Genomic DNA, 56,771 nt, shown 5'->3' on the forward strand with positions numbered 1-56,771 from the left:
GAGGTGTTGGAAATTTCCATCTTATACACGGGATAGGTTTCGCCGTTCACTTCGATGGTCTCTTTTGTCGAAACGGCGGACCGGCACAAAAACACGACGTCGTTGGACATGTCCTTGAACGCCACTAAACGATAATTCTCCGGATGAATACCCTTTTTCATTGCTCGTTGTGTTTTTGATGAATGCTTTTCAGCGCGACAAAGGTAATAATAAATCGGGAATAAAAATGAAATAGCGGGAATTATTTGCATGCAGGGACGAAAAAGAGCGGACAAACCCCGCCGGTTTGCCCGAAAAGCGTTGCCGTTTGCAGATTTATTCGTATCTTTGCCCCGCAAAAGCGCACGATGCGCCGCGCAAAGGGCCCATAGCTCAGTCGGTCAGAGCAGCGGACTCATAATCCGAAGGTCGTGGGATCATGCCCCTCTGGGCCCACCGTCAGCCGTGACACTCGTCACGGCTGTTTTCTTTGTCCGCAGCTCCTTCTCCGCCCCAAGGGCTGTCCGCCGGCCCTGCATCCGCGAAATCCGCCCCTGCGGCAAAAATTCCCAGCAAACGGATAATTTTTACCAGCCCGGGAAGCTCTGCCCGCCTAATTTTGTAGTTGGAATATTCAACCTCAAAAAAACAATAACCGAATGAAACGACTTTTACTGATTATGTCCTGCCTGCCGCTGGTAATGAGCGCATGCAGCGACAGCGAAACGGACGACACCGTACCGCAGAAAGGCGGTACTGCCGAAGTGGTGCTGCCCGCCGGAACCAAAGAGGAGCCAATCGGCATCGACCAGCTGATGGACGCCGTAGGCAAGACCGCCGTCTGGGTGGAAGGCTACGTCGTCGGCGCGGAGAACGCCGTGGTGCGCAGCGTTCCGCAGGTGGAGACCAAGAGCAACATCCTGCTCGCAGCCTCGCCGAACGAGACCGACAGCTATAAATGTTCGCGCGTGGACCTGGAGGACGAATCCGACATCCAGGCGCGCCTGAACATCGTGGACCACCCCGCGCTCCTCGGCGAGAAGATCAAGGTGCAGGGCGACATCGTCCGCACGACGACCGGCAGCGCCGTGAAGGTCACCCGCGTAACGGCGCAGGAGGGCGGCAAGGACCCCTCGGACACCCCCGATCCTGATCCGGACCCGGACCCCGATCCGGACCCCGATCCGATCGACCCGCCCATCACGGGTAACGTCGAACTGGACCACCTCTACGGCTATGCCGAGGGCACGACCGGCGGCGAAGGCGCGACGGCAGCCAACACCCACCACTTCGACAACGGCAAGAAGTTCGGCGAGTGGCTCTACCTGCGCGAGAAGAACAAGGACAAAACCCCCGCGATCGTCTGGCTGAGCGGCACGTTCCACAAGGACGAGGGACGCGGCAGCGGCAGCCCCTGGTTCGACATCAAGCGCACGAGCAACATCTCGATCTACGGCACGGACGACTTCGTGATGGAAAACGTCGGCTTCTTCCTCAACGAGGCGTCGAACATCATCATCCGCAACATCTACATCAAGATGCCCAAGGCCGACAACGGCGCGGACGGCATCTCCATGCAGGAGAGCAACAACGTCTGGGTGGACCACTGCACCTTCGAATCGATCAATCAGACCAAAGATTACGAGGACGGTTCGTGCGACGTGACGCACCAGACCTACAACGTCACCGTGTCGTGGTGTCACTTCATCAAGACCCAGAAATCGTGTCTGGTAGGCCACTCCAACGGACAGACCGCCGACACGAAGATCACCGTGACCTTCCACCACAACTACTTCGACCTCTCCAGCTCGCGCCACCCGCGCGTACGCTTCGGCAGGGCCCACGTCTACAACAACTTCTTCAACCAGGTGACCACCTACGGCGTGGGCAGCGCCTACGGCGCAATGGTGCTGGTCGAGGACAACAACTTCGACGGCGTGGTGCTCCCGACCGACATCTGCACCTATCCCGCCAAACCGAGCGGCAGCAGCTGGGTGTCGAACCTCCAGGGGGACGTCGCAGGCTTCCTCTACGAGCGCGGCAACGTCTTCACGAACCGCCCCTCGCAGGCGCACGAGCCCTACCCGTTCACCAACGTGGAGTATAAGAAGTATAACGGCGAGAAGCTCCCGACGCCCTACACCTACGAAGATTTTAAACCCGAGTACAGCTACATCGTCGACGATGCCGAGCAAATCGCTACCATCGTACCGTCGGGAGCCGGCACGAAGCGCCTGCCGGGCTACGCCACGGCCCCGATTCCGGTGAACAACGGCAACATCGGGGGCGGAACCGATCCCGACCCGGGAACGGACCCCGATCCCGATCCGACGCCCGACCCCACGCCGCTGGGCAACGGCTGGAATCTCTACAACAACGGAGGCGCGACCGCGCCCACCGCTTCCGGCGCGGGCAATACGCTGACGCTGACCGCCTGCGGCAAGTTCGAGAGCGGCACGCAGACCTTCGCCTACGTCTACCGTGAACTGACGGGCAACTTCACGCTCACGGTCGAGGTCAGCGAATACGCATCGACGAAGGCATCGGGCAACCAGTCGCTGGCGGGTCTGTTCGTAACGCCCGACTACACGGCCACGGCCAACGACCTGCTGCACGTCATGGCAGCCCAGGGTCCCGTCGCATTCCACCACTCGTCGCGTTCGGCGGTCGGCAACGCCGCATCGAGAGGCAACCTCGCCGCCCCCGGAACGGATACCGAAGCCAAGCCGATCCTCAAACTCGAACGCGAGGGCGACAAGTGCAAGCTCTCCTACTCGCTCGACGGCGGCGCAACGTTCGGCGCCGTAAGTTCGAAGGAGATCGCGGGCCTGCCCGACAAGCTCTACGTCGGTCTGGCAGCCAACAGCGGCGACAGCAAGAAGACTTCGACGATCGTCTTCAAGGACTTCAAGATCGATTCGCAGGCGGTGGCCTTCGAATAGGCAGCCGAGCGAATCACCCGCGGGAGCCGGACACCTATCCGGCTCCCGTTTTTTCTGCCGGGCGGCGGGCGGAATCCGCTTTTTTTTCGTACCTTTGCCCGCAGAGAACATCAAAAACGAGCTATATGGAATTCGAAGGAACGGTTTACAAAATAATGCCCCTGACCAAGGGAACCTCCGCACGCGGCGAGTGGCAGCGTCAGGATGTGGTTTTCGAGATGCAGGAGGGGACGTTCGCCCGCAAAATCTGCGTGACGTTCTTCAACAAGCCCGACGACGTGGCCCGGCTGAAAGAGGGCGCTGCCTACACGGTCTCGGTCAACGTCGAGTCGCGCGAATACAACGGCCGCTGGTACACCGACGTACGCGCTTGGCGTCTGCAGCCCAAGCAGACCGAGGCAGCCCCTGCCCCGATGCCCGACATGCCGCCCATCGCCGAAGAGCCCACCTACGCCTCGACCCCCGAGGCAGACGATCTGCCGTTCTGACAAGCGGCGCGTGTCCACGCAAGGACCCTCTCCGGTCGGCCTCGGGCCGGCCGGAGTTTTTTGCGGCCGGCGGCAGGGAGGGCGTACGCAGGACCGCCTCCGGGCTGGCCATCGGTAGGAGGCGGTGGCTGGCAACAGGGGCAGCAGGCTGACGGCACGAATGCGGCAGACACACGGGCTTCATGAAATCCGCTGCCGGACACTCTTCGCGTCGTTAGCGAGAGGACCTGTTCGAAGCGAGGCCGCCTGCCCGTACGCACGCACAAACCCCGCCGCACAAAAAACAGCCGGACCCCCTGCGAGGTCCGGCTGTCGGTATCGGAGCGGATAAACTTATTCGGCGGGATTCGCTGCGGGAGCCACCGCGGTCGAATCGGCCTGAGCTGCGGGAGCGGGCTCCTCGTAAGGGGTGACGTCGATCAGCTCGACCTCGAACTCGAGGGCCTCGTTGGGACCGATGTCACGGCCTGCACCGCGCATGCCGTAAGCCAGGTCGGAGGGAATCCACAGGGTGATCGTACCGCCCTTGCCCACCAGCTGCATGCCCTCGGTCCAGCCGGGGATCACACGGTTGAGCGGGAACTCGATCGGCTCGTCCTTGTCGTAGTCGTCCGGACGCTGCTTCTTAATCATCTCCTGCTGCTCCTTCGAGCGGTTCTTGAAGTGCGAGGTGTCGAACACCTTGCCTTCGCGCGTGCGGCCCGTGTAGTGGACCTTCACCACGTCGCGCGGATCGGTGGCCTTCACGCTCTCGTCGCCGGCCTTGTTGATCTTGTAGAGCAGACCCGAAGCGGTCTTCTGCACGCCCGACTTCTTCTCGATCTTCTCCAGCCACGCCTTCGAAGCCTCGGCGTTCTCGGCCGGACGCTTCACCATGAAGTAGTACTGGAGGTACTGGTTCACCTCGTCGTCGGTCATCTTGGCGTTGTCGTCGCGTACGTTCTGCATGGCCTCGGTGATCCACACCACCTGGATGGGCATGCCGCTCTGACGGATGTTGAAACCGATGTCGTTACCGAAAGCGTACGAAATGTCGGCACGCTCCTGCTCGCTCTCGAACATTTCGGCGTCGGCGGCCGGGTAGTCGACCTTCGTCGAATCGCCGCCGGCCAGTCGGATGCTGTCGGCCTCGGCACGCTTGCGGGCGATAGCCTGCGCACGTTCGCCGCGCTTGCCCATGAAGTAGCCCCGCAGCAGGTCGATCGACTCCTCGTGCGGCTTCTTCGCCTTGTCGAGCGCACCGTCCTTGATGCCCTGCTCGATCTGCTTGAAGTCGAACGGAATGTCCTTCATCTCGTAGTTCATGCTGTAACCAATGTTGGCTCCCAGCGCATACGACAGGGAGTCCATGTCGCCGGAGAGGCTGCCCATGCGGACGCTGCTGCCCTTGTCGCCGCAGGCCGTCATCAACGCAGCACCCGCGAGCGCTGCGGCAAAAAGAATTTTTTTCATTGCTTTCAATTTATTTTCGAATCTGTTTTGTGTTCGTTCGCGCAAAGTTATAAAATATATTGCTATATCGCCTAACTTTCACGTTCAAAAACGACTATCGCACCCGATTTGAATATTTATCGACATCGATCAGCTGGATTTCGTAATGGAGCGTGGCATTGGGCGCGATGCCCAGCTCCTGGTCGCCCGCAGCGCCGTACGCCTCCGACGAGGGGAGCCACGAGGTGATCTTACCGCCCTTGCCGATGAGTTTGAGGCTCTCCTTGACCCCTTTCTGCAGGTCGCCCAGCTGCATGCGCAGCGTGTCGCCCCGCTCGTAGGAGGAGTAGACCTGCGTTCCGTCGACCGTGCGGATCACATAGCGCATGACCACCGTATCGCGGTCCGAGGCGGGAACCAGCCCCTGGTCGCCCAGCTCGTCGACCGTATAGGTCACCCCCGACGCCGTGCGGGCATAGGAGCGGTTCGACTTGGCGAAGTCGGCCAGGAACTGCTCCTCGTAGGCGCGGGCCTTTTCGGGCAGTGCGAAGTTCATGTAACGCAGGTAGAAAGTCTCGGCATCGGCCGCGGTGAGCTTCGCCGAGGCGCGGAAGACGTCGCGGATGCCCTCGCACACCGCCCCGACGTTGATCGTCGAATCCATCCGCATCAGGTTCATGCCCACGTTCATGCCGATCACGTAGGCCACCGAATCGGTATCGGTGCGCAGTTTCACGCCGCCGCCCTTCCGCGAGCAGGAGCCGGTCAGCGCCGCCGCGGCCAGCAGCCAAAAGAGCATATTTCTCAGTTTCATGGTCTCTGCGTCTTTTTCGACAGGAACAGGATGAACACGCTGCCCACCACGGCGGCGGCCATCGAACCCATCAGGATGGCGATCTTGCCGCGGTCGATCAGGTCCGCATCCGTGAAGGCGAGCGAATCGACGAACAGCGACATCGTGAAACCGATACCGCCCAGACAGGCCACGGCCAGCAGCATGCGCCACGTGGCCTGCTGCGGCATCTCGGCCAGACCGGACTTCACCGCGCACCAGCTCGCAAGAAATATGCCCAGCGGCTTGCCGATCAGCAGGCCGAAGAAGACGCCCATGCCGACCGAACCCGCTTCCGGGGAGATGTGGAAGATATTGAGGTACTCGACCGAAGTGATCTCCACCCCGGCGTTGGCCAGCGCGAAGATCGGCATGACCAGGAAGGTGACGTAGGGCGACAGGGCGTTTTCGAGCCGGTAGCTCATGCCCACCGAGTCGGAAGCCAGCGCGCGCATCTGCCGCAGGTAGAAGCGGTGATCCTCGTTGGGAAAATCGCCCTCAGCGTCTCCCACCGCGAGCATCGCCGCTTTCAGCCGGCGCATCTTGTGGGTGAAGTACTCCTTGCTGTAACGCGGCTTCATCGGAATGAGCATGGCCATCGCCACGCCCGAAAGGGTCGAGTGGACGCCCGAGTAGTAGAACAGCGTCCAGATGGCGATGGCGGGAACCAGGTAGAAGAACATGCGCTTCTCGCCCATCTGATTCATGAAGTAGACCGCAAGCATGATGACCAGCGCCGCCAGCAGGCAGACCATCTGGATCTGGCCGCCGTAGAAGAGTGCGATCACGAGGATGGCCCCCAGGTCGTCGGCGATAGCCAGCGCCGTGAGGAAGATTTTGAGCGAGGCGGGCACGCGGTCGCCCAGCATCGAGAGGATGCCGATGGCGAAGGCGATGTCGGTGGCCGTCGGAATCCCCCAGCCGTTGGCCGCGAGCGTCCCCTGGTTGAAGACGAGATAGACCAGCGCCGGCGCGAGCATGCCGCCCGCCGCGGCCAGCACGGGCAGGATCGCCCGCCGCACCGACGAGAGCTGCCCGCAGACGATCTCGCGCTTGATCTCCAGCCCGACGGCGAAGAAGAAGATGACCATCAGCAGGTCGTTGATGAACTTCTCGACGGTCATTCCGCGCGGGAACGCCCAGTCGATCGACCCGCTGGGACTGTGTACGAGCAGCGAGAGATCGGTTTCGAGCAGCTGGTGGTAGTATGCCGAGGTCCAGGGCAGGTTGGCCAGCAGCATGGCCGCAATGACGCACACGAGCAGCACGGCTCCGCCGGCCCAGGGCGCTTCGATGAAACTCCGGCCGCGCAGCCCCATCTGGTGGCGCGACCGTACCCAACGGTACATGGAAAATAGACGCATTTTTATAAGTTTGGTTTATCGTTCGATTTGAGAGTCAGTCCGCAGAGCTTCCACAGCAGGCGCGCTCCGGTGATGGCGTCGAGGCGCTCCTGAGCCGAGGGGCAGACCTCCACCAGGTCGAAGCCGATGATCCGCCGGCCCGAGCGCGCGAGCGTGTCGAGCAGCCAGACCGCCTCGTTGAAGCTCAGCCCGCCCGAGACGGGCGTACCGGTATGGGGGCAGTTTTCGAAAGTCAGCGCATCGACGTCGAAACTGACGTAAACCTCCTGCGGCAGGGCGCCGACGATGCGGCGGCACTGCTCGTCCCAGGTCTCGCCGCGGAAGCGTCCGGCCGCGAGGGTCAAGTCGTCGAAGGTCTCCACCCGCGGCGACTGGGCGGCCGTCAGCGCTTCGCGCTCGCTGAAGTCGCGCACGGCGACCTGCACGATCTTCTCGACCTGCTCCACATCGCGCAAGACGTTGAACATGATCGAGGCGTGCGAGAACTCGAACCCTTCGTACCCCTCCCTCAGATCGCAGTGCGCATCCAGATGGAGGATGCCGAAGCGCTCGTGCCGTTCGCCCAGCGCCCGGATCAGCCCGTAGGGGGTCGAGTGGTCGCCGCCGACCAGCCCGACGATCTTTCCCAGGTCGAGCCACCGCGCCGCCTGCGCCCGGACCTTGGCGTTCATCGCGGCACACCCCTCGTTCACGCGGCGGATCTTGCGCACGACGTAGTCGTCCTCGGGGCAGCCGCCCCCCTCGAGGTGCTCGATCACGCGCGCCGCATCGGTCCGCAGCCGCTGCGACTCCTCCTGCAGCGAGTAGTCGACATCCGCCGTAGCGATGCCCCGCCGCCAGCGGCCCGGGGCGAGCGGATCGTGGAAGTCGAGCTGCGTGGAGGCTTCGATGATGGCATCGGGAGCGTAGGCAGCACCCGCGCCGTAGGAGACCGTCACGTCCCACGGAGCCGACACGAGCACCAGTTCGGCCGTCTCGGGTTCGAACGGCAGCCCGAAGTAGGTTCCGTTGTCGACGCCCACGCCGTCGGGATCGAAAACTTTCTGTTCCATAACGTCCGTTTTAACGTACAAAGGTAGGAAAAATTTAAATTTTACCTATATTTGCTTCCCGGAAAGAGAAAGATCGGAGAGAAAAAGGCCATGAAGATCGTTGCCGACAGCGCCATCCCGTTCCTGCGGGGCGTGCTCGAGCCGTGGGCCGAGGTGCGCTACCTGCCGGGCAGCGCCATCACGCCCGCCGACGCGGCGCAGGCCGATGCGCTCATCGTGCGCACCCGCACGCGCTGCGACGAACGGCTGCTCGGCGGTTCCCGCGTGAAGCTGATCGCCACGGCGACCATCGGCTTCGACCACATCGACACGGCGTGGTGCGCGGCGCACGGCGTCGAGGTCGCCACCTCCGCGGGGTGCAACGCCCGGGGCGTACTGCAATGGGCCGGCGCGGTGCTGGTCCACCTCTCCCGCACGCAGGGGTGGCAGCCCGCCCAGCGGACTCTGGGCGTGGTGGGCGTGGGTCATGTGGGTTCGCTCGTGGCCCGATACGCCGCGGCATGGGGCTTCCGGGTCCTCGGCTGCGACCCGCCCCGCGAAGAGCGTGAACACGCCGGCTTTCTGCCGCTCGAAACGGTCGCCCGCGAGGCCGACATCCTCACCTTCCACACTCCGCTCGACGCCTCGACCCGCCATCTGGTCGACAATGCGCTGATCGGCCGGCTCCGCCCCGGGGCCGTAGTGATGAACTCCTCGCGCGGCGAGGTGGCCGACACCGAAGCGCTCGTTGCAGGCGGCCATCCGTGTGTCATCGATGTCTGGGAGCACGAACCCGCCATCGACCGCCGGCTGCTGGGACAGGCTTTGCTGGCCACGCCGCACGTCGCGGGTTACTCCGAACAGGGGAAAGCCAACGCCACGGCGATGGCCGTGGCCGCCGTCGCGCGTCGTTTCTCCCTCCCCCTGACGGGGTGGTATCCGCCCGAAGCGGCCCCCTCCGCGCCCCGGCCGATCGGCTGGGAGGAGCTTTGCGCCACGATCGACCGGGTGTACGACATCGAGGCGGAGAGCCGCCGCCTCAAGGCGCAGCCCGAAGCGTTCGAAGAGATGCGCGACCGCTACGCCTACCGCCGGGAATACTTCTGAGCGCCCCCGAAGCGCGTTCCGGCGGCGGCGATCCGGCGGCGGCGATCCGGATAAAATTGTCCCGATCTTCGTTTTGAAATCGATTCTTTTTTAATACCTTTGCGGTCGATTCACCGCAGCCATGTACCGACGCATCATAAAGCCCATCCTCTTCTCGCTCACCATCGAACGGGCACACCGCGTCGTGCTCCTCCTGCTGCGTCTGCTCGAAATCGTGCCCGGCGGACGGTGGCTGCTCGACAAATGCTGGGCCGTGCACCACCCCGCGCTCGAACGCGAGGTCTTCGGGCTGCGCTTCCGCAATCCGGTGGGGCTGGCCGCGGGTTTCGACCACAACGGCGAGGCATTCCGCTCGCTGGCGGCGCTGGGCTTCGGATTCGTCGAGATCGGGACCGTCACGCCCCGTGCGCAGCCGGGCAATCCGCGGCCGCGGGTCTTCCGCCTGCCGAAGGACCGCGCCATCGTCAACCGCATCGGACTGGCGAACCGCGGGCTGGAGAAGACCATCCAGCGCCTGCGCCGCCCCCATCCCGGCGTGATCGTGGGCTGCAACATCGGCAAGAACACCGCCACCCCGCCCGAACAGGCTGCCGCGGACTACCTGCGGCTCTTCCGCAACCTCTACCAGTATGCGGACTACTTTACCGTCAACATCAACTGCGACAACGCCTGCCGCGAGGGCATCACGCATACGCGCGAACATATTCTGCGCATCCTCGAACCGCTCTTCGACTTCCGCCGCGGACAGAACCAGTACCGCCCGGTGATGCTCAAGATTTCGCCCGACCTTACGAACGAGGCGGTGGACGAGATCACCGACATCCTGCTCTCCACGCCCCTCGACGGCATCGTGGCCACCAACGGGACCAACCTGCGCGAGGGGCTGCGCACCAGCCGCACGACGCTCGACAAGATCGGCAGCGGCCGGCTGAGCGGCGCTCCGCTTACGGCGCGCGCCGTGGAGATCGTACGCCGCATCCACACCCGTTCGGGCGGGACCTACCCCATCATCGGAGTGGGCGGGCTGATGACGGCCGACGACGTGCGGGCCATGCTCGCCGCCGGTGCGGACCTGGTACAGCTCTACACGGGCTACATCTACCGCGGTCCGGGGCTGGTCAGGGAGGTCTGCCGCGCCCTGATCGAGGACGCCCGAAAACCCGCTCCGGAACCGGAGATCGGATCGGAACCGGCGCCCGCGACGCAGAACATCCCTGCCCCGATCCCCGAAACCAAGGACATCCCCGCAACCGACGACGCATCCGCCGCAGGCTCCCGGCCAAACTGATATGCCATGAAAGCCACCATCCTCACCATCGGCGATGAGATTCTCATCGGCCAGATCGTAGACACCAACTCGGCCTCCATCGCCCGCCACCTCAACGCAGCGGGCATCGTCGTCCACGAAAAATGCTCGATCGGCGACGACCGCGGACAGATCGTGACGGCCGTCCGGCGGGCGATGCACGAATCGGAGGTGATTATCCTCACGGGCGGGCTGGGTCCCACCAAGGACGACATCACCAAGAAGACACTCGCCGACCTGTTCGGCAGCGAGCTGGTTTACAACCCGACCGTCGCCGCCCACGTCGAGCGGATGCTCACCGACCGCGGCATCGCGTTCAACGAACTCAACCGCTCGCAGGCGATGGTCCCCGCGTGCTGCACGGTGCTTTTCAACGCCCACGGCACGGCGCCGGGCATGTGGTTCGAGCGCGACGGCAAGGTGATCGTCTCGCTGCCGGGGGTTCCCTTCGAGATGGAGCACCTGATGCAGGACGAGGTGATGCCGCGGCTCAAGGCGCACTTCTCCCTGCGGCAGATCGTCCACCGCACGATGATTACGGCCGGACTGGCCGAATCGATGCTCGCGCAGAAGATCGAGGCGTGGGAGAACGCCCTGCCGCCCTATCTCAAACTGGCCTACCTGCCCAATCCCGGCTCCGTGCGGCTGCGCCTGTCGGCCTACGAGGTCGAGGGCGAGAGCGCAGCCCGCGAGATCGAGCGCCGCTTCGAGGAGCTGCGCAGGATCATCCCCGACCACTTCGTCGGCTATGAGACCGCCTCGGTGCAGGAGCTTATCCACCGCCTGCTCACCGACCGCCGAAAGACCCTCGCCACGGCCGAGAGCTGCACGGGCGGCTCGATCGCCGCACGCTTCACGGCCCTGCCCGGCGCTTCGGCCTACTTCCTCTGCGGCGTGGTGGCGTACAGCAACGCCGCCAAACACGACGTGCTGGGGGTCGACCAGGCGCTGATCGAGTGCCACGGCGCCGTGAGCGAACCCGTCGCCCGCGCGATGGCCGAGGGCGCCCGCCGCATCGCGCATGCGGATTACGCCGTGGCCACCACCGGCATCGCGGGACCCGCGGGCGGCTCGCCCGAAAAACCCATCGGCACGGTCTGGATCGCCGTGGCGACCCCCGAAGGAACACGCACCATTTTGAAGCAGTGCGGAACCGACCGCGGCCAGATCATCGACCGCGCCAGCGCCTTTGCGCTCGGTCTGCTGCGCGACTGCCTGAACGCAAAGAACGACTGACACCCATGAACCGACTGCTGCTTCTGCTTGCGCTGCTGGCCGCCTCGTGCCACCGCACCACCCCCGAAGAGCGCGTACACCGCCTGCTCACCGACCGCATGCTCACCCTCGCTACGGCAGAGGGCTGCACGGGCGGAACCATCGCCGCGCGCATCACGGCCCTGCCCGGCGCCTCGGCCTACTTCATCTGCGGCTTCGTGCCTTACGGCATGAACGCCAAGGAGCACCTGCTGCTGGTCAGCTGCGACACGATCGCCCGCTACGGCGCGGTCAGCGAACGGGTGGTCTGCCAGATGGCCGACGGAGCGCGCCGCACCGCGGGCACGCACTACGCCATCGCCACCACCGGCATCGCGGGTCCCACGGGCGGCACGGCCGCCCAGCCCGTCGGCACGGTGTGGATCGCCGTAAGCTCCCCGCTGCGGACCACGGCGCGGTTGCTGCACCTCGACGGCCGCCGCCCGAGAATCATCCGCGAGGCGGGAAGCGCCGCCATCTCCCTGCTCGAAGAGGAGTTGCTCGCGGACAATCCCTCCGCGGAATAATAATCTTTCCGAATCCCGGTTTGCTATTCCGGGAGATATTCGCCATCCTTACCAATTCGTCCAAAAAGTGAAGAAATACGCCCTGCTGCTTCTGACCCTGCTCCTGCTGGTTCGCCCCCTCGGCGGACGCGCCCAGGAGGCCGACAGCACCCTGATCGGCTACTACACCTGGTGCAACCGCCACCCGACCGATCCCGACATGCCGCTCAAGGCCGACACGCTTTTCCGGCTGGCCGGCGAACAGGGCAACCGGCGCATGCAGTCGGTGGCGCTCTGCCTGCACACCGACCACTATTATTATACGAACAACCTGGATTCGCTCAAGGTGTGGGTGGCCAAAACCCAGCAGTTCACGCGGACATACAACCAGCTGACGCACTACTACTTCGTATGGGCGCGGCTGATCCTCCACTACACCAAATACGGAAAGTACACGCTGGCGCTCTACGAACTGGGCCGCTACCAGACGCAGGCGTTCAAGGACGATTTCAAGCCCGCCATCGCCGAAGCCTACAAACAGATGGGCCATATCTACCGCACGCAGGCCTCTTACGATTTGGCGGTGGAGAACTACCGCAAGGGCATCGAGTTTATCGAGGAGAACCATCTGAAGGACGTCGACCTCTCCTACTACTATTTGCAGATGGGCGAGACCTACGCTTTCTGCGGACGTTACACCCAGGCGCTCGAAGCGCTCGACAAGGGCGAAACATGTTTGCTGCAACCCTACCACATCTGGCGCATCAAGCTGGCCCAGGCCAATGTCTACGCCCAGCATAAAGAGTTTTCGAAGGCGCGCAGGCTGCTGGACGAAATTCGGGAAAAGGGCAGCCGCTACATAACGGAGGAAAAAATCGGGGAGATCGAACTCCTCCTCTTCGTCGGTACGGGCGCCTACCAGCAGGCGCTGGCGCTGGTCAACCGCCGGCTCGAGTCCTACCGCGGCGAGCAGCAGGAGAACGACCACAAAGATAACCGGCTCCATTATTACTATACCCCGCTGCTCATCACCCGGTCCAGCATCTATCAGCGCATGGGGAATTACCGGGCTGCATGCGATGACCTTTCGCAGTATGCGGAGCTTTGGCGGCAGAAGATCGAGGGCGAGAACCGCGAGATGCTCAACGAGTTCGCCACGCTGCTCGACGTGGAGCGGCTCGACCGCGAAACGGCCGAGGCCCGGCAGGAAGCCCAGGCCGAACGACTGCGGCGCAACAACGTCCTCATCACGGCGCTGGCGGCCATCCTCGCGCTGGCAGGGGCGTTCATCGCCTTGCAGCTTCGCACCAACCGCCATCTGGCGCGTGCCAAGCGGGCCGCCGAGGAGGCCGACCGCATGAAGGGCATCTTCATCCGCCACATCACCCACGAGATCAATACCCCGCTCAACGCCATCGTGGGCTTCGCCGAGCTGGCCGCCGCCACGCCGCCGCCCGGCGAGGAGGAGCGCGGCGCCTACCTTGACATCATCCGGGAAAACAGCGGCTTCCTGCAAAAACTGGTCGACGACGTGCTGTATATCTCCGACATCGAATCGACCCTGACGCCGCCCGCCCGCTCCGAGGTGGACATCGACGCCTGCTGCCGAGACTGCCTCGAAACGGCCGCCCTGCAGACGCAGGACCCCGCCCGGCTGCGGTACGAGCCGGGCACGGTTCCCTGCCGCGTCAGCACCTCGCGCCAATACGTCACCAAAGTGCTCAACGAACTGCTGCGCAACGCCCTGCACCACACGAGCGGACCCGTCACCCTTTCGTATGCGAGCGATGCGGGGGGGGGAGTGCGTTTCACAGTCACCGACGCAGGCAGCGGCATTCCCGCCGCGGAGACGGAGCGGATCTTCGAACGCTTCGTCAAGCTCGACCCCTTTTCGCAGGGGATGGGGCTGGGGCTGAACGTCTGCCGGCTGATCGCCCGCACGCTCGGCGGCGACGTCGTCCTCGATCCGGCCAGCACCGCAGGCGCACGGTTCGTCTTCACGATCCCCGGCGCCTGACTTCGGCCGATACGGACGGCGGGCACGCAGGGAGGTGGAAACACCTGGCGTTCCTTCAATCCGCCCGACAGATAAGGATTTCGAATCCCGGCCGCCGGGTGTGGTGGCCAGCTCTGTCCGGACCCCGGCCCCGGGCCGAAAAGCAACGGGCGGCGAGGCCGGCACTGGCACACCGATCCGTCCTTCCGAAAAAAAAGCGGGAGGCTTTGGCTATTTGCCGAAAAGATTGTATATTTGCAGGCTTCTTATCGGGCCTCGACCCCGGAGGGCATTAACTAAATCACACAATCATGAAAGTTTGCGAAATCACAGGCAAGGTGGCGATCGTGGGCAACAACGTCTCGCACTCGCACCACAAGACCAAACGCAAATTCAGTCCCAATCTGAAAACCAAGCGTTTCTGGTCCGAGCAGGAGGGCCGCTGGATTACCCTGAAGGTATCGGCCGCCGGCATGAAAACAATCAACAAGAAGGGTCTCGCAGTCGCCCTGCGCGAAGCGGCCGCCCCCAAGAGCGTCTATTAAAAAACCAGTAACCAATGGCAAAGAAAGGCAACCGGGTGCAGGTCATCCTCGAATGCACCGAACAGAAGGAGAGCGGAGTTGCGGGAATGTCCCGTTACATCACCACCAAGAACAAGAAGAACACGCCGGAGCGTCTGGAGCGCAAGAAGTACAACCCGTTCCTCAAGCGCGTCACCGTTCACCGTGAAATCAAATAGTAACCTACCGTTATGGCAAAGAAAGTAGTCGCAACGCTGAAAACCGGCACGGGTAAGAACTTTACCAAGTGCATCAAGATGGTCAAGTCGGACAAGACCGGCGCTTACATGTTCAAGGAGGGCGTCATTCCCAACGACCAGGTCAAGGAGTTCTTCGAAGAGAAGAAATAGTATTTTTAAGAGCCGACTCTTAAAATACAAAGGGCATCCCTCAAGGATGCCCTTTGTATTTATCCGGGCCGGAATTTGCTATTTCAGGCGGGAAGAGGTAACTTTGGGAAAATTTCACACGCGCATGCAGATCGGAACAATCGCCTTTTTGAACTGGCAGTACCCGGGCGGCGGCGGCGAGACCGTGAGCCGCAACCTGGGGCGCTTCTTCCTCGGACAGGGTTACCGCGTGGTAATCTACGCGCTGTCGCGTTACGACGACATTCTGCCCGACGAGGACCGCCGCGACTTCGAGCTGCGCGACGTGAAGCGCCTGCCCGGCAAGCGCATCCGCATCGACCCCGACGCGCTGAGCCGTTCGCTGCGCGAAGAGGGCGTCGACCTGCTCGTGGTGCAGGGGGTCACCATCGCCCCTTTCGAGGAGCTGCGCCGGCAGACCGCCTGCCGCATCGTCTTCTGCCTGCACAGCGTCCCCTTGTGGGAGGTGTATGCCGCCCGCAGCAAACGCGCGGCCGACATTCCCGACCCCACGTGGGCGCGCAAGCTCGAATTTCTGCTGCTGCGCCGGCCGCTCAACCGCTGGACCGGAAAGATCCGGCGGCGCACGCTCAGGCTCTACGCCGCCATGCTGCCCCACCTGGACCGCATGGTGATGCTCTGCCCCCAATACCGCGACCAGATGGCCCGGCTGCTCCGCGAATCGGGCTATCCGGGCGGCGACGCTCCTGCGGAGAAGTTCCTTTCGATCTTCAATCCGCTGCTCCCGGCCGCCGAACCCGTCCGCACGCCCAAGGCGAAAGTCGTCCTATATGCCGGCCGTCTGAACTACGAGGACAAGCGCGTCGACCGCCTGCTGCGCATCTGGCGGCGGATCGAAGCCGCGGAACCCGACTGGAAACTGCGGATCGTCGGCCGCGGCAGGGAGTGGGACGCCCTCCACCGGCTCGCCCAACGGCTGGGGCTTGCGAACGTCGAATTTCTCGGCCACCGGACCGATGTCGCGCCCTTCTACCGCGAAGCCTCTTTCGTCTGCCTCACCTCCGATTTCGAAGGGTGGGGGCTGTCGCTGGTCGAGGGACAGCAGTACGGCGCAATACCCGTTTCGTTCGATTCGTCCGAGGCGATCCGCACGATCACCTGCGACGGCGAGGCGGGCATCCCGGTTCCCGCTTTCAGCGAGCGGAAGTACGCCGAGCGGCTGCTGGCGGCCATGCGCGACGAAGCGCTGCAGGAGCGGCTGCGGGAGAACGGCTACCGGGCCGCGGAGAACTATGTATTGGAAGTCGTCGGGCGAGAGTGGCTCCGCCTGATCGAAGCGCTTTAGACGATGGAAAACACCCCGAAGAAAAAGATCGCGCTGGTCATCATCCGCTACGGCGCCGAGGTCAACGGCGGCGCGGAGGTCCACTGCCGCATGCTGGCCGAACGGCTACTCCCCTACTACCGCGTCGAGGTGCTGACCACCACGATGCGCGTCTTCGACGATCCGGCGCAGGACTATCCCGAGGGCGTGCAGGTGGAAAACGGCGTCGAAGTACGCCGCTTCCGCCCCGCACCCGTCGACGGGGAACGCTTCCGCGCGCTGCGCCGCCGCAGCAAGACGGTGCGCCGCATCCGCTACTACCTCTCGAAAGCGGGTCTGCTGCGGCCGCTGGCCGACCGCCATCCCCGCTGGGGGTGGGGCTGCACGGCCGAGCGCCGCTACTTCGAGGCGCAGAAAGGCCACACGCCCGCGATGCTGCATTTTATCGCCGAGCACCGCGACGACTACGCGGCGCTGATCTTCATGAACTACTTCTTCAGCCAGACCGTGCTGGGCAGCCTGATCGCCCCCGAAAAGACGATCCTTATACCGCTGGCCCATCCCGACCGGTCGCTCTATTACAGCCTACAGACCGAGGTCTTCACCCGCGTCCGGCATATCGCTTTCAACGCCCCCGCCGAGGAGCGGCTTTGCCGCGGTCTCTTCGGGCGGGCGATGGCTCCGGGCAGCGTGCTCGGGGCGGGGCTGGACCCCGCGCCCGAGTCCGACTGGGCGGAGGTGCGCGCCAAATACGGCCTGCCGGAGCGCTACGTCCTCTACCTGGGCCGCATCACCCCCGGCAAGGTCCGCACGCTGATCCCTGACTTTTTGCGCTACGCCGAACGAAGCGGGACCGACGCCAAGCTGGTGCTGGCGGGCGGCATCGACCCGGCATTCCGCAAGACCGATTCGCCGCGGGTCCTCTTCACGGGCTTCGTCTCCGACGCGGAGAAGAGCGCGCTGATCCGCCATGCGACAGTGATGGTCAACCCCTCGCCGCACGAAAGCCTCTCGCTGCTGATGCTCGAAGCCCTCGCCGCCGGGGTTCCGGCGCTGGTGAACGGACGGGCGGAGGTGATGAAGGACCACTGCGAAAAGAGCGGTGCGGCGTGGTGGTATCGCGGGAAGCGGGATTTCCGCCGCAAGCTGCACCGCCTGCTCACCGACGACGGACTGCGCCGGGAGTTGGGGGCCAAAGGGCCCGCCTACGTCCGGGCGCATTACGACTGGGAGGGAATCATCCGCAAACTGCGCGGCATCATCGACCGCCTGTGACGGCACGCCCGGACAAGAAAAAGGCTGCCCGGAATCGCTCCGGGCAGCCTTTTTCGGTTTCTTAAAGAATCGACCCCGTCAGAATTTGCTGACGACATATTTTCGCCTTCTCCCGCCAGCATTGCGAAGGACGTCTTTTCGCCTCCTGCTATCGAAATTGCGGACGGCGCTCTTACGCCCCCTCCCCGTCCGTCAGAATTTGCGGACGGCGCGCACGAGGAATTTGTTGTACTTGGGGATCTCGATCACATAGGGCGGTTCGATGCCCGTATGGCTGGTAAAGGCGTTCTTCTCGTCCATCTCGGTCGAGGAGAAGTAGTAGACCAGCCGGTCCATGCGCTTGCCGCCGTGCTCTTTGAGCGCGTCGTTGAAGCGGTTGCGGGCCTGCCGGTTGTTCGACATGCGCGAGCCGCCGTTGTAGTTGTGTCCGATGGTCAGCAGCTCGTCGATCGAGGGCAGATACCACCCCTCGCCCTTCTCCCGACACCACTTGAACGCTGGAAAATCGTCCCACGTAAGGTTGTTCGCCGCGATGTACTCCGCCACCTTCTCCATGTTCACCGCCCCGTCGGAGCGGTCGTCGGTTCCGACCAGCCGCAAATCGGGTTTGCGGAACGCGCTCCAGTGCAGATACTCTTCGTCGAGCGAGATGATCAGTCCGTGCAGTTTGTCGTCCGAAAGGGCGCAGACCACCCCTTTCACCCCGTCGCGGTCGTAGTATTCGCCGATCTCGTAGTGCTTGAGGACGTATTCGCCGCCCGAAGTCGTCGCAGCAGGCTGGGAGACGGAGGCAACCGGAGCGGGCGCGGGAGCGGGAGCGGCAGGCGCCGGGGTCGGGGTCGCCGGAGCGGCCGTAACAGCCGAAGGCGCAGGAGCGGCAGGCCGGGCCGCGGGCGCAGCGGGCGTCAGCGTCGCCGGGGGCGCGCTTTGCGGCGCACGGAACGTCTCCTTCTCGCCGTTGGCGTATTGGATGTAGGCGACATCGCCGACGGGCAGTACGTAGGTCGGACCGTCGGGGTTCGAGAAACGCTTGTAGCGGATGGCGTCCGGCGCAATCTCCGTGACCTTGGCCTCGATGCGGGTCGCGTCGGATTTTACGATCAGGTCCTGGGCCGCAACGGTCCACGTGCCGACGATCGCCGCCAGCAGCAGCATGGTTCTTTTCATCATAACAAAAACGGTAAGGGGCCAGGAGAGGCTCGTTTGCGGGAAGACGCTGCCCGTCCGGGCGAAAGTCTCTCCCGCACGAAGAGAGCGCAAGCCGGGCGGGAAGCGTCATGCCGGGCGCGGCCTGTCCAAGCCGGGTTTATACTCGACAAATATAACGTTTTTTTCCAAACTTTCTTGCTATCTTTGTGCTCAGATCCTAATTCAAACAGCAATATGGCATTTTTCGATATTTTCAGGAAACGCCCCTCGGACGCCCCCTCCGCGGAGGAGACGCAGCGGGAGCAGGAGGAGCTGACCGCCGGGCTGGAGAAGACCAAGAGCGGGATTTTCTCCCGGCTGGCGCGCGCGGTCGCAGGCCGCTCGACGGTCGATGCCGACGTGCTCGACGAGCTGGAGGAGATCCTGGTCACCTCGGACGTGGGCGTGGAGACGACCGTCAAGATCATCCGCCGCATCGAGGAGCGCGCGGCACGCGACAAGTATATGAACGCCTCGGAACTGCAGGCGATCCTGCGCGACGAGGTGGCCCGGCTGCTCGAAGAGTCGCACGGCTCGGCCGACCACTTCGGCCTCGACGCCCGCGAGGGGGAACCCTACGTGGTGCTGGTCGTCGGCGTGAACGGCGCGGGCAAGACCACCACCATCGGCAAGCTGGCGGCGCAGCTGACCAAGGCGGGGCGCAAGGTGTGGATCGGGGCCGCCGACACGTTCCGCGCCGCGGCCATCGACCAGCTCAAGGTATGGGCCGACCGCGCCGGAGCCACCATGATCCGGCAGGAGATGGGTTCCGACCCCGCATCGGTCGCCTTCGACACGCTGACCTCGGCGAAGGCCAACGGTGCGGACGTGGTGCTGATCGACACCGCGGGCCGTCTGCACAACAAGGTGGGGCTGATGAACGAGCTGACCAAGATCCGCAACGTCATGGCGAAGGTCATCCCCGGCGCGCCGCACGAGGTGATGCTCGTGCTCGACGGCTCGACGGGGCAGAACGCCTTCGAGCAGGCGCGCCAGTTCACCTCCGCCACGCAGGTCACCTCGCTGGCCATCACCAAGCTCGACGGCACGGCCAAGGGGGGCGTGGTGATCGGCATCAGCGACCAGTTCCGCATCCCGGTGCGCTACATCGGCATCGGCGAGGGGATCGACCACCTGCGCATCTTCGACCGGAAAGCGTTCGTCGACGCGCTGTTCGGCGAGAACAAGTAGCGGGCGGATGAAACCCGGCCCGAACCATACGATGAAGAAAATCAACGTCATAACGCTCGGCTGTTCGAAGAACACGGTCGACAGCGAACACCTGATGGCCCGCCTCGCGGCGGCGGGTTACCGGGTCGTCTTCGACAGCGACCGCACCGACGCCCGAACGGTCGTCATCAACACCTGCGGATTCATCGGCGACGCCAAGCAGGAGTCGATCGACCTGATCCTGCGCGCCGCCGCGGCCAAACAGGCGGGCCGCATCGACCGGCTCTTCGTCGTGGGCTGTCTCTCGGAGCGCTACGCCGACGAACTGCGCGCCGAGATTCCCGAGGTGGACGAATACTTCGGAGCACGCACGTGGGACGGCATCGTCCGGGTGCTCGAGGCGTCGGAGGAGCCGGCGCTGGCCACCGAGCGCCACCTGACCACGCCACGGCACTACGCCTACCTGAAGATTTCGGAGGGGTGCAACTGGAAGTGCGGCTACTGCGCCATCCCGCTCATCCGCGGCGAACACGTCTCCGTACCGATGGAGACGCTCGAAGAGGAGGCCCGCAAGCTGGCCGCTGCGGGGGTGAAGGAGTTGATCGTCATCGCGCAGGACACGACCTACTACGGCATCGACCTCTACGGCCGCCGCATGCTCGCCGAGCTGCTGCGCCGCCTGTGCCGCATCGAGGGGATCGCGTGGATCCGCCTCCACTACGCCTATCCGGCGGCGTTCCCCGAGGAGGTGATCGCCGTCATGGCCTCGGAGCCGAAAATCTGCAAATACCTCGATATCCCCTTCCAGCACATCTCCGACGCGCAGCTCGCGGCCATGCACCGCCGTCACACGAAAGCCGAGGCAACGGAGCTGATCCGCCGGCTGCGGGAGGCGATCCCCGATCTGGCGCTGCGCACCACGCTGCTGGTCGGTTATCCCGGTGAGACGGAGGCCGATTTCGAGGAGCTGATGCAGTTCGTGCGCGAGGTGCGTTTCGAGCGGCTGGGGGTCTTTCCCTACTCCGAGGAGGAGGGGACCTATTCGGCCCGGGAGCTGCGCGACGACATACCGGAAGCGGTCAAGCAGCAGCGGGCGGAGCGGATCATGGCGCTCCAGCAGCAGATCGCCTGCGAGAACAACCGCCTCCGCGTGGGGCGCACCGAACGGGTGCTGATCGACTCCCGGCAGGGCAATTTCTACGTCGGGCGCACGCAGTTCGACTCCCCGGAGGTGGACCAGGAGATTCTGATCCCCGCATCCCAACGCCGCCTGCTGCGCGGGCATTTCTACGACGTGAGGATCGATTCGGCCGAAGAATACGATTTGTACGGCAGCGTGGTCCGGTGACCCGTCTGGGAACCTGCGACCGGTCCGGAGGTGCGCCGCCGGCCGCCCCGACGAACGGGTTTGGTTCGGTGGGAGGGGAGGCGGCCGAGAAAAATTTGTAATTTTCCGTTCTTTTTCCTACCTTTGGAGAGCAGTTTCCAACAAGCGACCGCACAACGATGGCCGAAAAAAACGTAATAGTCAATCTCGAGGCGCGCATGCGCGCCCTTATCGACGACCATCGCCGGTTGACGGGGCTTTGCGGGGAGCTGACGGCGCAGCGCGACGAGCTTCGGGCCGAGAACCGCGCGTTGCAGGAGCGCATCCGCGAACTCGACGCCGAGCTGCAACGCATGCAGCTCACAGAGGGGCTTGCGGGCACGAGCCGCGACCGGGAAAAAGCGCGGGCACGCGTCAACCGTCTTATGCGGGAGGTGGACAAGTGCATCGCACTGCTCGGGAGGCCCGACCCGGCCGCTCCGGAGACAGGGGCCTGACCCCGGGCACGGCAACGCAATAAGCGAGAGGTTCCACCAAGGGACCGACACGACGAAGAGGGAGCGGGAGAACTGAGGGAGAGAGAACGTGAGGGGAGAACGAAAGGAATAAACGAAATGGCACAACAGGCGATCACGCTCAAAATAGCAGGCAAGAGCTATTCGCTCAACATCGAGAGCGAAAAGGAGGAGGTCTACCGGCTGGCCGAACGGGAGGTGAACAACTACCTTGCGCTGATAAAGCAGAACAACTTCCGCAACTGGACCGATCCGGATTACCTGTCGATGGCAGCGCTCAAATTCGCCATCGCGCTGGTAGACCTGCGACAGAGCCGCGAAGTAGGCAGCGAGGAGCTTCGACACCTGGAAGAGATCGACCGGGAGGTCGACGCCTACCTGAACACCCTTAAAGGCTGAGCGAGCGAGGGGGCTTCGGCCCGGAACGAAAACCGCGGCGCCGACCGATGGCGTGCAATAAACCGGCGCACCGCCCCGTTAGAGCGGTGAACGAGGTTCTTTAACATACGAAGGAAAAATCTACCCGCATAGATTCCTTACAGCTTTGCGAAACTGAACACTTTTTAAATTGGGGCTACTCACGGCGCTTCAAAACCAGGCCTTGACCCTTCGGGGTGCACGTCCTGCGTGCCGTTGGAAGGTTGCGATTGTCGGAGCCCCCACACGTGACCTATCTTGCAGATTCGTCAAACAAGACTAAGGAATCCTATGCGGTTTTTTTATGATACGTCATTCAATCACCTAATATTCACTTTAAAAACACGTTAAGACCCATGAATATCGTTTTGATAGTCTGCATCACCGCCGTGGCGGCCGTCGCGCTCTATGCCGCGGTCACCAACCTGGTGATCAAGACGGGCATCCGCAAGCGCCGCGAAGCCGCCATCAAGGAGGCGGAGGCGGAGGGCGAGATGATCCGAAAGGAGAAAATCCTACAGGCGAAGGAGAAGTTCATACAACTCAAGAGCGAGTACGACCGCCAGGTCAACGAGCGCAACCAGAAGATCGCCCAGAGCGAACAGCGCGCCAAGCAGATCGAACAGAACCTCCAGAACCAGCAGCGCGACCTGGAGAACAAGATCCGCGAGAACGACCGGCTCAAGGAGCAGCTGCAAAATCAGCTGCAGATTCTCGAACACAAGAAGGAGGAGGTCGACCAGATGCAGCGCGAACAGAACGCGCGGCTGGAGCAGATTTCAGGCATGAGTTCCCAAGACGCCAAGAACATCCTGGTCGAAAATATGAAGGCCGAGGCCAAGACCGAAGCCGCCGCCTACATCAACGAGACGGTCGAGGAGGCGAAGATGACCGCCACGAAGGAGGCCAAGCGCATCATCGTGGCTTCGATCCAGCGCGTGGCGACCGAGACGGCCATCGAGAACGCCGTGACGGTCTTCAACATCGAGAGCGACGAAGTGAAGGGCCGCATCATCGGCCGCGAGGGGCGCAACATTCGTGCGCTGGAGGCCGCGACCGGCATCGAGATCATCGTCGACGACACGCCCGAGGCCATCATTCTCTCGGGCTTCGACCCCGTTCGCCGCGAAATCGCCCGTCTGGCGCTCCACCAGCTGGTGACCGACGGCCGCATCCACCCCGCACGCATCGAGGAGGTCGTGGCCAAGGTGCAGAAGCAGATCGAGGAGGAGATCGTCGAGGTGGGCAAACGCACGACCATCGACCTGGGTATCCACGGACTGCATCCCGAACTGATCCGCATGATCGGCAAGATGAAATACCGTTCGTCCTACGGGCAGAACCTGTTGCAGCACGCCCGCGAAACGGCCAACCTGGCGGGCATCATGGCCGCCGAACTGGGCCTCAACCCTAAGGTGGCGCGCCGCGCCGGACTGCTGCACGACATCGGCAAAGTGCCCGACGACGAGCCGGAACTGCCGCACGCAATCATCGGCATGAAGCTCGCCGAGAAGTTCAAGGAGAAGCCCGAGGTGTGCAATGCCATCGGCGCCCACCACGACGAGGTGGAGATGACCTCGCTGATCGCCCCCATCATCCAGGTCTGCGACGCCATCTCGGGCGCCCGTCCCGGAGCGCGCCGCGAGGTGGTCGAGAGCTACATCAAACGGCTCAAGGAGATGGAGGACATCGCCCTGTCGTACCCGGGCGTGGTGAAGACCTACGCGATCCAGGCGGGCCGCGAACTGCGGGTGATCGTCGGGGCGGACAAACTCTCGGACCAGGAGTCGGAGGGGCTGTCGCACGACATCGCCAAGAAGATCCAGGACGAGATGACCTATCCGGGTCAGGTCAAGATCACCGTGATCCGCGAAACAAGGGCCGTTTCCTACGCCAAGTAACGCCTCTTGCCGGATCGGCCATCGAGGCCATACAGACAATCCTTCCTAAATCCCTCCTTTGATAAGGAGGGACTTTTTGTAACCGGGTCAGGTCAAGATCACCGTGATCCGCGAAACAAGGCCCGTTTCCTAGGCCAAGTAAGGTCCCCTTCCCGGGCAAACCATAATGGCATATAGACAATCCTCCCTAAATCCCTCCTTGGTTAAGGAGGGACTTTTGTAGCCGGGTCTGGTCAAGATTACCATCATCCGCGAAACAAGGGCCGTTTCCTACGCCAAGTAAGGTCCCCTTCCCGGACAGGCCATTAAGGTCATACCGATAACCCTTCCTAAGTCCCTCCTTGGTTAAGGAGGGACTTTTTCGTATCTTTCGCTCATGAACAAAGAGCTTGAAGCCTATATCGAGCGGCGGATCATTCCCCGCTACGACCATTTCGACCGGGCACACGGCATCGACCACGTGCGGACGGTCATTGCGCAGAGCCTTGCGCTGGCCGAACACTACCCCGTCGACCGCGATATGGTCTACACCATCGCCGCCTATCACGACACCGGGCTGGCATTCGGGCGCGAACGGCATCACCTCGATGCGGGTCGCATCCTGGCCGAAGATAACGAGCTGCGCCGCTGGTTCTCGCCCGAACAGATCGCCACCATGCGCGAGGCCGCGGAGGATCACCGTGCCTCGTTGGATCACGAACCGCGCACCCTCTACGGCCGGATCGTCGCCGAGGCCGATCGTGTGATCGACCCCGAGACGATCGTCCGCCGTACAATACAGTACGGACTGGCCAACCACCCGGCGCTCGGGCGGGAAGAGCAATACGCACGCTGTCGGGAACACCTGCGAAAGAAATATGCCGAAGGGGGTTATCTGCGGCTCTGGATCGCGGAATCGGACAACGCCCGGCGGCTGGAGGAGCTGCGGCGGTTGATGCGCGACGGACGGAGGCTGCGGGAAACGTTCGAGTGCATCTACGCCGAAGAGACCGGGCGATGATGCGCGACAGACCGAAACTCAGGCAACTGTTCGACCGGATTTACGCGCAGGAGAGCGGACGCTGAAAGCCCGGCCGGCAACTTTTACCGCGTCTCGTGCGGAAAGTATTTCACATACTGCACGCGCTGGAAACCATCGTCGCCGGCGTGTCCGAAATCCATCCGGCCCCGAAATTCGGGCAGCGCGGCAAACCCGTGCCGCCTGGCCCACCGGTCGATGAAGCGGTCGATCGAGGCGATGACCTCATAGCCGTGCCGGTGGATCGCCGTGCAGACCTCGACCGCGCTTGCGCCGCACAGTATCGCCTTCACGGCCGCCTCGCCGTCGTGCACGCCCGTCGATACGGCCACGTCGAGCAGCGGCAGGACCGTCGAGCAGAGGGCCGTGCTGCGCAGGACGTTGCGCAGCTCCGACGGCCGGCTGAACGGATCGCCCGCGGTGAACGCCATCCGCTCGATGTCGATGTCCGGCTCGAAAAAGCGGTTGAAGAGCACCACGCCCCGCGCTCCGCGGCTCAGCAGCGAATCGGCGACCGACAATACGTTCGTGAGGCGCATCGGCAACTTCACGGAGACGGGGATGCCGACCGCCGCAGCCACCCGGTCGACCACCTCGGCGTACTGGTATTCGAGTTGCTGCGACTTCATGCAGCTGTCCGTCGGCAGCAGGAAGATATTCAGTTCGAGCGCCGAAGCGCCAGCCTGCTCCATCGCCACCGCGTAATCGACCCAGGCGGGGGAGCCGGCCGTGCAGTTGATGCTGGCGATGACCGGAATACCCGTCGCACGTGCGTCGCGGATTAGCTGCAGGAAGCGGGCCTTGTACTCCTCGCCCAGATAACGCTCGAGATACTCCCCCGCATCGCCCATGCCCGGCTGCTGCGAGGCGTGCTCGAGGGCCGCGGCCTCGCGCACGATCTGCTCCTCGAAGATCGACTTCAGGACGACGGCCCCCGCGCCGTGGCGGGCGCATTGCGCGATCCGGTCCGGTTCGGCCGTGTAGGGCGAACTGCTCACCACGACGGGGCTTGAAAGCTCCAATCCGAGATAGGTGGTCTTCATAGGTATTCGATTTTTTCCGTCCGGTCCGCGATTTTCGTGCCGAAGCGCTCCGCTGTCGGCGCATAAAAAATCCGGAGAGCATGCGCCCTCCGGAGTAGAATTCCGATCCAATCCTTAGACAAAGGGAATCTTCACCACCTCGGCCCGGACGGGTTTCTCGCGGACGATCACCGCGATCTCGCTCCCCGGCTTGGCATACTCGGGTTTCACGTAGCCCATCCCGATGCCAACCTTCAGACAGGGCGACATCGTGCCGGAGGTAACCTGTCCGATCGGCGTGCCGTCGGGTGCGGCCAGCGTATAGCCGTGACGCGGAATGCCGCGGTCGATCATCCGGAATCCCACCAGCTTGCGGCTGACGCCTTCGGCCTTCTGCCGCTCCATCCCGGCGCGGTCGATGAAATCCTTTCCTTCGGCGAACTTGGTGATCCACCCCAGTCCGGCCTCGATGGGCGAGGTGGTGTCGTCGATGTCGTTGCCGTAGAGGCAGAAGCCCTTCTCCAGCCGCAGCGTATCGCGCGCGCCGAGGCCGATGCTCTTCAGCCCGAACTCCTCGCCCGCTTCCCAGAGCGCCTTCCAGATCTTGTCGCCGTCCTCGTTGGCCGCATAGATTTCGCAGCCGCCCGAACCCGTATAACCCGTGATCGAGAGGATCGCATCGCAGCCGGCGACGGGCATCTTCTTAAAGGTATAGTACTCCATCTCCTCGACCGGCTCCGCGCACATCTTCTGCACGATCTTCATCGCCAGCGGACCCTGCACGGCCAGCTGGCAAATCTCGTCCGAAGCGTTGTAAAGCTCCTTGCCGTGGCCCGCCTCCATGCCCAGCTTCGCCCCTTCGGCGCAGATGTGGGCCCAGTCCTTTTCGATGTTGGCGGCGTTGACGCAGAGCATGTAGGTTTCGGCGTCGATGCGGTAGACCAGAATGTCGTCCACGATGCCGCCGCGGCCGTTGGGCATGCACGAATACTGCACTTTGCCGTCGAAGAGTTTCGCAACATCGTTGGTGGTGATGCGCTGCAACAGCTCAACAGCGCGCGGGCCCTTGACCCAGATTTCGCCCATGTGGCTCACATCGAAGACGCCGGCCCCGCTGCGCACCGCCAGGTGCTCGTCGTTGATGCCCGTAAACTCGATGGGCATGTCGTACCCCGCAAATTCGGCCATCTTGGCCCCCGCGGCACGGTGATACTTGGTAAATACGGTAGTTTTCATAGAACGGTTTTAAGGTTTCATTCGTAACGGCGCTTCACGCCCAGCCGCGGACAGCGGTGGAACTCCTTTTCGCGGTCGAACAGGTAGCGGTAGGTGGTGTGCACCTTGTGGCGTGTGGCGCAGACGTAGGTCTCGATCATGCGGTTCATCACCGGGTTGAAGTCGCCGATCCACGCCAGCTCCAACGTCTTGTAGCGGGTCTGCTGCTCCATCATGAAGTGCCAGTACTTGACCATGATCGCCGATTCGACCCCCTTGCCGTGGAACTCGGGGGCGATGCCGAAGATCACCCCGAAGATGCGGTCGCCCTGCTTGCGCACCTTCAGGTCCCACAGCAGACGGAGTTTCTGCCACCAGCCGAACTTGCCGTTGAACTTGCCGATCAGGCGGTTCAGGTCGGGAACGGTAATGAAGAAGCCGATGGGTTCGTCGTTGAAGTAGGCGAAGAAGATGATGTTGGGGTCGATCAGCGGCTTCATCTGCCGCATCATCTGCATCGCCTCCTCCTGCGACATGGGCCGCACGCCCGAGAACAGCGCCCACGCCTTGTTGTAGACCAGCCGGAAGTTCTCGGCCTGCTCCTCCAGGTTGCGCATGTCGATATTCTCGACGCGGTAGCCGGGCGTGGCGTAGAGCCGCTCGGCGCGGTCGAAGATGCGGGCGCTGGCCTCCGAGACGTTGGCCCGCCAGACGAAGCTGTGCTGGTTGAAATAGTTCCGGAAGCCGTAATTCTCAAACAGCTCCTTGTAGTAAGGCGGATTATAGGGGTTCTTGTAGAGCGGCTGGAACTCGTAGCCCTCGACCAGCAGCCCCCACCAGTCGCGCCGCTGCCCGAAGTTGATCGGCCCGTCCATCGCCTCCATGCCGCGGCTTGCCAGCCACATGCGCGAGGCATCGAAGAGCATGTCGGCGACCTGCTGGTCGTCGACGGCCTCGAAGAAGCCGCAGCCTCCGGTCAGCTGCTCCTCGATAGCGGCTTTCTCGCGGTTGTAGAAAGCGGCGATGCGCCCCACGACGCGGTTCGCGGCGTCGCGCACGACCCAGCGAACCGCCTCCCCGTCGGCGAAGAGTTCGTTTTTCGCCGGATCGAAGACCTCCTCCACGTCTACGTCCAGCGGGCAGACCCAGTTGCGGTTGCCCTTATAGATACGTTTGGGCAGGTCCAGCCACTCGCGCACCTGGGCAGGCGCGGTGACCTCCTGCAAAACATAGTTTTTCGGATTCATTGCTGATCGCTTAAGTCCAATATTCGTTGATCCTGCCAAAGATAACTATTTTTTCGTTAATTTTGGCATACTGCGCCCGGATAACGGACCCCGCAAAAAATGAAGGCCCGCGGGTTTGCTTCCGAACGCAACAAAAGCTATATTTGTAACACGATGGACAAAAGCCTGGAAAGATACCTGCCCGACGAGGACAAACCGGGGTACGACTTCATGAAGTACCGCATCCACAAAATCCTGCTGGTCTGCTGCAGCTACGACGGCTACATCCTCGAGGAGGACGGCCACATCGAGTCGCAGATCAACCAGGAGTACCTCGACCTGAACCTCTCGAATCCGCCCTCGTTCTCGCGCGTGAGTTCGACGGCCGAGGCGCTGGAGCTGCTCGCCGACGACGATTCGTTCGATTTCATCCTCACGATGTACAACGTGGGTGAACCCGACGTCTTCACCTTCGCCAAGATTGTCAAAGAGCGCCACCCGCATACGCCCGTGGCGCTGCTGACCTCCTTCTCGAAGGACATCTACCGCCGCATCGAGGAGCAGGACCGCTCGGGGCTGGACTACATCTTCTCGTGGCACGGCAACACGGAGCTGATCATCGCCATCATCAAGTTGGTGGAGGACAAGATGAACGCCGAGGAGGACATCGCCCAGGGCGGCGTGCAGGCCATCCTGCTGGTCGAGGACTCGATCCGCTTCTACTCGACCTACCTGCCCGAGCTGTACAAGCTGATCCTGCTGCAGAACACCGAGTTCCTCAAGGACGCCTTCAACGAGCAGCAGCAGGTCCTCCGCAAGCGGGCCAGGCCCAAGATTCTGCTGGCCACCTCCTACGACGAAGCCGTAGAGTTCTACGACCGCTACAAGAAGAACCTCCTGGGCGTGATCTCCGACGTGGGGTTCGTGCTGCACCGCGACGATCCGCCCTCGGCCGAGAAGCGCGACGCAGGGATCGACCTCTGCCGCCGCATCCGGCAGGACAACCCGCTGATGCCCGTGTTGCTGCAGTCGTCGCAGACCGAGTTCGAGGCCGCGGCGCGCGAGCTGGGCGTCGGGTTCATCGCCAAGAACTCCAAAACGCTGCTCACCGAGCTGCACGACTACATTGCCAGCGAGTTCGCCTTCGGCGACTTCATCTTCCGTGACCTCGAAACGGGCGCGGTGATCGGGCGCGCCAAGGACCTAGCGCAGATGCAGCAGCTGATCGCCACCATCCCCGACGAGGTTTTCGAGTACCACACCTCGCAGAACCACCTCTCCAAGTGGCTCTACTCCCGCGGACTGTTCCCGCTGGCCGCCTCCATCCGGCAGTACGACAAGAGCAGCTTCGCCTCGGTCGGGGAGCACCGCCGCGCGCTGGTGAACCTCATCCGCGACTACCGCACGCTGCTCGGGCAGGGCGTGGTGGCGCGCTTCGACCCCGCGACCTACTCCGACGCCGTGGCCTTCGCCCGCATCGGCGAGGGGACGCTGGGCGGCAAGGCCCGCGGGCTGGCGTTCATGAACTCGATGCTCATCAAACACCGCCAGTACGACAAGCACGAGGGCGTGCGCATCATGATTCCACGCTCGGTGGTCATCGCCACGGAGTTCTTCGACGAGTTCATCCGCAATAACGGCCTGAAATACATCGTCTCGCAGGAGTTCTCCGACGAGGAGGTGCTCTCCGAATTTGTCTCCTCGACGCTGCCCGCACGGCTGCAGAAGGCGCTCAAAGCCTACATCCGCACGGTGCGCACGCCGCTGGCCGTGCGCTCGTCGTCGAAGCTCGAGGATTCGCACTACCAGCCTTTCGCCGGCATCTACTCGACCTACATGATCCCCTACGTGGACAACGAGGACCAGATGCTCCGCCTGCTGCTCAAGGCGGTCAAGAGCGTCTACGCCTCGGTCTACTTCGCCGCCTCGCGGGCCTACATCTCTTCGTCGCAGAACCTCCTTTCGGAGGAAAAGATGGCCGTGGTGATCCAGGAGGTGTGCGGCACGGAACAGGACGGTCTGTTCCTGCCGACCTTTTCGGGCGTGGCGCGCTCGATCAACTGCTACCCCATCGGCGACGAGCGGCCCGAGGACGGGGTGTGCAACGTGGCGATGGGGCTGGGAAAACTGGTCGTGGACGGCGGGCGCACGCTGCGCTTCTCGCCCCGCTACCCGCAGAAAGTGCTGCAAACCTCCACCCCCGAACTGGCCCTGCGCGACACGCAGACCGAGGTGCTGGCGCTGAGCCTGCGCCCCGAGGAGTTCCGCACGTCGATCGACGACGCGGTGAACCTGCGCCGCCTCGACCTTTCGCAGATCGGAGAGCTGCGTCAGACGCGTTTCGTCGCCTCGGTCTGGGACCGGGAGAACGAACGCATTTCGGACAGTCCGTTCGACCGGGGACGGCGTGTCATCACGTTCAACAACATCCTCAAATACAATACGTTTCCGCTGGCGGAGATCATCACCGACATTCTCCGCATGGGAGCCGAGGAGATGCGCTGCCCCGTGGAGGTCGAGTTCGCCGTCAACATGGACGTACCGCACGGGCAGCAGCAGATCTTCAACCTGCTGCAAATCCGCCCGATCATCGACAACCAGGACAACCGCCCGATCGACTGGGAGCAGGTCGACACCGCCCGCGCGCTGATCTACGGCGAGAATGCGCTGGGGGTCGGCATGATGTCCGACATCACGGACATCATCTACGTCAAGGCCGACGCCTTCGACTCACTCTCGACCGAGCGGATCGCCGAGGAGCTGCTGCGCTTCAACGCCCTCACGCGCGACGAGCGGCGCTCCTACATCCTCGTCGGTCCCGGCCGGTGGGGTTCGTCGGACCCGTTCCTCGGCGTGCCGGTCAAGTGGACGCACATCTCCGAGGCGAAGGTGATCGTCGAGTGCAGCATCGAGAAGTTCGAGGTCGAACCCTCGCAGGGGACCCACTTCTTCCAGAACGTCACCTCGCTGGGCGTGGGATACCTGACGATCAACCCCTTCCGCGGCGACGGCATCTTCCGCGCGGAGCGGCTCGACGCGATGCCCGCCCTGCGCGAGGGGGAGTACCTCCGGCAGGTGCGCTTCCAGCGGCCGCTCTGGGTCTGCATCGACGGCCGCTCGAACAAGGGGATCGTGTGCGAGGGGGATGAATAAACCGCATAGCCATGATGGAATTGGACAACAAAGACAAAATCGAACTGATCCGCTACCGCCACGAGGATCAGGCCCGGCTGCTGCAGACCCTGTCGCATATCGACCTGAAGGTCTTTACGGGATTTCTGACCCTGCAACTGGCATTAGGCAGTTTTCTGACCCAGTTTTCCTTTACCGTATTGGCCCTCACCGGGGTATGTATCCTGGAACTGGCCATGTGCGCCATTTGCACGCTGATTCTGAGAAATAATTATGAACGGCGCAAGGAGGCTGCCGAAACGATCGGACACTGCAACGACTTTTTGGGCTTCCGCGAAAAGGGTGCTTACCTGCCCGATTCGGCCATCGATGCGACGACCCGATTCCGTCCCTGGCATCTGCTCTATTACCTGGGAATCTGGGCTTCGTTTGCGGCGATTTTCCTCATCCTCCTCGGAGGAGCGCTGCACCCGGCCGCCCCCCATCCGCGACACGGCTGCTGCCCCGAAATCCACCGAATGGTGCAAGAACAATAATTTTGCAACTTTCCGTGACCGAAAGTTACAATCTATAAGAAATATTGTTATATTTGTAACAAACAACCAACCTTTTAAAACTTCCTACCATGAACGTCAACAAAATTATGGCGGAACTCGAGCGCAAGCACCCCGGCGAAAGCGAATATCTGCAGGCCGTGCGCGAGGTTCTGATGACCGTCGAGGACGCTTACAACCAGCATCCGGAGTTCGAAGCCAACCGCATCGCGGAGCGCATCGTGGAGCCCGACCGCAGTTTCACTTTCAAGGTGGTCTGGGTCGACGACCAGGGCGTCCCCCAGGTCAACACGGGCTACCGCTTCCAATTCAACAACGCCATCGGTCCCTACAAGGGCGGTCTGCGTTTCCACCCCTCGGTGAACCCGTCGATCCTCAAATTCCTCGGCTTCGAGCAGGTGTTCAAGAATGCGCTGACGACCCTGCCGATGGGCGGTGCGAAGGGCGGTTCGGACTTCAACCCCAAGGGCAAGTCGGACAGCGAGGTGATGCGTTTCTGCCAGGCTTTCATGGTCGAACTGTGGCGCCATATCGGTCCCGAGACCGACGTTCCGGCCGGTGACATCGGCGTGGGCGGCCGCGAGATCGGCTACCTCTACGGCATGTACCGCAAGCTGGCGCGCGAGAACACGGGCGTGCTGACGGGCAAGGGCATGACCTACGGCGGTTCGCTGATCCGTCCCGAGGCGACGGGCTTCGGTGCGGTCTACTTCCTGCGCCAGATGCTCGAAAAGGCAGGCATGGACATCAAGGGACAGACCATCGCCATCTCGGGCTTCGGCAACGTGGCCTGGGGCGCTGCGACCAAAGCGACCGAGCTGGGTGCTAAGGTGGTGACGATCTCGGGTCCCGACGGCTACATCCACGATCCCGCCGGACTGGATGCCGAGAAGATCGCCTACATGCTCGAGCTGCGCGCTTCGAACAACGACGTGGTGGAACCCTATGCCAAGAAGTTCCCCGGCTCGACGTTCTACGCCGGCCGCAAGCCGTGGGAGGTCAAGGTCGACATCGCCATGCCGTGCGCCACGCAGAACGAGCTGGGCGGCGAGGACGCCAAGCAGCTGCTGGCCAACGGCGTGAAGGTGGTGGCCGAGGTTTCGAACATGGGCTGCCGCCCGGAGGCTATCGACGCCTTCATCGCGGCGAAGATTCCCTACGGACCGGGCAAGGCGGTGAACGCCGGCGGCGTGGCCACCTCCGGTCTGGAGATGACTCAGAACTCGCAGAAACTCAACTGGACGGCCGAAGAGGTCGACGCCAAGCTGCACCAGATCATGTCGTCGATTCACCACGCCTGCCTCGAGTACGGCACGGAGAAGGACGGCTACGTCAACTACATGAAGGGCGCGAACATCGCCGGCTTCATGAAGGTGGCCAAGTCGATGGTCGAGCAGGGCGTCCTCTAACCCTGCCCGGTGTATAAGGAGCGCGGACCTTCGCTGTGAAGGTCCGCGCTCCGTCTTTATAATGGCAGCGGATAGCAGTGCAGGATCGGACGTGCGGCTTACGATCACACAACCGCGCCCGAGTCAGAACAGCGCGCAGACCGCCAGACCGAACGAGAGGCGGCTCATCCACTCGTCGCTGCCGGGCGTCGAGGGACAGGTAATGTCGTACTCCGTCTCGAAGCGCACGCCCAGATGCTGCGTCGCCGCGTAGACCATCGTCAGGCCCGTGCCGGCCACGAATCCCCCGCGGCCGCCCAGCTTCCCGGAGATCCAGTGCTGGTCCGTGCCGTCGATCCGGTCCTTGAGGTCCATCGTCTTATAATATTCGTAACCGCCCAGCACTTTGGACCCGATGAGCCAGCGCGCGGTAAAGGGATAGGAGAAGTAGACGCCCGCGGCGGCCGAAGCGCTCTTCAGCCGCTCCGTCTGCGCTACGTCGTCGACCGTCACGGCCAGGTTGCCCGCCTGCACGCGGCCGCCGACACCCACGTAGGGCGTGGCGAACCACGCGCCTCGGATGCTGACGGTCGGCCCGCTCGTGAAGACGACCTTCCGTCCCGGCAGCGGCGAATAGCGGCCCAGCGCCGTGGAGAAGCCGACGCTCAGCCCCAAAAACGACGGCTTGGCGTAGCGGTCCAGCACGACCATCTTGTCGTAGGCATAAAGCCCCCGGTCCTGATAGATCAGATCGGCCAAAAAGTAACCCAGCTCCGCGGAGAGGATACCGATGCCCGCGCCCACCATGACGTCGCTCATCCAATGGCGGTTGTTCAACTGGCGGGTGACGCCCGTAGCGGTCGCGGCGGCGTAGCCGAGGATGCTGAACCACGGGCTGCGGTGGCCGTACTCCTTGTGCAGGATCGTCGCGGCCATGAACGCCGTGGCGGTGTGTCCCGAGGGGAAGGAGTTGCGCGTCGAGCCGTCGGGACGCTCGACCTGCACGGAGTACTTGAGCGAGTTGACCACGGCGGCCATCAGACCGGCCGCAAAGGCGTTCGAGACGATCATGCGGCCCCACGAGCTGCGGCCCTTCAGCCCGCACGCCTTCATGCCCCAGGTCAGCGCCAGGGGCGCATATTGCAGGTAGTTGTCGTAATGGCGGTTGAATTTGGGGGAGTAGTCGTTGCGCAGCTCACGGAAATCGCGGTCGTAATACATCATGGCCACGCCTCCGAGAATCAGCGGCGTGGCGACGAAGGTCATCCGGTAGGCTTTCGTCGAGGTGTGGCGGTGGAAACGCAGAGCGAAACTCTCGTCGTTGTCGATCTGCGCGAGGTCGTTATGCTGCGCGACAAGTTGCTGACAGGACACTGCCAGCAGGCAGCAGAGCAGGAGGCGTAGCATGGAGCATAAGGGTTAGCAGCGGGATGGGTGTGGCGGGTATAGTAGGTATAGTATAAGTGAGAACGAGTGAGAGGGTGCGGGCCGTGCGGACGATGCGTACCGCGGTCGGTGCGGTCGGTGCGGTCGGTGCGTGGAGGTTAGCGTCTGTTTTTGCGCCGAAGGGCACGCACCGCTTCGCCGCCGATGGCCAGAAGCGACGTGCAGCCGATGACCGCGGCCCAGTCGCGCAGGGGGAGCGGTTCGGTGCGGAAGACTTCGCCGCCGACCTCCACGATAATCACCTGCCCGACGGCGATCGCGGCCAGAATCAGGAAAAACTCCCGGCAGCCCTTCACGCAGGCGAAGACCGAACGGCGCGTGGCGAAGCCCTTCGCGTTGAACATATTCCAGAACTGGAAGAAGACGAACACCGAGAAAAAGAGCGTCAGAGGACGGATGTCCAGATCGCCCGACGGCGCGGCCCACCAGAACAGCAGTCCCAGCAGCACGGCGATCATCACGCCGCCGCTCACTAAGATCGTGCGGGCCATCGAGGGGGTGATGATGAATTCGTCGCGCGGGCGGGGGCGCTCGCACATGACTGCCGGGTCGGGCGGCAGCGAGGCCATCGACATGGCGGCGAAAGTGTCCATGATGATGTTGACCCACAGGATCTGAACCACCGTAAGGGGCATGTCGGTCCCGAAGACCGCTCCGACGAAGCAGACCACGATCGCCACGAAGTTGATCGTGAGCTGGAAGAGCACGAAGCGCTGGATGTTGCGGTAGAGCGACCGCCCCCACATGACCGCCGTGGCGATCGAGGCGAACGAGTCGTCGAGCAGCGTGATGTCCGAGGCGTCCTTGGCCACGGAGGTTCCCGAACCCATCGAGAGACCCACGTTGGCGAAGTTGAGTGCCGGGGCATCGTTCGTGCCGTCGCCCGTGACGGCCACCACCTCTCCGCGCTGCTGCAACAGGCGCACCAGCCGCTGCTTGTCGAGCGGCCGCGCCCGGGACATGATCTTCAGTTCGCCCACCCGCTCTTTCAGCTCCTCGTCGCTCGCGGCGGCGAACTCCGTACCGGTCATGTGGTTGCGTTCGCCGTCCGCGGCGTCGTCCCACAGCCCGATCTGGCGGGCGATCTCGCGCGCCGTGGCAGGCGTGTCGCCCGTAACGATCTTGACGGCGATCCCCGCATCCAGACAGCGTCTCACGGCGGCGGGCACGTCCTCGCGCACCGGATCGGAGATGGCCGCCACGGCCGCGAAGTGCAGGCCGCCCCGTTCGACCGCCCGCAGGCAGTCCGCTTCCGCGGTTTCGGCCCACGCCACGGCCAGCGTCCGCATGGCACGGTTCTGAAAGGCCAGCAGCTGTTCCGCGACCTGCTCCTGCCTGCCGTCGGCGGCGCACATGGCCCGCACGATCTCGGGCGCGCCCTTCACACACAGCAGCCGGCGGCCCGAAACGCCGCTTTCGATGATCGTCGCCATGTATTTGCGTTCGGTGGAGAAGGTCAGCCGGTCGACGATCCGCACCCCGGCGCGCAGCGCCTCGTACTCCTCGCCCTGCGCCCGGAGCCACGTCAGCAGCGCCCCTTCGGTCGGGTTGCCGATGACGGCTCCCGTCCCGTCGAGAAACGCCGTGGAGTTGGCGGAGACGACCTCCGCGAAGTCGTGCAGCGGCAGCGCGTCGTAGCGGACGACCTGCTGCACGGACATGCGGTTCTGCGTCAGCGTCCCCGTCTTGTCGGTGCAGATGACCGTCACGGCGCCCATCGTCTCGCAGGCGTGCATCCGCCGCACCAGGTTGTTCGTGCGCAGCATCCGCCGCATGGACATGGCCAGCGACAGGGTGATCGACATGGGAAGCCCCTCGGGCACGGACATGACGATCAGCGCCACCGAAACCATGAAGATATGGAGCACCTGCTGCGAAATGTCGAGCCACGGCCGCTCCAGCAGGTCGCCCACGAGGAGCGCCTTGCCGAGCATCACGCAAAAGATCGTCACGGCGATGCTGATGCCCGCCAGCCCGATTAGCCGCGAAAGACGCCGCAGCTGCCGGTCGAGCGGCGTAGGCTCCTCGCTGCGGACGGTGGCCTGCTCGGTGACGCGGCCCGCCTCGCTGCGGTCGCCGACGGCCCCGACGACCATCCGTCCGTACCCGTCCACAACGGTCGTGCCGCGCAGCAGGGCGTTCGAGGGGTAGGTGGCCTCGGCATCGAAATGGGCCTCGTCCACGGTCTTGTCCACCTCGGGTTCTCCCGTGAGGGTCGATTCGTTCACCTTGAGCGACACGGCCTCGACCAGCTCTCCGTCCGCCGGAACCGTCTCGCCGCTCTCGACGATCACCACGTCGCCCACGACCACTTCGCGGCGCGGAATTTCGCACATCGCCCCCTGGCGCATCACCTTGACCGGAATGTCGTCGTTGACCCGGTTCAGGCGGCGGAACCGCCGTTGGGCGTCCCACTCGAACCAGAAGCTCACCCCCGTGGCGAGGATGATGGCGCAGATGATACCCGCCGACTCGGTGAAGTCGCCGTGGAACGCTCCGATCGCCAGCGAAAGCACGGCGGCCAGCAGCAGGATGCGGATGATCGGATCGCGGAACTTCTCCGCGAAGAGCCGCCATGCGGAGTCGTCTTTGGGCGGGGTGATGACGTTATCGCCGTGCCGGCGGCGGCTTTCGACGACCTGTCCCGCCGTCAGTCCCCAGGGATCGTAGTTTATCATAGTGTCAGAATCGGTTGAGTGAGAACTGCCGTGTCGAAGCGTCGAGCCGGACGGCGATGAACAGCAGGATCGTGAAAGCGACCAGCGACGAGCCGCCGTAGCTCATCAGCGGCAGGGGAATGCCCATCACCGGCATCAGCCCGATGGTCATGCCGACGTTCACCAGCACGTGAAACAGCAGGATCGACGCCACGCAGTAGCAGTAGATGCGGCCGAACGGCTCTTCCTGCCGCTCGCCCATGCGCATCAGCCGCAGGATCAAGAGGCACAGCAGCGCCAGCACGAAGGTCGTGCCGAGGAAGCCCCACTCCTCGCCCACCGTGCAGAAGATGAAGTCGGTGTGCCGCTCGGGCACGAAGCCGTATTTGATCTGGGTCCCTTCGAGGAACCCCTTGCCCACCAGGCCGCCCGAGCCGATGGCGATCTTCGACTGGTTGACGTTGTAGTCCGTGCCGAGCGGGTCGCTGATGATGCCCAGAAAGCTGAGGATGCGGTCCCTTTGGTGCTGCTTGAGGATCGAATTGAAGATGTAGTCGGTGGTGGGCAGAAAGACCATCGTGCCGACGAAGAGGCCCAACACCAGAAACATATTGTTTAGGTTCGTCCGGTAGGCGTAGACTGCAATCCCGACAAGCGACAGGAGCGTAGTCAGGAGCAGACAGCGGTAGAGGTCCATCACGCCGGGGGCGATCAGCGCCATCAGGATGCACAGCAGGATGCTCCCCAGCGCCAGCGCCGCCAGATAGATTACCCGCGAGCGCCACTGTCCGTTCATCATCGCCTCCGAGAGCGTGCAGACCACGATCGAGAGGACGAGCAGCGTCATCGGCGAGAGGATGAACGAGACGATGAACAGCGCCGCGATGAGCAGCACCGGGATGCACAGCCACTTGTTCAGCCCCTCGCGGTAGAGCACGAAGAGGAACGAGCCGAGCACGATGCCCGACCCCGTATCGTTCTGCAGCACGATGATTCCCAGCGGCAGGCAGATCACCAGCGCGACCTTCAGCAGGTCGCCCGGCCGGTCGATCGAGAACGAATAGGCGCTCATTACCCGTGCCAGCGCCAGCGCCGTGGCGATCTTGACGAACTCGACGGGCTGCACGCGCACCGAGCCGAACTCGAACCACGCCTTGGCTCCGTTGACCTCGCGGCCGAAGAGCAGCGCCGCCAGCAGCAGGAAAAGCCCCGCCACGTAGGCCGGATAGGCGAACATGTGGTAGAAACGTTCGTCGAGCAGCAGCACCACCACCGCCGCCACCCAGGCGATGCCGACCCAGATCAACTGCTTCATGTAGAAGTGCGAGAAGGCGAACAGGTCCGTCGTCGCATCGTCGTACGAAGCCGAGGCGATCGACACCCAGCCCGCCAGCACGATCAGCAGATACAGCAGGACCGTTCCGAGGTCGACGCCCTCGAAGATGCGGTTATGGCGGCTACCGGTCATAGGAGGGGTAATAGATGGTCATATTCTTCATGCGTTGGAGCAGCTCGGGGCGTCGGATGGTGTCCGTGAGGTAGTACTCCTCCAGCAGGCTGGCGATCGGCAGCGCCGCCGAAGCGCCGAAACCGCCGTTCTCGACGTAGACCGAGATGGCGATGCGCGGGTTGTCCTTCGGGGCGAAAGAGAGGAACGTGGAGTGGTCGCGGCCGTGGGGGTTCTGCGCCGTGCCGGTCTTGCCGCAGACGTCCAGCCCCGGCAGCTGCGCCCCCATCGACGTGCCGCCGATGTTCACCCCGCGCCACATGCCGTCGACGATCGGTTCGAAGTGCTTCGGCGAGACTTTCGTGTAGTGCCGTTCGTAGAAGCGGCGGTCGATCGAATCCTGCCCCTCGATCTCTTTGACGATATGCGGGATGTAGTAGTAGCCGCGGTTGGCGACGATGCACGCCAGATTGGCCAGCTGCAGGGGCGTACAGCCCAGCTCGCCCTGTCCGATCGAGAGCGAAAGGACCGTCAGCGAGTTCCACGACCCGCGGTAGCGGCGGTCGTAGAACGAACGGTCGGGGACGTAGCCGTTCCCCTCGTCCAGAAAGTCCGAACCCAGCTTGCGGCCGAAACCGAAGCTCTCGACGTACTCTTTCCAGACGTCGAAACCCTCCTTGACGCTGCCGTACTTCGGGTTGTCGAGGATGTCGCGGAAGACGTAGCAGAAATAGGCGTTGCACGAGGTGGCCACCGCGTAGCGCAAGTCGAGCGGCGAGGCGTGGGCGTGGCACGCCATCTTCAGCCGTCCGGCCTGATAGCCCATGTGGCAGACGTGGAGGTCCGACGGGCGCAGCACGCCCTCCTCCAGCCCGATCAGCCCCTGCACCAGCTTGAAGGTCGATCCGGGCGGGTACTTGGCCTTCACGGCCCGGTTGAAGAGCGGGTTGCGCCGGTTGCGCAACAGCTCCATGTAGTGATTGCCCCGCTCGCGGCCCAGCAGTTCGTCGGGGTCGTACGAGGGGGAGGAGACCATCATCAGAATCTCCCCGGTGGCGGGTTCGATGGCCACCGCGGCCCCGACCTTGCCGCGCATCAGCTCCTCGCCGAGGCGCTGCAGACGCGCATCGATGGTGCTCACCAGGTAGCGTCCCGGCTCGGGCAGCGAGTCGTAGCGCCCCTCCATGTAGGAGCCCTTGATCGCCCCGTGGGTGTCGATCTCCTGAATCTTGACCCCCTTCTGCCCCTTGAGCAGCCGCTCGTAGGAGGACTCCACGCCGCTCATGCCCACGTAGTCGCCGGCCCGGTACTCGGGGTAGCGCTTCAACATGTCCTGGTTGACCTCGCCCACATAACCCAGCAGGTTGCCGCCGATTTTGCGCGGATATTCGCGCATGGTGCGGTAGACGGTGAAGAAGCCCGGGAAGTTGCACTCGTCGAAACGCAGCTTGTCCTCCTTCGAGAGGTAGCTGGTCACCAGCCGCGGAGCGCGCGGGCGCAGGCGGGCATTCCCCAGCTCGCGGACCAGCTTTTCGCGCGAGACCCCCGACACGGCGCACAGGCGCGCCGTATCGAACCCTTGCCGTCCGATGTCGCTGTAAATGACCATCAGGTCGTAGCACGCGCGGCTCTGCACGAGGTACTCGCCGTTGCGGTCGAAGACCTCTCCGCGCGAGGGGTACTGCACCACATGGCGCAGGGCGTTGGCCCGGGCCAGCTCCTCGTAGCGCGGGTCGATGAGCTGCAGGTAGGCCAGCCGGCCCACGAGCAGCGCGAAGATGAGCAGCACGACGCCTTGCAGCACCCGTCTGCGCGATGCCGTATCGGAGCCGCCGATCATACGCGAACGGGGAATTTGGCCGTGAACAGGCGGGCGATCAGCCAGATGAAGAGTACCGAGCAGGCGCTGCTCACCGCGATGCGCAGAGCGGTGTGCATCAGGTGGCTGAATGAGAGGGCTTCGAGCAGGAAGAAGAGTGTGTGGTGCAGCAGCACGGCCACAACGAGGTAGTGGACGAATTTGCGCGGCCCCATCCGTTCGGGCGAGGGGACGCCCCCCTCGCGGGCATCGTCGCGGCCCGTGAAAAGTCCGAGCACCCAGGGGCGGACGAACGCCACGAAGAGCGTGGCTATGGTGTTCACCCCGGCGGCGCCCATCGCAAAGTCCATCGTAACGCCGAGCGCCAGTCCGGCGGCCAGCAGCCCCACGTGGGGCGTGTCGAGCGGCAGCAGGAGCACGAAAGCGATGTAGACGAGCGGGTTGAAGTAGACGCTGATCGTCAGGTTGTCGAACAGGAAGACCTGCAACAGGACGGCTGCCGCGAAGAGCAGGAGGTATGGAAGCGTGCGGACCATCATTTCTGCCGGGTATGTTGTTTCACTTTTTCGCTGTTTTCCAGATCGCGGATCTCATAGAGGTCGCGGTTTTCGACCAGCAGCACGTCCGTCAGCCGGGCGATGCGGGCCGTCAGCCGCACACGCGCCGTATAGGAGGTGCGCGTCGGGTTGAGCACGGCGCTCTCGACCACGCCGATCTTCACCCCCGCGGGGAAGTACTGCGAGAAGCCCGCCGAGACGACCGCCTGCCCCGGCTGCGGCTCGGAGTATTTGGACAACTCGCCCAGCGTCACCACGTCGGGGTCCACGCCGTCCCAGTAGACGGAACCGAAGTAGTCGGAATCGGCGAGTTTGCCGCTGGCGCGGAACGAGGTGTTGAGCACCGACAGCGCCACCGCGTAGCGTTCCGTGCAGTCGACGACATAGCCCACCATCGCCCCGTCGGGCGAGACGACGGCCATGTCCGCCACCACGCCGTCGCGCGTGCCGCGGTTCAGGACGATGAGATTCTGCGCCCGGTTAAGCGTATTGGAGATCACCGAAGCGTTCATCACGCGGTATTTCGACTCCCCGATCTCGGCGAGCGCCGTATCGAAGCCCGCGATAGACTCGGCCTCCTCGTAGCGGGCCAGCCGCTCCTTCAGCTCGGCCGCGTAGGCCAGCAGCGCCCGGTTCTCGTCGCCCAGCAGGAAGTAGCGCCGGATGCCGGCAAGCAGCCCGTGCACGCCGCCCGCCACCTGGTTCGATCGGGCGAGCAGCCGCGCCTGCGTGTAGCAGGTGGCATGGGCGTAGTAGCTCACCGCCAGGGCCTCCAGCAGGACGAATAGCACCACGACGTAGATGCTGCGTATGAATTCGAACAACTTATGCAAGGCTTCTTCCTTAATTCAAGATTGCGGACACCCAGGCCCGCAATCGCTATCTAACACACTATCAAATTATTACCACACAGATTGCATCGCAGCACGCCCTTCGGGCGACCCCGCCGGACGGTGCGTGAAGCGCGGAAATCGGCGGTGATGCACGGCCCGGCCGCTTCCACGGTTTGCGTCGGGACCAGACGATTCCCCTCTTTCGCAGGCCGGACGGCGCGGGAGCATACGCAGCGCATGCGACTATGCCCAACGGTGCTTAAAGCGCGAAAATAGACCGTCATCCCGCGAATCACTTCATCAGGAACGAGAAGCGGTTGATGTTCTTCAGGGCGATGCCCGTGCCGCGAGCGATGGCCCGCAGCGGGTCCTCGGCCACGTGGAAAGGGATGCCGGTCTTTTCGTTCAGCCGTCGGTCCAGCCCCTTGATCAGCGCCCCGCCGCCGGCGAGGTAGACGCCGTTCTTCACGATGTCGGCGTACAGCTCGGGAGGCATCGACTCGAGCACCTTCATCAGCGCCGCGTCGATCTTGGCCAGCGACTTTTCGAGCGCGTAGGCGATCTCGCTGTAACTGAGCGACACGGTCTGCGGCAGCGCCGTGAGCATGTTGGGACCCGTGACCACGAAGTCGGCAGGCTCCTCCTCCAGGTCCGACACGGCGGCGCCGATCGAACACTTGATGGCCTCCGCGGTGCGCTCGCCGATGCGGATATTGTGCTGCTGGCGCACGTAGCTCTGAATGTCGGTGGTGAAGACGTCGCCCGCGACGTTGATCGACTCCGAGCAGACGATGCCGCCCAGCGAGATGCAGGCGATCTCCGACGTGCCGCCGCCGATGTCGATGACCATGTTGCCCTCGGGGGCCTCCACGTCCAGCCCGGCGCCCAGCGCCGCGGCCATCGGTTCGTAGATCATGTAGACCTCGCGGCCTCCGGCGTGCTCGGCCGAGTCGCGCACGGCGCGGATTTCGACGTTGGTCGAACCCGACGGGATGCAGATCACCATCCGCAGCGAGGGTGCGAAGAGGCTGCCCGAGGTCTTGACCTTCTTGATCATGCCGCGCAGCATGAGTTCCGTGGCGTTGAAATCGGCGATCACGCCGTCCTTCAGCGGACGGATCGTCTTGATGTTCGGATTGGTCTTCTCGTGCATCTGGCGGGCCTGGTAGCCGATGGCCACCAACTTGCCCGTGTGCACGTCGAGCGCCACGATCGAAGGTTCGTCGACGACGACCTTGCCGTTATAGATGATCAGCGTGTTGGCCGTGCCCAGGTCGATGGCCAGCTCCTGTGTCAGCGAAAAAAGTCCCATAATGTTCCTAACCGGCTGTTTATGTTTTCCAAACCCCTCGTATTCAATCTTCCATGCCGTCCGGCCCGCACTTGCGGCACGCCGGAGCATATATCCGGACAAAGATAGGAAAAAGCGTCGGAAAATCGGGTCTTTTTTTCTGATTTTTTTTAATTACATTTGTATGATCAAAACCTGCTGAAGATCATGGAATACAAGATAGGAAAAGAGTCCCGCTGCGCGGTGATCGGCTACGGAAGCTGGGCCACGGCCATCGCGGGTCTCGTGGCGGCCAACCAGCCGCGCGTGGGGTGGTACGTGCGCAACCCCGAGGTGCTCGAATCGCTGCGCTCGGAGGGGCGGAATCCGCGCTACCTGAGCGACGTGGAGTTCGATCCGGCGCGCATCGCCCCCTCCGACGATCTCGACGAGGTGGTCCGCGCGGCCGACATCCTCATTCTGGCCACCCCCTCGGCCTACCTCAAGAAGTTCCTCGAGCCGCTCACCGAGCCGCTGACCGACAAGTTCGTCGTCTCGGCCATCAAGGGCATCGTGCCGGGCGACTACCAGACCGTGGTGGAGTACATGCACGACCGCTACGACCTCTCCTACAAGCAGATAGGCCTCTTCACCGGTCCCTCCCACGCCGAGGAGGTGTCGCGCGGGAAGCTCTCCTACCTGACGGTGGTCTGCACCGATCCCGACAATGCGCACGCCATCGGTGCCAAGTTCGCCTCGGAGAGCATCCACCTGAGCTATTCGACCGACCTCTACGGCATCGAATACGCCGCCATCCTCAAGAACATCTACGCACTGGCCGTGGGCATGGCCACCGGACTGGGCTACGGCGACAACTTCCTCGCGGTGCTGATCGCCAACTGCGCCGGGGAGATGACGCGCTTTCTGACCGAAAGCTACCCCGCTGCGCGCGATACGCAGGTCTCGGCCTATTTGGGCGACCTGCTGGTGACGTGCTACTCTTCATACAGCCGCAACCGGCGGCTGGGGCTGCTGATCGGCCACGGCTGCACGGTCAGAAGCGCCCTCAACGAGATGACGATGGTGGCCGAAGGGTACTTTGCCGCCGATTGCATCCGCCACATCAACTGCCGTCACCGAATCGACCTGCCGATCGCCGACATGGTATACGACGTGCTCTACAACGGGGCATCGGCGCGCAAAAGCATGCGAGAACTGACAACCAAATTAATCTGATAAACCCATGAAAACACTGAAACTTGACATTTCCAAGTCGGGCATCGCGCTGAGCGACGAAATGAAGGCCGCCGCGCTGGAGGCCAATGCGCTGCTGCATTCGGGCCGCGGCGCGGGCAACGACTTCCTGGGCTGGGTGCACCTGCCCTCCTCGATCGACGACAAACAGATCGCCGCCATCGAACAGGCTGCCGCCCACTTGCGCGAGAAAGCCGACCTGATCGTCTGCATCGGCATCGGCGGCTCGTACCTCGGGGCGAAAGCCGTGCTGGAGGCGATGAGCGACCCGTTCAAGCTGCTGCACAAGCGGCAGGACGCGCCGACCGTGGTCTTCGCCGGGCAGAACATCTCCGAAGATTACATCCATGAACTGATGGAGGCTTCGAAGGAGCACTCGCTGGGCGCGATCGTGATCTCGAAGTCGGGCACGACGACCGAACCGGCCATCGCCTTCCGGCTGATAAAAGCAGAGATCGAAAAGCGCTACGGCAAGGCCGAGGCCGCCCAGCGGATCGTGGCCGTCACCGACCGGGCGCGCGGAGCGCTCAAGACGCTCGCCACGCAGGAGGGCTACCCCACATTCGTCATTCCCGACGACGTGGGCGGCCGCTACTCGGTGCTCACCCCCGTGGGGCTGCTGCCGCTGGCCGCTGCCGGCGTGGATATCGCCGCACTGGTCCACGGCGCGCAGGCGATGGAGCGCGCCACGGCGGAGGGCGTGTCGTTCGACGAGAACCCCGCGGCCGTCTACGCTGCAACGCGCAATGCGCTTTACAAGGAGGGCAAGAAGATCGAGATTCTCGGTTCATACGAACCCAAATTGCAGTACGTCAACGAGTGGTGGAAGCAGCTCTACGGCGAGAGCGAGGGCAAGCAGGGCAAGGGCATCTTCCCGGCCAGCGTCACGCTGACGGCCGATCTGCACTCGATGGGCCAATACATCCAGGAGGGCGAGCGGACGCTCTTCGAGACGATCATCTCCGTGGCGCAGCCCGCGCACGAGGTGCGCATCGACGCCGACGACGAGAACCTCGACGGACTGAACTTCCTCGCCGGCAAGCGTATCTCCGAGGTCAACCGCATGGCCGAACTGGGCGTGCAGCTGGCCCACATCGACGGCGGCGTGCCCAACATCCGCATCGAGATTCCGCGCATCGAGGCCGAGGCGGTCGGCGCACTGCTCTACTTCTTCGAGAAAGCGTGCGGCATCAGCGGCTACCTGCTGGGCGTGAATCCCTTCGACCAGCCGGGGGTGGAGGCGTACAAGAAGAACATGTTCGCCCTGCTGGACAAACCCGGCTACGAGGAGGCGTCGAAAGCGATCAAGGCGCGGCTCTGACCGACCATACGGCCGTCCGCCGACGGACGGCGACGACCGCAACCGGTTGAATTACGGCCCGAGGATTCGGGCCGTAATTTCTTTCGGGGGAGGGCGAATACCTATAAAAGAAGAGGGACCCTGCGGCAGGGTCCCTCTTCTTCGGTTCGATCCTCTTTTAGAGGAACGGAACCGGCGACGAATGCGTCGACTGAATCGTAACGCCGTCCTTCACGTAATCGGGAATCGGGGTGCGTTTATAAACGGAGACGTAGCCGGTCTTACGGCCGGTCAGCGTCAGCGCTTCGTCCGTAGCGGCGAACGTATAGCTGTCGCCCCACGACTTGCCGTCGGAGTAGGTCCCCTCGAGCACCTGCTGCCCCGACATCTCCGTCACGGTATAGGTTCCCGCGAATTTGGCGAAACCCTGCGTATTGACGTTCTGGTACATCTGGAAAGTTCCGGTTTTGGTCAGCTCGATATAGACCTTGCCGGCCATTCCCCCGTCGCCCTTCCAACTCTCGAGCATCCATTCGCCCACGCATGTCGCGGTCGTCACGGGAAGGAACTTCACGGTCGTCGTCGCGGCCTGGCTGTATTGGCTCGTCCGCGCGGTCAGCGTGATCGTTCCCTCTTTCAGACGCGTCACCACGCCCGTCGCGGAGACCGAGGCGACGGAGGTGTCGCTGACCGTCCAGACCACCCCGTAGGGGTTTGCCGCAGCGTCGTAGGCCGTCTCCGCCGCATCGCCCGTCAGGCGGATCATCAGCCGCGGCTGGACGCTCTGCGAAGAGACGTCGTAGGCGCTCTGCTCGAAACGCAGCGAGACGATCTTCGCCTCCGCGTCCGAAACGGTCACCGTGGCGGTCGCCGCCCCGTCAAACAGGGGCGTCCGCGCGGTGAGGGTCGTCGTTCCGGCCGCAAGGCCCGTGACCACGCCCTGTTCCGAGACGGTCGCCACCGACTGGTTCGAACTGGTCCAGCTCATCCGGTAGGGATTCTTCGTCCGGTCGTAGGCAACCTCCGGTTCGCCCGTGAGGCGCACCATCAGCTGCGGCTCCACGCTCTTGCCCGCCTCAACGGCGTACTGCGTCTGCCCGAAGCGCAGCGAGACGATCTCCAACTGGGAAATCCCGCCCCGCACGGTGATCTGCGCGCTGGCGAAGGTGGCACAGTAGGGCGAACTTGCCGTCAGCGTGGTGATACCCGCCTTGAGCGCAGTCACCACACCCTGCTCCGAAACCGAAGCGACCGACGGGTCTACCACGCCGTAGCGGATGCCGAAGAAGTTTTTCACCGCATCGTTCTCGAACTCCGCGCCGCCGGTGGGCTGCAGATAGAGAACCGGGGTTACGACCTCCCCTGCGGTCAGATCGTAGGACGCCTGCGCGAAGCGCATCGATGCGAGGGTCGTCGGATCGTCCGACGAATCGTCGCTGCCGCAGCCCGCCGTCCAGAGGAGGCTGGCTGCAAGAAGAAATTTCAGGGCGAATTTCATAATTTGGACCGGACCGCATTTGGTTTCAACGGATACGGAATAGTAAAATTAAACAAACGATTCGGGATTGCAAAATCCTGAGCCAAAAAAATGGGCATCCCACCCCGATTAGGTCTCCGCTGGCATAAAAAATGCTCCGTTCGGACTGCCTTATTTTACTTTCAAGCTCTATGAAACTGCGTCCGTTATTCGTCCTTCTGCTGTTCGTGGCTTCTGCCGGCGTGCTCGTCTGGATCTACCACACGGCCACGCACACCAAGCGCAAGCAGCGGACCGACCTGTGGACCGAGACGATCACGGACCTGGACGCCTGCTGCCGCCGCAAACACGTCAAGGCGATGCAGTACGACCATTTCGCAGGCATCGCACAGGACGAACACGCGGGCGACGCTTCGCGGCTGTTCCGGGCCATGGCCCTCTCGGAGCGGGTGCAGGAGGGCAACTGCGCCGACGCCATCCTGCGGCTGAACGGCAAATACACCCCACCCGCGAAGGTGGTCGTATTCCGCGGCACGACCGAGGGCAACCTCCAGCGCAGCATCGCCTACGAACGGCAGTCGCTCGCCACACTGGGCGGCGGCGACATCCGCCGGGCGCTCGACCGCGGCAACCGCTACGCCGCGCGGATGCTGGCCTGGGCCACGGCGGGCGACCTTCGGCATATCGTGTTGATGGAACACTGCCGTCAGGGGTTGCACGACCCTGCCGACCGCAACCCCGGCTATCTGGTCTGCCCGGTCTGCGGCAACCTCTACGCGGTCGGATACAGCGATGCCTACTGCCCGATCTGCCTGACCGAGAGCGGGCGTTTTATCCGTTTCGAATAATCTCAGGGACGCGCTTCCACCTTCGCCCGCAACCCGGGTAGGAACACGCTAAGTGGACCTGCGCCGCAGAGGCTGCGGGTCAGCGGCCCAAAGCCGCATAAAAGAGTGTCAAAGGACGTGCTCCAATATTTGGGACGCAGCCTGCGGAGGGACGCGCTCGAGCTGGCCTCCGCGCCCGGAGGCTGCGGCCCGCCGACCTAAAGGTCGAAACAATGTGAAAATCGATCCGCGAGGCTTGTGAGGTGCAAATAATTCTTTCTCAGCCGCCCGGTTGGTACGCCATCTCCGTCCCTGAGTGAGGGTCGGGGTGGGGTCAGATTTGTAAACGAAGCCGGAGGCGGCGAGGTTTCTACGATCGGGAGCGAATTGACAACCCGGTTGCCCGCCCTGGCTCCGAAACCGAACAACCTGCCCTTTCTTTGAAAGAAAGGGCGAAAGAGAGGCGCACGCAGAAAACGGCGGGCGTCTGTCCTCCTCCTCGCTGAACGGGCACGAAAGCTAAAGCACATCGACACCCGTTCCGGGCGCTCGGCGTCGGACAGCCGCAATTCCCGCCGTTTCCGGAAGTGCGCGAACGGGTGCGGCACGAGGCGCCGAAGAAGTTGATTAAAGGTAGATTCGGCTGGACGCCTGCGTAGATGCACTTTCAGAAAGTTTTCGGGCAGCAGTCTGCGGAGGACTGCGATTAGCGGGCCTCCGCTGCCGGAGGCTGCGGCCCGCCGGTTCTTCGAACCGCGACAAGGCAACTCGTATTTCGCCCTGCCGGCCTTACGGTCGAAAACCCGGCCAATCAAATTCGAGCAACACGGCTTGACGGCCGAAAGCAAGGCAGCCCGAATCCGGACGCCGCGGCCTGCCCCCCCCAAAAAAAGGACGGGCCGAATCAGCCCGTCCGTCTTCCGGAACCGCAGAGCGCTCTCCCTGACCGTGAGGGATCGCACGCCCTTACTCCTCGTCCTCCTTCATATTGTGGTAGACGTTGACCACGTCGTCGTCCTCCTCCAGACGCTCGACGAGCTTCTCGACCGATTCGCGCGCCTCGGCGTCCAGCTCCTTCGTGTCGGTCGGCAGCTGCACCGATTCGCCGGAAACGATCTCGAAACCTTTATCGTCCAACCACTTCTGGATGGCTCCGAACGATTCGTAGGGGGCATATACCGTCACGCCGTCCTCTTCGGCATAGAACTCGTCGACGCCCAGGTCGATCATCTCCAGCTCCAGCTCCTCGGGATCGGTCCCGGCGGCCGGGTGGAACTTGAAGACGCACTTGTGCTCGAACATGAACCCCACCGAGCCGCTGTTGCCCAGCGAACCGCCGCACTTGTTGAAGTGCATGCGCACGTTGGCCACCGTGCGGTTCGTGTTATCGGTCGCGGTCTCCACCAGAAAGGCGATGCCGTGGGGACCGTATCCCTCGTAGGTGACCTCCTTGTAGTCGGCGGCATCCTTCTCGGTGGCACGCTTGATAGCTCGCTCCACGTTCTCCTTGGGCATGTTCTCGGCCTTGGCATTCTGGATGAGAATCCTCAGACGGGTGTTGCCCGAGGGGTCCGATCCCCCGGCCTTGACGGCGATTTCGATCTCCTTACCCAGTTTGGTGAACGTGCGGGCCATGTGTCCCCAACGCTTCATTTTACGCGCTTTGCGATACTCGAAGGCTCTTCCCATAGTGTGTTATCTTTTGTTGTTATTTTCTTCGTGGCACAAAGGTAAGAAATCGCCCCGAAAAAATGGAACTTCGGCAGGTAAAATTCTCATCCGGCGACGCGCTTTCCGCACCGGCGGTGCAAAAACGGCCGGCGAGAACTCATGCCCGGCATCCCGCACCGCAGCAGGTTATTTGGGCGCAGCGGCTGTTTTTCACGATATTTGTGTAATTTTGTCGCGGATTAAACTCGCAAGCCATGCAGATCAAAAGCCGATTCGATCACTTCAACATCAACGTTCAGGACCTCGACCGCAGCCTCGCATTTTACGACCGGGCGCTGGGTCTGAAGGAGATCAAGCGCAAGGAGGCCGCCGACGGCCGCTACATCCTCGCCTATCTGGGAGACGGCGAAACGGGATTCCGCCTCGAACTGACCTGGCTCAGGGACCACGCTGCAACCCCCTACGAACTGGGCGAGAACGAAAGCCACCTCTGCGTCCGCGTGGGCGACTACGACGCCGTGCGCGAATACCACCGGCAGATGGGGTGCATCTGCTACGAAAACCACGAAATGGGGCTTTACTTCATCGCCGATCCGGACGACTACTGGATCGAGGTGCTGCCCGTCAAATAATCATGAAAGAGACCGAAATCCAGCGGGAAGCGGACGCGTGCGTTCGCATCCTGCGCGAAGGCGGCATCATCCTCTACCCCACCGACACGGTGTGGGGATTGGGGTGCGACGCCACCAGCGCCGAGGCCGTGGAGCGCATCTACCGCCTCAAACGCAGCCAGAACAAGAAGTCGATGCTCGTGTTGTGCTCCTCGGCCGACATGGTCGTGCGCTACGTGAACAAGGCGCCGGGGATTGCCTTCGAGGTGATGTCGCTGGCCACCTCGCCGCTGACGCTGATCCTGCCCGGCGCGGGCGGCCTGGCCGAAAACCTCATCCCCGAGGAGGGCACGCTCGGCGTGCGGGTTCCCGACCACGAATTTTGCCAGCGGATGCTGCGCGGGCTGGGCCGTCCGATCGTCTCGACCTCGGCCAACATCACGGGCGAGGCGACGCCGGTCGGCCTGCAGGACGTTGCGCGCGAGATCGTCGAGGGGGTGGACCGCGTGGTCGATCCCCGCTTCGAGGGCAAACCCACGCGCAAGGCGTCGTCGATCGTCGCCTTCGGCGAGGGCGGCGAGGTCAAAGTCATCCGCGACTGAGATGGCCCGCACGACCGAAACCCCCATTCAGAAGCGCTTCTCCGACGTGGACCCCTTCCAGCACGTCAACAACGTCTCGCAGCAGATGTATTTCGACGTGGGCAAGGTCGACTTCTACCAGCGCGTGCTGGGCGACGAGGTGCTGCTGGGCGACCTTCGGATCGTGACGGTCTCGACCGCGACCTCCTACCTGGCGCAGGTGCGCATGCACGATCCGGTGACCGTGACCACCACCTGCGAAAAGGTCGGCACGACGAGCCTGACGCTCTTCCAGCAGCTGCTCGCCGCGGGCCGCGTATGCAGCGAAAGCCGCTCGGTCATGGTCGTCTTCGACTTCCCGACCCAGCGGAGCGCCCCGGTTCCCGCGGCGTGGCGCGCACGGCTGCTGGCCGACTGAGCGGCGGCGTGCGCTGCCGCGAATTATAGCCGATGACCACCAGTACGATCCCCGCGAAGATGAGGATGGTGGAGACGACGTTCTGCGTATCGAAATGGGCCTGTCCGCGCACCACGGCCAGAATACCCGCCGCAAAGGGCTGGATATAGCGGTAGAGCGCCGTATGCACCGAGGTGAGTTTCTCCGTGCCGCGGTAGAGCAGATACATCGGCAGCACGGTTCCCAGAATCAGGATGTAGGCCAGTTCGGCCAGCGCTTGCTGCGGCAGGCGCAGCAACGCCGCGTCGGCGATGTATTTCCAGAAGAACGGCGCGGTGATCGCCAGCCCGATGATGGAGTACCACCCCATGACCACCAGCGTTCCGAGCCGCTCCAGCTGCGGCTTGATAATCACCGTATTGACCGCAATGGCCACCACGGCCGCCAGCACCAGTGCGTTGCCCCACGCGCGGCTGCCGTGCGTGAGCGTAAACCCCTCTCCGAACAACAGCACCCCGGCCCCCGCCAGCGCAAAGACAACCCCAACCACGCGGATGCGGACATAGCGGTGGGGGTGCATGACGTGGTCGGTGATGAGCGTGAAGGCCGGGCCGAGCGTCGAGATGACCGACGCGTCGATGGGCGAGGTGAGCGACGATCCCCACACGAGCATGTACATCCAGCCGTAGACGACCAGCAGCGCCACGACGAGAATGTTGCCCGCATCGCACCATGCGATGCGGTACGACTGGCGCGAAAAGAGCGCGAAGGGGATGAAGAAAACGGCCGCCGAAAGCACCTGAAGCATGAAAATCTGCCGATAGTCGAGCCAGTTGCGCGTGAGGGAGACGTAGAACGAAAAGTTCGCTCCGAAGAAAAGGTTGGCAAAGACCAGGTCGTAATGATAGCGCGTTTTCGTCACAAAATCGGGTTCGGGCAACTTTCGCACCACTTTTTGCGCTATATTTGCCCCGCCGGACAAGCCTATGGACAAGGGAAAACTCAAAGGACACGCGGCCCTGTGGGTCGCCAACATCGTCTGGGGCCTCAACGCCCCGATCTGCAAGAGCGTGCTCTGGTCCGAGGCGCACCCCGAGGGGGTCAGCCCCTTTGCGCTGAGCGTCTACCGCATGGTCGGGGCGTGCCTGCTGTTCTGGACCGTCTCGCTGCTGCTGCCCCGCGAGCGGGTCGCACGGCGCGACATTCTCCGCCTGCTGTTCGCTTCGGTGTTCGGCATCCAGCTCAACCAGATGCTCTTCCTGTGGGGACTGTCGCTTACCTCGCCCATCGATACGTCGATCATCGCCACGGTGGTCCCCATCCTGACGATGGTGCTGGCCATGTTCTTCCTCAAGGAACCCATCACCTCGCTCAAGGCGGGCGGCGTGATGCTGGGCGCGGCAGGGGCGCTGCTGCTCGTGCTGGTCAGCCGGCACGGCGCAGGGCAGACGTCGAGCCTGAGCGGGGATTTGCTCTGTCTGGTGAGTACGGTCAGCTACGCCATCTACCTCACGGCGTTCCGCGACGTGATCGTGAAGTATTCTCCCGTAACGACGATGAAGTGGATGTTCCTCTTCGCCGCCGTGGCCGCACTGGCAATCTACTGGCAGCCGCTCACCGCGGTCGACTACGCGTCGCTGGCCCCGCGCACGTGGGCCGGAATTGCCTACGTGGTGGCCGGAGCAACGTTCCTTTCGTACCTGATGGTCCCCGTCGGCCAGCGCTACCTGCGTCCGACGCTGGTGGCGATCTACAACTACGTGCAGCCCGTCGTGGCGGTGCTCTTCACCGTCGCCATCGGGCTGGACACGTTCGGCGCAACCAAGGGGATGGCCGCGCTGGCGGTCTTCGCGGGTGTGTGGCTGGTCACCAAATCCAAGTCGCGCGCCCAGCTGGAGGCGGAACGGCAGGGTCCCCGAACCGGAAAGTGATCGCCCTGCCGCCCCTGGGAATCGTCCCGCCCTTTCCGGCTGTACCTCTCCCCGCGGGAAGCGATCCGCCGATTCGCGCCCCGGATGCAAAACACCAACGACCCATGAAAAGAAAACTCTTCGCCGTCCTGTTTCTTCCGCTGCTTGTCAGCGCCTGTTCCGGCGTTTTGCACGGAAGCGGCGCCCGGCGCGGAAGCGAATATTTTGCGGGCCACATGCTCAAAAACGTCACCCGGCTGACGGACACGACCGGACGGGAGATCATCCTGGTTCCGATGATCCACATCGCTTCGGAGGAACAATATGCCCGGGTCCGAGATTACCTGGACCGCCTGAAAGCCGACGGCTTCGTCACCTTTTTCGAGAGTCTCTTCGCCGCCCCTTTTCCGATCGATACGCTCGGCGAACTAAGTTACGCAGAAGTGATCGCCCTGAAAGAGCGCACGTTGCTCACCGGGGAGGATTCGCTGCGGGTCGATATGCTATGGCGCAAATGCCGCCGCATCCTCGGCACGGACATTCGGTCGGATTTCCGCAACAAACGCGAACAGCGGGGAGGAGTTATCCAGAGCGCCGAACTGCTGGGGCTGACTACGGAACGGGATATTTGGGTCGACTACCCTTTGCAGGATCTGGTGAGGCTCTACGAGAAGCGTTACGGTCCCGTGCCGCTGACCGCTCCCGATTTCGCCATTGCGCTCGACGATCCCGATTACGAGCTGCCGGAAGAGAACGAAAAGCCGGACACCTACCATTTTCTGCAGGGAGACCGGAACGACTACCTGCTCAGGCGTCTGATGCGGAGTTCGCATCCGAAGATCGCCGTGGTTTACGGAGCCGCACACACGCATCGGCTGAAGATCGACCTCTCCTCTTCGCACGGTTTTACCGTCGACAGAAAGTATCGGGCGGGCACGGCAGGGAGCGGAAGCGATTCCGGCAAGAAATAACGGGCCGTCCCGAAGGCCGACCCGTTCGTTCCCAATCCGGGGCGCGTCACCCCTTTTTGACCAACCCCCGCTCGGCAGCCTCGCGCTCCATCAGGGCGTAGGCCGCGGCGTAGTCGTTGGGTATTTCTCCGTCGAGGATCGCATTCTTGATCCGCTCCTTGATCTCGCCGATCACCCGGCAGGGACCGATCCCGTAGGTCTGCATGATCAGTTCGCCCGTTACCGGCGGCTGGAAGTTGCGGATGCGGTCGCGCTCCTCCAGGTCTTTCATCTTGCGGCGCACCAGCTCGAAATTGGCCAGGTAGCGCTGGACCTTGGCGTCGATGCCCGAGGTGATGTCGGCCTCGCAGAGCGTCATGAGCGCCTCCACGTCGTCGCCTGCCTCGAACAGTAGCCGCCGCACGGCCGAATCGGTCACCAGGTCCTCCGAGAGGATGATGGGCCGCAGGTGGAGAAAGACGAGCTTCTGCACGAACTTCATGTGCTCGTTCAGCGGCAGTTTCAGCTGGCGGAAGAGCGCCGGAACCATCTTCGAGCCGAGCACCTCGTGGCCGTGAAACGTCCAGCCGACCTTCGGATCGTACGCCTTGGTGAGCGGCTTGGCGATGTCGTGCAGCACGGCGGCCCAGCGCAGCCAGAGATCGTCCGAGCGGCGGGCCACGTTGTCCACGACCTTGAGCGTATGGATGAAATTGTCCTTATGGGCGTACCGGCCCCGCTTCTCGACCCCCTTCAGCGCATGCAGTTCGGGAAAGATCAGCCGCAGCAGCCCCGTCAGTTCGAGCAGTTCGAAGCCCATCGAGGGCACGGGCGAGAGGACGATCTTGTTCAGCTCGGCGGCGATGCGCTCGCGCGAGACGATGCGGATGCGCGCGGCGTTGCGGACGATCGCGTCGAACGTGCGCTCCTCGATGGTGAAGCCCAGCTGCGCGGCGAAGCGCACGGCGCGCATCATGCGCAGCGGATCGTCCGAAAAGGTGACGTCCGGGTCGCACGGCGTGCGGATGATTCCCTGCTCCAGGTCGTACATGCCGTCGAACGGATCGACCAGTTCGCCGAAGCGGTCCTCATCGAGCGACCACGCCAGCGCGTTGATCGTAAAGTCGCGCCGCAGCTGGTCGTCCTCGAGCGTCCCCGCCTCGACCTGCGGTTTGCGCGAGTCGTGCGCGTAGGACTCCCGGCGCGCCCCCACGAACTCGATCTCCACGCCTCTCGCACGCAGCATGGCCGTGCCGAAGGTCTTGAACACCGAGAGCTTCGTATGCAGTTCGCGGGCCAGCGCTTCGGCCAGCGCCACGCCGCTGCCCACCACCACCACGTCGATGTCGGTCGAGGGACGGCGCAGGTAGTAGTCGCGGACGTAGCCGCCCACCACGTAGGCTTCGACGCCCTGCCCGGCGGCCAGGCGCGAGATTCGGCGGAATATGGGGTCGGAGAGCGGCACGCGCTACTTCACGTATTTCTCGATGACCGTCTTCCAGGCCAGGTAGCCCGGAGCCAGCAGGTGCAGTCCGTCGTTGGTATAGCGCCGGTCGAGCAGCCCCCGGTCGTCGACCAGCACGGAGTAGACGTCGACATAGGTCACGTTCTTGCGATCGACGCACAGCGCCTCGAGCAGGCGGTTGGTCTCGACGATCTCGGCGCCTTTGTCCCAGTGTTTCTTGTGTTTGGCCTCCGTATCCTCGCCGTTGACCGGGAAGATGCTCTGCACGTAGATCTTCGTCCAGGGCGATTCGGCCTGGAAGCGGTCGAGCAGTTTTTCCACGTTGGCCTCCACCTCTTCGGGGGTGATGCCGGCCGCCAGGTCGTTCGTGCCGATCAGCAGGAAGAGTTTCTTGGGATGGCCGTTCACGATCGGGTCGAGCCGGTCGAGCAGCCAGCCCGACCGGTCGGCGCTGATGCCGCGGTTCTTGATGTGGCGGTTGTTGAACAGTTCGGCCCAC

Annotated in this window: 50 protein-coding genes and 1 tRNA gene (1 of these 51 running past the window's edge); 30 read left to right on the forward strand and 21 right to left on the reverse strand. The window is 63.3% G+C overall.

All coding sequences use genetic code 11. From position 1 onward, the window contains the following. The coding region (locus ACMO9O_RS03005) for a 50S ribosomal protein L31 (protein WP_418982215.1) at window positions 1-161 on the reverse strand (161 nt) is incomplete at its 3' end. Between the two features lie 200 nt (window positions 162-361). On the opposite strand from ACMO9O_RS03005, the gene ACMO9O_RS03010 reads away from it, so the two are divergent. The 3 genes from ACMO9O_RS03010 (at window position 362) to ACMO9O_RS03020 (ending at window position 3,409) form a co-directional block, all read left to right on the forward strand. Next, a tRNA-Ile gene (locus tag ACMO9O_RS03010) sits at window positions 362-435 on the forward strand. Between the two features lie 203 nt (window positions 436-638). Next, window positions 639-2,921, forward strand: a complete 2,283-nt coding sequence (locus ACMO9O_RS03015; protein WP_418982141.1) for a DUF6359 domain-containing protein — start codon at window positions 639-641, stop codon at window positions 2,919-2,921. A 125-nt stretch (window positions 2,922-3,046) separates the two neighbouring features. Further along, a complete protein-coding gene (locus tag ACMO9O_RS03020) occupies window positions 3,047-3,409 on the forward strand; it encodes a DUF3127 domain-containing protein (RefSeq protein WP_418982142.1) in 363 nt (120 codons plus the stop codon). A 333-nt stretch (window positions 3,410-3,742) separates the two neighbouring features. Here ACMO9O_RS03020 and ACMO9O_RS03025 read toward each other — a convergent pair whose 3' ends face one another. The 4 genes from ACMO9O_RS03025 to ACMO9O_RS03040 all read right to left on the reverse strand — a co-directional run bounded on the left by ACMO9O_RS03025 (window position 3,743) and on the right by ACMO9O_RS03040 (window position 8,088). Next, window positions 3,743-4,861 (reverse strand): FKBP-type peptidyl-prolyl cis-trans isomerase N-terminal domain-containing protein, encoded by a 1,119-nt coding sequence (locus ACMO9O_RS03025; RefSeq protein WP_418982143.1) that lies wholly within the window; start codon window positions 4,859-4,861, stop codon window positions 3,743-3,745. A gap of 94 nt (window positions 4,862-4,955) precedes the next feature. Further along, window positions 4,956-5,654 carry an FKBP-type peptidyl-prolyl cis-trans isomerase gene (locus ACMO9O_RS03030; RefSeq protein ID WP_418982144.1) on the reverse strand — a complete coding sequence of 233 codons (699 nt, stop codon included), beginning with the start codon at window positions 5,652-5,654 and terminating at the stop codon, window positions 4,956-4,958. Beyond that, on the reverse strand, window positions 5,651-7,021 hold the full coding sequence (gene nhaA / locus ACMO9O_RS03035) for a Na+/H+ antiporter NhaA (RefSeq protein ID WP_418982145.1): 1,371 nt from the start codon (window positions 7,019-7,021) through the stop codon (window positions 5,651-5,653). The genes ACMO9O_RS03030 and nhaA overlap by 4 nt, the downstream gene beginning before the upstream one ends. A 17-nt stretch (window positions 7,022-7,038) precedes the next feature. Next, the gene (locus ACMO9O_RS03040) at window positions 7,039-8,088 is read right to left on the reverse strand and encodes an agmatinase family protein (protein WP_418982146.1); all 1,050 of its coding nucleotides are present in this window, start codon (window positions 8,086-8,088) and stop codon (window positions 7,039-7,041) included. A 90-nt stretch (window positions 8,089-8,178) separates the two neighbouring features. Here ACMO9O_RS03040 and ACMO9O_RS03045 point away from each other — a divergent pair, with 90 nt between their 5' ends. The 10 genes from ACMO9O_RS03045 to ACMO9O_RS03090 all read left to right on the forward strand — a co-directional run bounded on the left by ACMO9O_RS03045 (window position 8,179) and on the right by ACMO9O_RS03090 (window position 17,727). Continuing rightward, complete coding sequence (locus tag ACMO9O_RS03045; protein ID WP_418982147.1) at window positions 8,179-9,174, forward strand: 4-phosphoerythronate dehydrogenase; 996 nt, start codon at window positions 8,179-8,181, stop codon at window positions 9,172-9,174. A gap of 121 nt (window positions 9,175-9,295) precedes the next feature. Further along, window positions 9,296-10,462 carry a quinone-dependent dihydroorotate dehydrogenase gene (locus ACMO9O_RS03050; RefSeq protein WP_418982148.1) on the forward strand — a complete coding sequence of 389 codons (1,167 nt, stop codon included), beginning with the start codon at window positions 9,296-9,298 and terminating at the stop codon, window positions 10,460-10,462. 6 nt (window positions 10,463-10,468) lie between these two features. Continuing rightward, the gene (locus tag ACMO9O_RS03055) at window positions 10,469-11,716 is read left to right on the forward strand and encodes a competence/damage-inducible protein A (protein WP_418982149.1); all 1,248 of its coding nucleotides are present in this window, start codon (window positions 10,469-10,471) and stop codon (window positions 11,714-11,716) included. A 5-nt stretch (window positions 11,717-11,721) separates the two neighbouring features. Then, window positions 11,722-12,261, forward strand: a complete 540-nt coding sequence (locus ACMO9O_RS03060; protein WP_418982150.1) for a CinA family protein — start codon at window positions 11,722-11,724, stop codon at window positions 12,259-12,261. A 67-nt stretch (window positions 12,262-12,328) separates the two neighbouring features. Next, a complete protein-coding gene (locus ACMO9O_RS03065) occupies window positions 12,329-14,257 on the forward strand; it encodes an ATP-binding protein (RefSeq protein ID WP_418982151.1) in 1,929 nt (642 codons plus the stop codon). A gap of 290 nt (window positions 14,258-14,547) precedes the next feature. Next, the gene (gene rpmB, locus ACMO9O_RS03070) at window positions 14,548-14,781 is read left to right on the forward strand and encodes a 50S ribosomal protein L28 (RefSeq protein WP_009596398.1); all 234 of its coding nucleotides are present in this window, start codon (window positions 14,548-14,550) and stop codon (window positions 14,779-14,781) included. A gap of 14 nt (window positions 14,782-14,795) precedes the next feature. Next, window positions 14,796-14,978, forward strand: a complete 183-nt coding sequence (gene rpmG / locus ACMO9O_RS03075; protein WP_087263103.1) for a 50S ribosomal protein L33 — start codon at window positions 14,796-14,798, stop codon at window positions 14,976-14,978. A 12-nt stretch (window positions 14,979-14,990) separates the two neighbouring features. After that, window positions 14,991-15,149: a DUF4295 domain-containing protein gene (locus ACMO9O_RS03080; protein WP_418982152.1), complete on the forward strand. Its 159-nt coding sequence runs from the start codon at window positions 14,991-14,993 to the stop codon at window positions 15,147-15,149. Window positions 15,150-15,273: 124 nt separating this feature from the next. After that, window positions 15,274-16,473 carry a glycosyltransferase gene (locus tag ACMO9O_RS03085; RefSeq protein WP_418982153.1) on the forward strand — a complete coding sequence of 400 codons (1,200 nt, stop codon included), beginning with the start codon at window positions 15,274-15,276 and terminating at the stop codon, window positions 16,471-16,473. Between the two features lie 3 nt (window positions 16,474-16,476). Further along, the gene (locus ACMO9O_RS03090; protein WP_418982154.1) at window positions 16,477-17,727 is read left to right on the forward strand and encodes a glycosyltransferase family 4 protein; all 1,251 of its coding nucleotides are present in this window, start codon (window positions 16,477-16,479) and stop codon (window positions 17,725-17,727) included. A 192-nt stretch (window positions 17,728-17,919) separates the two neighbouring features. Here the strand turns inward: ACMO9O_RS03090 and ACMO9O_RS03095 are convergent, their stop codons facing one another. Then, window positions 17,920-18,897, reverse strand: a complete 978-nt coding sequence (locus ACMO9O_RS03095; RefSeq protein WP_418982155.1) for a hypothetical protein — start codon at window positions 18,895-18,897, stop codon at window positions 17,920-17,922. Window positions 18,898-19,110: 213 nt separating this feature from the next. Between ACMO9O_RS03095 and ftsY the strand changes: the two genes are divergently transcribed. The 6 genes from ftsY (at window position 19,111) to ACMO9O_RS03125 (ending at window position 25,245) form a co-directional block, all read left to right on the forward strand. After that, complete coding sequence (gene ftsY / locus ACMO9O_RS03100) at window positions 19,111-20,106, forward strand: signal recognition particle-docking protein FtsY (protein WP_418982156.1); 996 nt, start codon at window positions 19,111-19,113, stop codon at window positions 20,104-20,106. Between the two features lie 31 nt (window positions 20,107-20,137). Beyond that, window positions 20,138-21,433 carry a 30S ribosomal protein S12 methylthiotransferase RimO gene (gene rimO, locus ACMO9O_RS03105; protein WP_418982157.1) on the forward strand — a complete coding sequence of 432 codons (1,296 nt, stop codon included), beginning with the start codon at window positions 20,138-20,140 and terminating at the stop codon, window positions 21,431-21,433. Between the two features lie 158 nt (window positions 21,434-21,591). Further along, window positions 21,592-21,909 (forward strand): hypothetical protein, encoded by a 318-nt coding sequence (locus tag ACMO9O_RS03110; protein ID WP_418982158.1) that lies wholly within the window; start codon window positions 21,592-21,594, stop codon window positions 21,907-21,909. A gap of 117 nt (window positions 21,910-22,026) precedes the next feature. Beyond that, complete coding sequence (locus ACMO9O_RS03115) at window positions 22,027-22,326, forward strand: cell division protein ZapA (RefSeq protein ID WP_418982159.1); 300 nt, start codon at window positions 22,027-22,029, stop codon at window positions 22,324-22,326. A 374-nt stretch (window positions 22,327-22,700) separates the two neighbouring features. Beyond that, the gene (gene rny, locus ACMO9O_RS03120; RefSeq protein WP_418982160.1) at window positions 22,701-24,245 is read left to right on the forward strand and encodes a ribonuclease Y; all 1,545 of its coding nucleotides are present in this window, start codon (window positions 22,701-22,703) and stop codon (window positions 24,243-24,245) included. Window positions 24,246-24,621: 376 nt separating this feature from the next. Next, window positions 24,622-25,245: an HD domain-containing protein gene (locus tag ACMO9O_RS03125; RefSeq protein ID WP_418982161.1), complete on the forward strand. Its 624-nt coding sequence runs from the start codon at window positions 24,622-24,624 to the stop codon at window positions 25,243-25,245. An 83-nt stretch (window positions 25,246-25,328) separates the two neighbouring features. Here the strand turns inward: ACMO9O_RS03125 and ACMO9O_RS03130 are convergent, their stop codons facing one another. The 3 genes from ACMO9O_RS03130 to ACMO9O_RS03140 all read right to left on the reverse strand — a co-directional run bounded on the left by ACMO9O_RS03130 (window position 25,329) and on the right by ACMO9O_RS03140 (window position 28,747). Continuing rightward, window positions 25,329-26,306, reverse strand: a complete 978-nt coding sequence (locus ACMO9O_RS03130; RefSeq protein ID WP_418982162.1) for a dihydroorotate dehydrogenase-like protein — start codon at window positions 26,304-26,306, stop codon at window positions 25,329-25,331. A 114-nt stretch (window positions 26,307-26,420) separates the two neighbouring features. Continuing rightward, entirely contained in the window at window positions 26,421-27,521 is a 1,101-nt protein-coding gene (gene gcvT, locus ACMO9O_RS03135; RefSeq protein WP_418982163.1) for a glycine cleavage system aminomethyltransferase GcvT, read from the reverse strand. Between the two features lie 17 nt (window positions 27,522-27,538). After that, complete coding sequence (locus ACMO9O_RS03140; RefSeq protein WP_418982164.1) at window positions 27,539-28,747, reverse strand: hypothetical protein; 1,209 nt, start codon at window positions 28,745-28,747, stop codon at window positions 27,539-27,541. A gap of 153 nt (window positions 28,748-28,900) precedes the next feature. Between ACMO9O_RS03140 and ACMO9O_RS03145 the strand changes: the two genes are divergently transcribed. The 3 genes from ACMO9O_RS03145 (at window position 28,901) to gdhA (ending at window position 33,821) form a co-directional block, all read left to right on the forward strand. Continuing rightward, window positions 28,901-31,879 carry a PEP/pyruvate-binding domain-containing protein gene (locus ACMO9O_RS03145; protein ID WP_418982165.1) on the forward strand — a complete coding sequence of 993 codons (2,979 nt, stop codon included), beginning with the start codon at window positions 28,901-28,903 and terminating at the stop codon, window positions 31,877-31,879. An 11-nt stretch (window positions 31,880-31,890) separates the two neighbouring features. Beyond that, window positions 31,891-32,394, forward strand: coding sequence for a hypothetical protein (locus ACMO9O_RS03150; protein ID WP_418982166.1), 504 nt, complete (start codon window positions 31,891-31,893; stop codon window positions 32,392-32,394). 89 nt (window positions 32,395-32,483) lie between these two features. After that, window positions 32,484-33,821 carry an NADP-specific glutamate dehydrogenase gene (gdhA, locus tag ACMO9O_RS03155; protein WP_418982167.1) on the forward strand — a complete coding sequence of 446 codons (1,338 nt, stop codon included), beginning with the start codon at window positions 32,484-32,486 and terminating at the stop codon, window positions 33,819-33,821. Window positions 33,822-33,944: 123 nt separating this feature from the next. On the opposite strand, the gene ACMO9O_RS03160 is transcribed toward gdhA, so the two are convergent. The 7 genes from ACMO9O_RS03160 to ACMO9O_RS03190 form a co-directional block, all read right to left on the reverse strand. Beyond that, on the reverse strand, window positions 33,945-35,207 hold the full coding sequence (locus tag ACMO9O_RS03160) for a phosphatase PAP2 family protein (RefSeq protein ID WP_418982168.1): 1,263 nt from the start codon (window positions 35,205-35,207) through the stop codon (window positions 33,945-33,947). 137 nt (window positions 35,208-35,344) lie between these two features. Next, entirely contained in the window at window positions 35,345-37,924 is a 2,580-nt protein-coding gene (locus ACMO9O_RS03165) for a calcium-translocating P-type ATPase, PMCA-type (protein ID WP_418982169.1), read from the reverse strand. Between the two features lie 4 nt (window positions 37,925-37,928). Next, complete coding sequence (gene rodA, locus ACMO9O_RS03170; protein ID WP_418982170.1) at window positions 37,929-39,371, reverse strand: rod shape-determining protein RodA; 1,443 nt, start codon at window positions 39,369-39,371, stop codon at window positions 37,929-37,931. Next, entirely contained in the window at window positions 39,361-41,190 is a 1,830-nt protein-coding gene (locus ACMO9O_RS03175; RefSeq protein ID WP_418982171.1) for a peptidoglycan D,D-transpeptidase FtsI family protein, read from the reverse strand. The genes rodA and ACMO9O_RS03175 overlap by 11 nt, the downstream gene beginning before the upstream one ends. Next, complete coding sequence (locus ACMO9O_RS03180; RefSeq protein ID WP_418982216.1) at window positions 41,187-41,705, reverse strand: rod shape-determining protein MreD; 519 nt, start codon at window positions 41,703-41,705, stop codon at window positions 41,187-41,189. The genes ACMO9O_RS03175 and ACMO9O_RS03180 overlap by 4 nt, the downstream gene beginning before the upstream one ends. Continuing rightward, the gene (mreC, locus tag ACMO9O_RS03185) at window positions 41,705-42,550 is read right to left on the reverse strand and encodes a rod shape-determining protein MreC (RefSeq protein ID WP_418982172.1); all 846 of its coding nucleotides are present in this window, start codon (window positions 42,548-42,550) and stop codon (window positions 41,705-41,707) included. Before mreC ends, ACMO9O_RS03180 begins: the two co-directional genes overlap by 1 nt. A gap of 301 nt (window positions 42,551-42,851) precedes the next feature. After that, window positions 42,852-43,871 (reverse strand): rod shape-determining protein, encoded by a 1,020-nt coding sequence (locus ACMO9O_RS03190; RefSeq protein WP_418982173.1) that lies wholly within the window; start codon window positions 43,869-43,871, stop codon window positions 42,852-42,854. A 186-nt stretch (window positions 43,872-44,057) separates the two neighbouring features. On the opposite strand from ACMO9O_RS03190, the gene ACMO9O_RS03195 reads away from it, so the two are divergent. Continuing rightward, window positions 44,058-45,065 (forward strand): NAD(P)H-dependent glycerol-3-phosphate dehydrogenase, encoded by a 1,008-nt coding sequence (locus ACMO9O_RS03195; protein ID WP_418982174.1) that lies wholly within the window; start codon window positions 44,058-44,060, stop codon window positions 45,063-45,065. Window positions 45,066-45,072: 7 nt separating this feature from the next. Next, window positions 45,073-46,404 carry a glucose-6-phosphate isomerase gene (locus ACMO9O_RS03200; protein ID WP_418982175.1) on the forward strand — a complete coding sequence of 444 codons (1,332 nt, stop codon included), beginning with the start codon at window positions 45,073-45,075 and terminating at the stop codon, window positions 46,402-46,404. Window positions 46,405-46,561: 157 nt separating this feature from the next. Here ACMO9O_RS03200 and ACMO9O_RS03205 read toward each other — a convergent pair whose 3' ends face one another. Beyond that, complete coding sequence (locus ACMO9O_RS03205) at window positions 46,562-47,881, reverse strand: Ig-like domain-containing protein (protein ID WP_418982176.1); 1,320 nt, start codon at window positions 47,879-47,881, stop codon at window positions 46,562-46,564. A 170-nt stretch (window positions 47,882-48,051) separates the two neighbouring features. On the opposite strand from ACMO9O_RS03205, the gene ACMO9O_RS03210 reads away from it, so the two are divergent. Further along, window positions 48,052-48,708 carry a rubrerythrin family protein gene (locus tag ACMO9O_RS03210; protein ID WP_418982177.1) on the forward strand — a complete coding sequence of 219 codons (657 nt, stop codon included), beginning with the start codon at window positions 48,052-48,054 and terminating at the stop codon, window positions 48,706-48,708. A 945-nt stretch (window positions 48,709-49,653) separates the two neighbouring features. On the opposite strand, the gene ACMO9O_RS03215 is transcribed toward ACMO9O_RS03210, so the two are convergent. Continuing rightward, a complete protein-coding gene (locus ACMO9O_RS03215) occupies window positions 49,654-50,376 on the reverse strand; it encodes a YebC/PmpR family DNA-binding transcriptional regulator (protein ID WP_418982178.1) in 723 nt (240 codons plus the stop codon). A gap of 236 nt (window positions 50,377-50,612) precedes the next feature. Here ACMO9O_RS03215 and ACMO9O_RS03220 point away from each other — a divergent pair, with 236 nt between their 5' ends. Genes ACMO9O_RS03220 through ACMO9O_RS03230 form a run of 3 tightly spaced genes read left to right on the forward strand, consistent with a single transcriptional unit; the run spans window position 50,613 to window position 51,968 of the window. Beyond that, window positions 50,613-50,990, forward strand: coding sequence for a VOC family protein (locus ACMO9O_RS03220; protein WP_418982179.1), 378 nt, complete (start codon window positions 50,613-50,615; stop codon window positions 50,988-50,990). A gap of 2 nt (window positions 50,991-50,992) precedes the next feature. Then, the gene (locus tag ACMO9O_RS03225) at window positions 50,993-51,571 is read left to right on the forward strand and encodes an L-threonylcarbamoyladenylate synthase (protein ID WP_418982180.1); all 579 of its coding nucleotides are present in this window, start codon (window positions 50,993-50,995) and stop codon (window positions 51,569-51,571) included. A gap of 1 nt (window position 51,572) precedes the next feature. Beyond that, entirely contained in the window at window positions 51,573-51,968 is a 396-nt protein-coding gene (locus tag ACMO9O_RS03230; protein WP_418982181.1) for an acyl-CoA thioesterase, read from the forward strand. On the opposite strand, the gene ACMO9O_RS03235 is transcribed toward ACMO9O_RS03230, so the two are convergent. Next, window positions 51,889-52,869, reverse strand: a complete 981-nt coding sequence (locus ACMO9O_RS03235; RefSeq protein WP_418982182.1) for a DMT family transporter — start codon at window positions 52,867-52,869, stop codon at window positions 51,889-51,891. The two genes, ACMO9O_RS03230 and ACMO9O_RS03235, sit on opposite strands and share 80 nt — an antisense overlap. Before the next feature lie 64 nt (window positions 52,870-52,933). On the opposite strand from ACMO9O_RS03235, the gene ACMO9O_RS03240 reads away from it, so the two are divergent. Together ACMO9O_RS03240 and ACMO9O_RS03245 are read left to right on the forward strand one after the other, a co-directional pair. After that, on the forward strand, window positions 52,934-53,878 hold the full coding sequence (locus ACMO9O_RS03240; RefSeq protein ID WP_418982183.1) for a DMT family transporter: 945 nt from the start codon (window positions 52,934-52,936) through the stop codon (window positions 53,876-53,878). A 104-nt stretch (window positions 53,879-53,982) separates the two neighbouring features. Then, window positions 53,983-54,828 carry a hypothetical protein gene (locus ACMO9O_RS03245; protein WP_418982184.1) on the forward strand — a complete coding sequence of 282 codons (846 nt, stop codon included), beginning with the start codon at window positions 53,983-53,985 and terminating at the stop codon, window positions 54,826-54,828. A gap of 46 nt (window positions 54,829-54,874) precedes the next feature. Here the strand turns inward: ACMO9O_RS03245 and ACMO9O_RS03250 are convergent, their stop codons facing one another. Both ACMO9O_RS03250 and ACMO9O_RS03255 read right to left on the reverse strand, forming a co-directional pair. Beyond that, window positions 54,875-56,272 carry a CCA tRNA nucleotidyltransferase gene (locus ACMO9O_RS03250; RefSeq protein WP_418982185.1) on the reverse strand — a complete coding sequence of 466 codons (1,398 nt, stop codon included), beginning with the start codon at window positions 56,270-56,272 and terminating at the stop codon, window positions 54,875-54,877. Window positions 56,273-56,275: 3 nt separating this feature from the next. Next, window positions 56,276-56,771, reverse strand: partial view of a GDSL-type esterase/lipase family protein gene (locus tag ACMO9O_RS03255; RefSeq protein ID WP_418982186.1) — the 3' portion only. 158 nt of this gene lie beyond the right edge of the window; the window shows 496 of its 654 coding nt (coding positions 159-654); its start codon lies off the right edge, out of view — the gene reads right to left on this strand; its stop codon occupies window positions 56,276-56,278.

Source organism: Alistipes sp., assembly GCF_048465635.1.
Classification (GTDB): Bacteria; Bacteroidota; Bacteroidia; order Bacteroidales; family Rikenellaceae; genus Alistipes.

Excerpts from the sequence above, each read along its gene's own strand:
- ACMO9O_RS03015 (WP_418982141.1), top strand. The coding sequence starts at position 639 with ATGAAACGACTTTTACTGATTATGTCCTGCCTGCCGCTGGTAATGAGC.
- ACMO9O_RS03020 (WP_418982142.1), top strand. The coding sequence starts at position 3,047 with ATGGAATTCGAAGGAACGGTTTACAAAATAATGCCCCTGACCAAGGGA.
- ACMO9O_RS03025 (WP_418982143.1), bottom strand. The coding sequence starts at position 4,861 with ATGAAAAAAATTCTTTTTGCCGCAGCGCTCGCGGGTGCTGCGTTGATG.
- ACMO9O_RS03030 (WP_418982144.1), bottom strand. The coding sequence starts at position 5,654 with ATGAAACTGAGAAATATGCTCTTTTGGCTGCTGGCCGCGGCGGCGCTG.
- nhaA (WP_418982145.1), bottom strand. The coding sequence starts at position 7,021 with ATGTACCGTTGGGTACGGTCGCGCCACCAGATGGGGCTGCGCGGCCGG.
- ACMO9O_RS03040 (WP_418982146.1), bottom strand. The coding sequence starts at position 8,088 with ATGGAACAGAAAGTTTTCGATCCCGACGGCGTGGGCGTCGACAACGGA.
- ACMO9O_RS03045 (WP_418982147.1), top strand. The coding sequence starts at position 8,179 with ATGAAGATCGTTGCCGACAGCGCCATCCCGTTCCTGCGGGGCGTGCTC.
- ACMO9O_RS03050 (WP_418982148.1), top strand. The coding sequence starts at position 9,296 with ATGTACCGACGCATCATAAAGCCCATCCTCTTCTCGCTCACCATCGAA.
- ACMO9O_RS03055 (WP_418982149.1), top strand. The coding sequence starts at position 10,469 with ATGAAAGCCACCATCCTCACCATCGGCGATGAGATTCTCATCGGCCAG.
- ACMO9O_RS03060 (WP_418982150.1), top strand. The coding sequence starts at position 11,722 with ATGAACCGACTGCTGCTTCTGCTTGCGCTGCTGGCCGCCTCGTGCCAC.
- rpmB (WP_009596398.1), top strand. The coding sequence starts at position 14,548 with ATGAAAGTTTGCGAAATCACAGGCAAGGTGGCGATCGTGGGCAACAAC.
- rpmG (WP_087263103.1), top strand. The coding sequence starts at position 14,796 with ATGGCAAAGAAAGGCAACCGGGTGCAGGTCATCCTCGAATGCACCGAA.
- ACMO9O_RS03080 (WP_418982152.1), top strand. The coding sequence starts at position 14,991 with ATGGCAAAGAAAGTAGTCGCAACGCTGAAAACCGGCACGGGTAAGAAC.
- ACMO9O_RS03085 (WP_418982153.1), top strand. The coding sequence starts at position 15,274 with ATGCAGATCGGAACAATCGCCTTTTTGAACTGGCAGTACCCGGGCGGC.
- ACMO9O_RS03090 (WP_418982154.1), top strand. The coding sequence starts at position 16,477 with ATGGAAAACACCCCGAAGAAAAAGATCGCGCTGGTCATCATCCGCTAC.
- ACMO9O_RS03095 (WP_418982155.1), bottom strand. The coding sequence starts at position 18,897 with ATGATGAAAAGAACCATGCTGCTGCTGGCGGCGATCGTCGGCACGTGG.
- ftsY (WP_418982156.1), top strand. The coding sequence starts at position 19,111 with ATGGCATTTTTCGATATTTTCAGGAAACGCCCCTCGGACGCCCCCTCC.
- rimO (WP_418982157.1), top strand. The coding sequence starts at position 20,138 with ATGAAGAAAATCAACGTCATAACGCTCGGCTGTTCGAAGAACACGGTC.
- ACMO9O_RS03110 (WP_418982158.1), top strand. The coding sequence starts at position 21,592 with ATGGCCGAAAAAAACGTAATAGTCAATCTCGAGGCGCGCATGCGCGCC.
- ACMO9O_RS03115 (WP_418982159.1), top strand. The coding sequence starts at position 22,027 with ATGGCACAACAGGCGATCACGCTCAAAATAGCAGGCAAGAGCTATTCG.
- rny (WP_418982160.1), top strand. The coding sequence starts at position 22,701 with ATGAATATCGTTTTGATAGTCTGCATCACCGCCGTGGCGGCCGTCGCG.
- ACMO9O_RS03125 (WP_418982161.1), top strand. The coding sequence starts at position 24,622 with ATGAACAAAGAGCTTGAAGCCTATATCGAGCGGCGGATCATTCCCCGC.
- ACMO9O_RS03130 (WP_418982162.1), bottom strand. The coding sequence starts at position 26,306 with ATGAAGACCACCTATCTCGGATTGGAGCTTTCAAGCCCCGTCGTGGTG.
- gcvT (WP_418982163.1), bottom strand. The coding sequence starts at position 27,521 with ATGAAAACTACCGTATTTACCAAGTATCACCGTGCCGCGGGGGCCAAG.
- ACMO9O_RS03140 (WP_418982164.1), bottom strand. The coding sequence starts at position 28,747 with ATGAATCCGAAAAACTATGTTTTGCAGGAGGTCACCGCGCCTGCCCAG.
- ACMO9O_RS03145 (WP_418982165.1), top strand. The coding sequence starts at position 28,901 with ATGGACAAAAGCCTGGAAAGATACCTGCCCGACGAGGACAAACCGGGG.
- ACMO9O_RS03150 (WP_418982166.1), top strand. The coding sequence starts at position 31,891 with ATGATGGAATTGGACAACAAAGACAAAATCGAACTGATCCGCTACCGC.
- gdhA (WP_418982167.1), top strand. The coding sequence starts at position 32,484 with ATGAACGTCAACAAAATTATGGCGGAACTCGAGCGCAAGCACCCCGGC.
- ACMO9O_RS03160 (WP_418982168.1), bottom strand. The coding sequence starts at position 35,207 with ATGCTACGCCTCCTGCTCTGCTGCCTGCTGGCAGTGTCCTGTCAGCAA.
- ACMO9O_RS03165 (WP_418982169.1), bottom strand. The coding sequence starts at position 37,924 with ATGATAAACTACGATCCCTGGGGACTGACGGCGGGACAGGTCGTCGAA.
- rodA (WP_418982170.1), bottom strand. The coding sequence starts at position 39,371 with ATGACCGGTAGCCGCCATAACCGCATCTTCGAGGGCGTCGACCTCGGA.
- ACMO9O_RS03175 (WP_418982171.1), bottom strand. The coding sequence starts at position 41,190 with ATGATCGGCGGCTCCGATACGGCATCGCGCAGACGGGTGCTGCAAGGC.
- ACMO9O_RS03180 (WP_418982216.1), bottom strand. The coding sequence starts at position 41,705 with ATGGTCCGCACGCTTCCATACCTCCTGCTCTTCGCGGCAGCCGTCCTG.
- ACMO9O_RS03190 (WP_418982173.1), bottom strand. The coding sequence starts at position 43,871 with ATGGGACTTTTTTCGCTGACACAGGAGCTGGCCATCGACCTGGGCACG.
- ACMO9O_RS03195 (WP_418982174.1), top strand. The coding sequence starts at position 44,058 with ATGGAATACAAGATAGGAAAAGAGTCCCGCTGCGCGGTGATCGGCTAC.
- ACMO9O_RS03200 (WP_418982175.1), top strand. The coding sequence starts at position 45,073 with ATGAAAACACTGAAACTTGACATTTCCAAGTCGGGCATCGCGCTGAGC.
- ACMO9O_RS03205 (WP_418982176.1), bottom strand. The coding sequence starts at position 47,881 with ATGAAATTCGCCCTGAAATTTCTTCTTGCAGCCAGCCTCCTCTGGACG.
- ACMO9O_RS03210 (WP_418982177.1), top strand. The coding sequence starts at position 48,052 with ATGAAACTGCGTCCGTTATTCGTCCTTCTGCTGTTCGTGGCTTCTGCC.
- ACMO9O_RS03215 (WP_418982178.1), bottom strand. The coding sequence starts at position 50,376 with ATGGGAAGAGCCTTCGAGTATCGCAAAGCGCGTAAAATGAAGCGTTGG.
- ACMO9O_RS03220 (WP_418982179.1), top strand. The coding sequence starts at position 50,613 with ATGCAGATCAAAAGCCGATTCGATCACTTCAACATCAACGTTCAGGAC.
- ACMO9O_RS03225 (WP_418982180.1), top strand. The coding sequence starts at position 50,993 with ATGAAAGAGACCGAAATCCAGCGGGAAGCGGACGCGTGCGTTCGCATC.
- ACMO9O_RS03230 (WP_418982181.1), top strand. The coding sequence starts at position 51,573 with ATGGCCCGCACGACCGAAACCCCCATTCAGAAGCGCTTCTCCGACGTG.
- ACMO9O_RS03240 (WP_418982183.1), top strand. The coding sequence starts at position 52,934 with ATGGACAAGGGAAAACTCAAAGGACACGCGGCCCTGTGGGTCGCCAAC.
- ACMO9O_RS03245 (WP_418982184.1), top strand. The coding sequence starts at position 53,983 with ATGAAAAGAAAACTCTTCGCCGTCCTGTTTCTTCCGCTGCTTGTCAGC.